This is a genomic window from Aurantimonas coralicida DSM 14790 (assembly GCF_000421645.1).
Lineage (GTDB): Bacteria > Pseudomonadota > Alphaproteobacteria > Rhizobiales > Rhizobiaceae > Aurantimonas > Aurantimonas coralicida.
The window spans coordinates 1-56,216 of record NZ_ATXK01000003.1 but is presented as its reverse complement, the minus strand read 5'-3'; the positions used below and the strand labels follow the sequence as shown (position 1 = coordinate 56,216).

57 protein-coding genes and 1 pseudogene (1 of these 58 running past the window's edge) are annotated in these 56,216 nt (G+C 65.4%); 24 read left to right on the top strand and 34 right to left on the bottom strand.

Annotated features, from left to right (window positions below):
• The 11 genes from H536_RS0108845 to H536_RS0108795 all read right to left on the bottom strand — a co-directional run.
• Nucleotides 1-375 carry the 5' portion of an ABC transporter ATP-binding protein gene (locus H536_RS0108845; protein WP_024350128.1) on the bottom strand. The gene continues 1,434 nt to the left of window position 1, outside the view, so 375 of the gene's 1,809 nt are visible here — the first part of the coding sequence; the start codon lies at nt 373-375; the stop codon falls past the left edge of the window.
• On the bottom strand, nt 372-1,316 hold the full coding sequence (locus tag H536_RS0108840) for an acetamidase/formamidase family protein (protein ID WP_024350127.1): 945 nt from the start codon (nt 1,314-1,316) through the stop codon (nt 372-374). The genes H536_RS0108845 and H536_RS0108840 overlap by 4 nt, the downstream gene beginning before the upstream one ends.
• On the bottom strand, nt 1,306-2,979 hold the full coding sequence (locus H536_RS0108835; protein ID WP_024350126.1) for an ABC transporter substrate-binding protein: 1,674 nt from the start codon (nt 2,977-2,979) through the stop codon (nt 1,306-1,308). Before H536_RS0108835 ends, H536_RS0108840 begins: the two co-directional genes overlap by 11 nt.
• 23 nt (nt 2,980-3,002) lie before the next feature.
• A complete protein-coding gene (locus H536_RS0108830) occupies nt 3,003-3,923 on the bottom strand; it encodes an ABC transporter permease (protein ID WP_024350125.1) in 921 nt (306 codons plus the stop codon).
• The gene (locus H536_RS0108825; RefSeq protein WP_024350124.1) at nt 3,920-4,825 is read right to left on the bottom strand and encodes an ABC transporter permease; all 906 of its coding nucleotides are present in this window, start codon (nt 4,823-4,825) and stop codon (nt 3,920-3,922) included. Before H536_RS0108825 ends, H536_RS0108830 begins: the two co-directional genes overlap by 4 nt.
• Nucleotides 4,803-5,405, bottom strand: coding sequence for an ANTAR domain-containing response regulator (locus tag H536_RS0108820; protein ID WP_024350123.1), 603 nt, complete (start codon nt 5,403-5,405; stop codon nt 4,803-4,805). The genes H536_RS0108825 and H536_RS0108820 overlap by 23 nt, the downstream gene beginning before the upstream one ends.
• Nucleotides 5,402-6,529, bottom strand: a complete 1,128-nt coding sequence (locus H536_RS0108815; protein ID WP_024350122.1) for a transporter substrate-binding protein — start codon at nt 6,527-6,529, stop codon at nt 5,402-5,404. The genes H536_RS0108820 and H536_RS0108815 overlap by 4 nt, the downstream gene beginning before the upstream one ends.
• Nucleotides 6,530-6,739: 210 nt before the next feature.
• Nucleotides 6,740-6,883, bottom strand: a complete 144-nt coding sequence (locus H536_RS24325; protein ID WP_155898440.1) for a hypothetical protein — start codon at nt 6,881-6,883, stop codon at nt 6,740-6,742.
• Between the two features lie 122 nt (nt 6,884-7,005).
• Nucleotides 7,006-7,461 carry a DUF3305 domain-containing protein gene (locus H536_RS0108805; protein ID WP_024350121.1) on the bottom strand — a complete coding sequence of 152 codons (456 nt, stop codon included), beginning with the start codon at nt 7,459-7,461 and terminating at the stop codon, nt 7,006-7,008.
• A complete protein-coding gene (locus H536_RS0108800) occupies nt 7,458-8,468 on the bottom strand; it encodes a DUF6352 family protein (RefSeq protein ID WP_024350120.1) in 1,011 nt (336 codons plus the stop codon). The genes H536_RS0108805 and H536_RS0108800 overlap by 4 nt, the downstream gene beginning before the upstream one ends.
• 22 nt (nt 8,469-8,490) lie before the next feature.
• Nucleotides 8,491-9,036, bottom strand: coding sequence for a DUF6505 family protein (locus H536_RS0108795; RefSeq protein ID WP_024350119.1), 546 nt, complete (start codon nt 9,034-9,036; stop codon nt 8,491-8,493).
• A 402-nt stretch (nt 9,037-9,438) separates the two neighbouring features.
• On the opposite strand from H536_RS0108795, the gene H536_RS0108790 reads away from it, so the two are divergent.
• The 9 genes from H536_RS0108790 to H536_RS0108750 all read left to right on the top strand — a co-directional run bounded on the left by H536_RS0108790 (nt 9,439) and on the right by H536_RS0108750 (nt 18,726).
• Complete coding sequence (locus H536_RS0108790; protein ID WP_024350118.1) at nt 9,439-11,169, top strand: 4Fe-4S dicluster domain-containing protein; 1,731 nt, start codon at nt 9,439-9,441, stop codon at nt 11,167-11,169.
• Nucleotides 11,120-11,953 carry a DUF3306 domain-containing protein gene (locus H536_RS0108785; protein WP_244495411.1) on the top strand — a complete coding sequence of 278 codons (834 nt, stop codon included), beginning with the start codon at nt 11,120-11,122 and terminating at the stop codon, nt 11,951-11,953. The genes H536_RS0108790 and H536_RS0108785 overlap by 50 nt, the downstream gene beginning before the upstream one ends.
• Before the next feature lie 111 nt (nt 11,954-12,064).
• Nucleotides 12,065-12,709 carry a TorD/DmsD family molecular chaperone gene (locus H536_RS0108780; protein WP_024350116.1) on the top strand — a complete coding sequence of 215 codons (645 nt, stop codon included), beginning with the start codon at nt 12,065-12,067 and terminating at the stop codon, nt 12,707-12,709.
• Nucleotides 12,706-12,990: a twin-arginine translocation signal domain-containing protein gene (locus H536_RS0108775; protein WP_323133092.1), complete on the top strand. Its 285-nt coding sequence runs from the start codon at nt 12,706-12,708 to the stop codon at nt 12,988-12,990. Before H536_RS0108780 ends, H536_RS0108775 begins: the two co-directional genes overlap by 4 nt.
• A 7-nt stretch (nt 12,991-12,997) precedes the next feature.
• The gene (locus tag H536_RS0108770) at nt 12,998-15,934 is read left to right on the top strand and encodes a formate dehydrogenase subunit alpha (protein WP_024350114.1); all 2,937 of its coding nucleotides are present in this window, start codon (nt 12,998-13,000) and stop codon (nt 15,932-15,934) included.
• 15 nt (nt 15,935-15,949) lie between these two features.
• Nucleotides 15,950-16,546 carry a formate dehydrogenase FDH3 subunit beta gene (gene fdh3B, locus H536_RS0108765; RefSeq protein ID WP_009210530.1) on the top strand — a complete coding sequence of 199 codons (597 nt, stop codon included), beginning with the start codon at nt 15,950-15,952 and terminating at the stop codon, nt 16,544-16,546.
• A 10-nt stretch (nt 16,547-16,556) separates the two neighbouring features.
• Nucleotides 16,557-17,621, top strand: a complete 1,065-nt coding sequence (locus H536_RS0108760) for a formate dehydrogenase subunit gamma (protein ID WP_373279277.1) — start codon at nt 16,557-16,559, stop codon at nt 17,619-17,621.
• A 5-nt stretch (nt 17,622-17,626) separates the two neighbouring features.
• A complete protein-coding gene (locus H536_RS23210; RefSeq protein ID WP_024350112.1) occupies nt 17,627-18,541 on the top strand; it encodes a hypothetical protein in 915 nt (304 codons plus the stop codon).
• Nucleotides 18,538-18,726, top strand: coding sequence for a hypothetical protein (locus tag H536_RS0108750; protein WP_024350111.1), 189 nt, complete (start codon nt 18,538-18,540; stop codon nt 18,724-18,726). Before H536_RS23210 ends, H536_RS0108750 begins: the two co-directional genes overlap by 4 nt.
• Nucleotides 18,727-18,902: 176 nt before the next feature.
• On the opposite strand, the gene H536_RS0108745 is transcribed toward H536_RS0108750, so the two are convergent.
• Both H536_RS0108745 and H536_RS0108740 read right to left on the bottom strand, forming a co-directional pair.
• Entirely contained in the window at nt 18,903-19,988 is a 1,086-nt protein-coding gene (locus H536_RS0108745) for an HPP family protein (RefSeq protein ID WP_425304058.1), read from the bottom strand.
• A 462-nt stretch (nt 19,989-20,450) separates the two neighbouring features.
• Complete coding sequence (locus tag H536_RS0108740; RefSeq protein WP_024350109.1) at nt 20,451-20,903, bottom strand: MarR family winged helix-turn-helix transcriptional regulator; 453 nt, start codon at nt 20,901-20,903, stop codon at nt 20,451-20,453.
• 160 nt (nt 20,904-21,063) lie between these two features.
• Between H536_RS0108740 and H536_RS0108735 the strand changes: the two genes are divergently transcribed.
• The 4 genes from H536_RS0108735 (at nt 21,064) to H536_RS0108720 (ending at nt 24,012) form a co-directional block, all read left to right on the top strand.
• Entirely contained in the window at nt 21,064-21,738 is a 675-nt protein-coding gene (locus tag H536_RS0108735) for a glutathione S-transferase family protein (RefSeq protein WP_024350108.1), read from the top strand.
• A gap of 70 nt (nt 21,739-21,808) precedes the next feature.
• A complete protein-coding gene (locus H536_RS0108730) occupies nt 21,809-22,414 on the top strand; it encodes a dihydrofolate reductase family protein (protein ID WP_024350107.1) in 606 nt (201 codons plus the stop codon).
• An 8-nt stretch (nt 22,415-22,422) separates the two neighbouring features.
• Nucleotides 22,423-23,079, top strand: coding sequence for a glutathione S-transferase family protein (locus H536_RS0108725; protein ID WP_024350106.1), 657 nt, complete (start codon nt 22,423-22,425; stop codon nt 23,077-23,079).
• Between the two features lie 132 nt (nt 23,080-23,211).
• Complete coding sequence (locus H536_RS0108720; protein WP_024350105.1) at nt 23,212-24,012, top strand: VOC family protein; 801 nt, start codon at nt 23,212-23,214, stop codon at nt 24,010-24,012.
• Nucleotides 24,013-24,021: 9 nt separating this feature from the next.
• On the opposite strand, the gene H536_RS0108715 is transcribed toward H536_RS0108720, so the two are convergent.
• From H536_RS0108715 to H536_RS0108705, 3 genes are all read right to left on the bottom strand, one after another.
• Entirely contained in the window at nt 24,022-24,642 is a 621-nt protein-coding gene (locus H536_RS0108715) for a ferric reductase-like transmembrane domain-containing protein (protein WP_024350104.1), read from the bottom strand.
• Between the two features lie 4 nt (nt 24,643-24,646).
• A complete protein-coding gene (locus H536_RS0108710) occupies nt 24,647-25,147 on the bottom strand; it encodes a twin-arginine translocation pathway signal (protein ID WP_024350103.1) in 501 nt (166 codons plus the stop codon).
• Nucleotides 25,148-25,375: 228 nt separating this feature from the next.
• The gene (locus H536_RS0108705; protein WP_024350102.1) at nt 25,376-26,281 is read right to left on the bottom strand and encodes a LysR family transcriptional regulator; all 906 of its coding nucleotides are present in this window, start codon (nt 26,279-26,281) and stop codon (nt 25,376-25,378) included.
• Nucleotides 26,282-26,591: 310 nt separating this feature from the next.
• Between H536_RS0108705 and H536_RS0108700 the strand changes: the two genes are divergently transcribed.
• The 3 genes from H536_RS0108700 (at nt 26,592) to H536_RS0108690 (ending at nt 30,822) form a co-directional block, all read left to right on the top strand.
• Nucleotides 26,592-27,548, top strand: coding sequence for a tripartite tricarboxylate transporter substrate-binding protein (locus tag H536_RS0108700; protein WP_024350101.1), 957 nt, complete (start codon nt 26,592-26,594; stop codon nt 27,546-27,548).
• 21 nt (nt 27,549-27,569) lie between these two features.
• Entirely contained in the window at nt 27,570-29,600 is a 2,031-nt protein-coding gene (locus H536_RS0108695) for a tripartite tricarboxylate transporter permease (RefSeq protein ID WP_024350100.1), read from the top strand.
• A 148-nt stretch (nt 29,601-29,748) separates the two neighbouring features.
• Nucleotides 29,749-30,822, top strand: a complete 1,074-nt coding sequence (locus H536_RS0108690) for a tartrate dehydrogenase (protein WP_024350099.1) — start codon at nt 29,749-29,751, stop codon at nt 30,820-30,822.
• Nucleotides 30,823-30,945: 123 nt separating this feature from the next.
• On the opposite strand, the gene H536_RS0108685 is transcribed toward H536_RS0108690, so the two are convergent.
• Nucleotides 30,946-31,833, bottom strand: a complete 888-nt coding sequence (locus H536_RS0108685) for a LysR family transcriptional regulator (protein ID WP_024350098.1) — start codon at nt 31,831-31,833, stop codon at nt 30,946-30,948.
• 106 nt (nt 31,834-31,939) lie between these two features.
• Between H536_RS0108685 and H536_RS0108680 the strand changes: the two genes are divergently transcribed.
• Nucleotides 31,940-33,103, top strand: a complete 1,164-nt coding sequence (locus H536_RS0108680; RefSeq protein WP_024350097.1) for a mandelate racemase/muconate lactonizing enzyme family protein — start codon at nt 31,940-31,942, stop codon at nt 33,101-33,103.
• A gap of 191 nt (nt 33,104-33,294) precedes the next feature.
• Here H536_RS0108680 and H536_RS0108675 read toward each other — a convergent pair whose 3' ends face one another.
• The 9 genes from H536_RS0108675 to H536_RS0108635 form a co-directional block, all read right to left on the bottom strand.
• Complete coding sequence (locus tag H536_RS0108675) at nt 33,295-34,038, bottom strand: SDR family NAD(P)-dependent oxidoreductase (RefSeq protein ID WP_024350096.1); 744 nt, start codon at nt 34,036-34,038, stop codon at nt 33,295-33,297.
• A 188-nt stretch (nt 34,039-34,226) separates the two neighbouring features.
• On the bottom strand, nt 34,227-35,507 hold the full coding sequence (locus H536_RS0108670; protein ID WP_024350095.1) for a TRAP transporter large permease: 1,281 nt from the start codon (nt 35,505-35,507) through the stop codon (nt 34,227-34,229).
• Between the two features lie 2 nt (nt 35,508-35,509).
• Nucleotides 35,510-36,040, bottom strand: coding sequence for a TRAP transporter small permease (locus H536_RS0108665; RefSeq protein ID WP_024350094.1), 531 nt, complete (start codon nt 36,038-36,040; stop codon nt 35,510-35,512).
• 83 nt (nt 36,041-36,123) lie between these two features.
• On the bottom strand, nt 36,124-37,128 hold the full coding sequence (locus tag H536_RS0108660; protein WP_024350093.1) for a TRAP transporter substrate-binding protein: 1,005 nt from the start codon (nt 37,126-37,128) through the stop codon (nt 36,124-36,126).
• A gap of 466 nt (nt 37,129-37,594) precedes the next feature.
• Nucleotides 37,595-38,284 carry a GntR family transcriptional regulator gene (locus tag H536_RS0108655; protein ID WP_024350092.1) on the bottom strand — a complete coding sequence of 230 codons (690 nt, stop codon included), beginning with the start codon at nt 38,282-38,284 and terminating at the stop codon, nt 37,595-37,597.
• Nucleotides 38,285-38,527: 243 nt separating this feature from the next.
• The gene (locus H536_RS0108650) at nt 38,528-39,313 is read right to left on the bottom strand and encodes an SDR family NAD(P)-dependent oxidoreductase (RefSeq protein WP_024350091.1); all 786 of its coding nucleotides are present in this window, start codon (nt 39,311-39,313) and stop codon (nt 38,528-38,530) included.
• A gap of 11 nt (nt 39,314-39,324) precedes the next feature.
• A complete protein-coding gene (locus tag H536_RS0108645) occupies nt 39,325-40,266 on the bottom strand; it encodes an LLM class oxidoreductase (RefSeq protein WP_202814803.1) in 942 nt (313 codons plus the stop codon).
• Between the two features lie 124 nt (nt 40,267-40,390).
• Nucleotides 40,391-40,762 carry a DUF1330 domain-containing protein gene (locus H536_RS0108640; RefSeq protein ID WP_081651876.1) on the bottom strand — a complete coding sequence of 124 codons (372 nt, stop codon included), beginning with the start codon at nt 40,760-40,762 and terminating at the stop codon, nt 40,391-40,393.
• 46 nt (nt 40,763-40,808) lie between these two features.
• Nucleotides 40,809-41,111 carry a DUF1330 domain-containing protein gene (locus tag H536_RS0108635; protein WP_024350088.1) on the bottom strand — a complete coding sequence of 101 codons (303 nt, stop codon included), beginning with the start codon at nt 41,109-41,111 and terminating at the stop codon, nt 40,809-40,811.
• A 233-nt stretch (nt 41,112-41,344) separates the two neighbouring features.
• On the opposite strand from H536_RS0108635, the gene H536_RS0108630 reads away from it, so the two are divergent.
• Nucleotides 41,345-42,253, top strand: coding sequence for a LysR family transcriptional regulator (locus H536_RS0108630; protein WP_024350087.1), 909 nt, complete (start codon nt 41,345-41,347; stop codon nt 42,251-42,253).
• 128 nt (nt 42,254-42,381) lie between these two features.
• Nucleotides 42,382-43,368, top strand: coding sequence for a zinc-dependent alcohol dehydrogenase family protein (locus H536_RS0108625; RefSeq protein ID WP_024350086.1), 987 nt, complete (start codon nt 42,382-42,384; stop codon nt 43,366-43,368).
• A gap of 180 nt (nt 43,369-43,548) precedes the next feature.
• Here H536_RS0108625 and H536_RS0108620 read toward each other — a convergent pair whose 3' ends face one another.
• From H536_RS0108620 to H536_RS0108600, 4 genes are all read right to left on the bottom strand, one after another.
• A complete protein-coding gene (locus H536_RS0108620) occupies nt 43,549-45,171 on the bottom strand; it encodes an ABC-F family ATP-binding cassette domain-containing protein (protein ID WP_024350085.1) in 1,623 nt (540 codons plus the stop codon).
• 1,027 nt (nt 45,172-46,198) lie between these two features.
• The gene (locus H536_RS0108610; RefSeq protein WP_024350083.1) at nt 46,199-46,612 is read right to left on the bottom strand and encodes a hypothetical protein; all 414 of its coding nucleotides are present in this window, start codon (nt 46,610-46,612) and stop codon (nt 46,199-46,201) included.
• A 95-nt stretch (nt 46,613-46,707) separates the two neighbouring features.
• Complete coding sequence (csgH, locus tag H536_RS0108605) at nt 46,708-47,094, bottom strand: curli-like amyloid fiber formation chaperone CsgH (protein ID WP_060576888.1); 387 nt, start codon at nt 47,092-47,094, stop codon at nt 46,708-46,710.
• A gap of 59 nt (nt 47,095-47,153) precedes the next feature.
• A complete protein-coding gene (locus H536_RS0108600) occupies nt 47,154-47,588 on the bottom strand; it encodes a curlin (protein ID WP_024350081.1) in 435 nt (144 codons plus the stop codon).
• Between the two features lie 347 nt (nt 47,589-47,935).
• Here H536_RS0108600 and H536_RS22510 point away from each other — a divergent pair, with 347 nt between their 5' ends.
• Nucleotides 47,936-48,316 carry an IS5/IS1182 family transposase gene (locus tag H536_RS22510; protein WP_051141559.1) on the top strand — a complete coding sequence of 127 codons (381 nt, stop codon included), beginning with the start codon at nt 47,936-47,938 and terminating at the stop codon, nt 48,314-48,316.
• A gap of 76 nt (nt 48,317-48,392) precedes the next feature.
• On the opposite strand, the gene H536_RS23690 is transcribed toward H536_RS22510, so the two are convergent.
• The gene (locus H536_RS23690; protein ID WP_244495413.1) at nt 48,393-48,620 is read right to left on the bottom strand and encodes a DUF1153 domain-containing protein; all 228 of its coding nucleotides are present in this window, start codon (nt 48,618-48,620) and stop codon (nt 48,393-48,395) included.
• Nucleotides 48,621-49,382: 762 nt separating this feature from the next.
• On the opposite strand from H536_RS23690, the gene H536_RS0108590 reads away from it, so the two are divergent.
• The 4 genes from H536_RS0108590 to H536_RS24320 all read left to right on the top strand — a co-directional run bounded on the left by H536_RS0108590 (nt 49,383) and on the right by H536_RS24320 (nt 53,742).
• Nucleotides 49,383-50,570, top strand: a complete 1,188-nt coding sequence (locus H536_RS0108590; RefSeq protein WP_024350080.1) for a YcaO-like family protein — start codon at nt 49,383-49,385, stop codon at nt 50,568-50,570.
• Nucleotides 50,567-51,397: a TfuA-like protein gene (locus H536_RS23685; protein WP_081651874.1), complete on the top strand. Its 831-nt coding sequence runs from the start codon at nt 50,567-50,569 to the stop codon at nt 51,395-51,397. The genes H536_RS0108590 and H536_RS23685 overlap by 4 nt, the downstream gene beginning before the upstream one ends.
• Nucleotides 51,398-51,609: 212 nt before the next feature.
• Complete coding sequence (locus H536_RS0108580; protein ID WP_205620012.1) at nt 51,610-52,704, top strand: gluzincin family metallopeptidase; 1,095 nt, start codon at nt 51,610-51,612, stop codon at nt 52,702-52,704.
• Nucleotides 52,705-52,800: 96 nt separating this feature from the next.
• Nucleotides 52,801-53,742: a hypothetical protein gene (locus tag H536_RS24320; RefSeq protein WP_024350077.1), complete on the top strand. Its 942-nt coding sequence runs from the start codon at nt 52,801-52,803 to the stop codon at nt 53,740-53,742.
• On the opposite strand, the gene H536_RS0108570 is transcribed toward H536_RS24320, so the two are convergent.
• The 3 genes and pseudogenes from H536_RS0108570 to H536_RS0108565 all read right to left on the bottom strand — a co-directional run.
• Nucleotides 53,743-55,512: a tetratricopeptide repeat protein gene (locus tag H536_RS0108570; RefSeq protein ID WP_029702923.1), complete on the bottom strand. Its 1,770-nt coding sequence runs from the start codon at nt 55,510-55,512 to the stop codon at nt 53,743-53,745.
• A 48-nt stretch (nt 55,513-55,560) separates the two neighbouring features.
• A pseudogene (locus H536_RS25480) lies at nt 55,561-55,863 on the bottom strand (GNAT family N-acetyltransferase); the annotation flags it as partial.
• A gap of 36 nt (nt 55,864-55,899) precedes the next feature.
• Nucleotides 55,900-56,216 (bottom strand): IS30 family transposase (locus H536_RS0108565; RefSeq protein ID WP_024350075.1); only part of this gene is annotated, 317 nt, incomplete at its 5' end.

Sequence of the window (56,216 nt, the reverse complement as noted above, 5' to 3'; positions counted from 1 at the left end):
GGTCAGCACCGGGTTGAGCGAGGTCATCGGCTCCTGGAAGATCATCGCCACGCGCTTGCCGCGCACCCGGCGCATCTCGCCTTCGCCGCGCTGCGCCAGGTCGGTGTCGCCCAGCCGGATCCGGCCGGAAGCGATCCGCGCGCCGGGCTTTGGCAGCAGCCCCATGATCGCCAGCGACGTCATCGACTTGCCGGACCCGGATTCGCCGGCAATGCAGAGCGTCTCGCCGCGGGCGAGTTCGAAGGAAAAGTCCGAGACCACGGGCCTCGGCCCGGTCTCGCCACCGACCTCGACGGTCAGTTCCTCGACCCGCAGGATGGCACCATCCCGCGGCGGCGTCGCGCCGCCGCGGGTGTTCTCGACAGGCTGCCTCATTCGAAGACGCAGCGCGGAAAGTAGAAGGAGACGACCCAGTTCGGCATGTCGACGATCTCCGAAATCCGCAGATCCCCGCAGGTCGAGACCAGCATGTAGGCGTCGACCGGATCCATCTGGTAGCGGGCCGAGAGAAGATCGACCATCTGCGCGACGGCCATCTTCGCCCCGGCCATGAGGTCCGGCCCGATCCCGGTCGTCACCTCGTAGCCCTTGGCATCGAGATGCCGCGTCACCGGTCCCGCGGTGGTGAAGCGCGGCATCTGCAGCCGCGCACCCTTGACCAGATCGAGCGTCAGCACCGTGTTCATCGGGCTTTCAATCGCCGTGCCGCAGACTTCGCCGTCACCCTGCGCCGCATGGGTGTCGCCCACCGAGAACAGCGCCCCGGCCACCTCGACCGGCAGGTAGAGCACCGTGCCGGCGGACAGATCCCGGATGTCGAGATTGCCGCCCATGCGCCGGGGCGGGACGACCGAGTGGAGCCCCGGCTCGGCCGGCGCGCAGCCGATCGTTCCGGCGAAGGGCTTCAGCGGCACCTTCCCCTCCTTGCCGAACAGAGCCGGCTCGAGGGTCGCCGGATCGTATTTCCAGATGGTGAGCGCCGGATCCTTGAAGTCGTCCGCCAGCAGACCGAAGCCCGGAATGTTGGCGGTCCAGCCGAAGCCCGAGGGTTTGAACGACTCGATGGTGATCTTCAGGGCATCGCCCGGCTCGGCACCCTCGACGAAGATCGGCCCCGTCACCGGGTTGATCTTGCCGAAATCCAGCGTCTCGACATCGGCGACGGTGGATCCGGCGGTCAACTGACCGCCGGAGGAATCGAGGCATTCGAATTCGATCGTCGAGCCCGGGGCAACCGTCTGGGCCGGCTGGAACGTGTTGTCCCAGCCGAAATGATGGTGGCGACTGTGGATCGTGTAATCGCAGTTACTGCACATCGTTCACATACACGTAGTCGTAGTTGATCGGGATATGGACCGGGTCGACATAGAGATTGTCGGCCCCGCCCATGCGCGGCGACTTCATGGTGAAGCGCTGTTCGTTGAAGACCGGCACCCACGGCGCGTCGGCCATGATGTCGGTGTAGATCTTCGACCACATCTGCGACCGCTCTTCCTGGCGCGCCGGATCGACGATCGAGTCGGCCTCGGTCGCCCGTTTGTCGAGGTCCTCGTTGCAGTACCACGACCAGTTCCAGCCGCCCGGCACGGCGCCGGCGCAGCCCAGGATCGGGCCGTAGAAGTTGGACGGATCCGGGAAGTCGGCGATCCAGGCCATGCCGCCCGACCAGATCATCGGCGCGGCGTCCTTCTCGCCGCCGGCGGCGATGACATTCGCCTGGGCCAGCGACTGGATCTCGGCACGAATGCCGATCTGCGACAGGTCCTGCTGGATCGCCTGGGCGATGCGCGGATTCGGGTCGGTGTTCATCACGAAGAGCTCGGTGTCGAACCCGTCCGGGAAGCCGGCCTCGGCGAGCTTGGCCTTCGCGGCGTCCACGTCGTAGGCGTAGCCCTCGTAGCTCTCGTCATAGCCGGGCATCGACGGCGGCAGGGGCTGGTTGGCCGGCAGCGCCCGGTTGTTGATCATCTGGACGACGCGGTCCTTGTTGATCGCCATGTTGACCGCCTCGCGAACGCCCTTCTGGTCGAAGGGCGGGATCTCGACGTTCATCGTGATGTAGCCGGTCTGAAGCTGGCCGCCCTCGACGACGCGGGCCTTCTGCTCGGGATCGGCCATGACTTCCTGGAACTTCGCCGGCGGGATGCCGTCGCCGGGAATGTCGACCTCGCCGCTCTGCAGACGCAGCAGCGCGACGATCGGCTCCTGGCCGATCTCGAAGGTGATCTGGTCGAGATACGGCAGGCCGTCGCGCCAGTAATCCTCGTTCCGGGTGAACACGACGCGCTGCCCGAGCGCCCATTCGCCGAGCTTGAAGGCGCCGGTGCCCACGGGGTTCTTGCCGAAATCGGCGCCGTGCTCGGCCACCGCTTCCTCGGGCACGACCGAGGCGAAGTTCAGCGCCATCACGTGCAGGAAGGTCGCGTCGGGCCGCGACAGCTTGATCTCGACCGTCGTCGGATCGACCACCGTGACGCCGGACAGGCTGTCCGCCTCGCCGGCCGCCACGGCCTCGTAGCCGTCGATCATGCCGAAGAAGCCGGCGCCGGGGCTCTGCGTCGCGGGAGCGGTCACGCGGTCGAGCGAGAACTTGACGTCCTCGGCGGTCATCTCGCGGCCATTGTGGAACTTGACACCCGAGCGGAGCTTGAAGGTGAAGGTCTGCCCGTCCTCGGAAATCTCGTAGCTCTCGGCAAGGCCCGGCCGCAGCTCGGTGGTGCCCGGCACGTAATCCATGAGCCCGTCGAACAGGCTCTTGATCATCGACCAGTTCTGCCAGTCATAGCCGATCGCCGGATCGAGCGTAGCGACGTCGTCCTTGTAGGTGATGACGATGTTGCCGCCCTGCTTGGCGTCAGGGTCCGGCGTGGTGGCATCGGCGGCGGGCGCCGTCGCGGCGTCCTGCGCCATGGCCGGCGCTGCCGCCAGCATGAATCCGAGCGCCGATGCGGCGACGGTCGTGGTGAGCCAGGCTTTCATGCGGTCTTCCTTTCCTTCAGGGGTCACTGGAGCTTGATCCGGGGATCGATGAACGGAGAGACGAGATCGGCGAGCAGATTGCCGAGCACGATGGCGCAGGCCGAGACCAGCGTGACGCCCATGATGATCGGGATGTCGACGCGCTGGATCGCCTGCCAGGCGAGCTGGCCGATCCCGGGCCAGCCGAAGACGCTCTCCACGACGACGATGCCGCTCATGAACAGGCCGATGTCGATGCCGATCATCGCGATCACGGGCAGGATCGCATTGGGCAGGGCATGCCGGAACAGCACGGTGTAGCGGGCGAGGCCCTTGGCCCGCGCCGTGCGGATGTAATCCTGGCGCAGGACATCGATCATCGAGGACCGCATCATCCGCGAGTACCAGCCGGCCCCCAGGATACCGAGCGTGACCGAGGGCAGGACGAGATGCGAGAAGGTGCCGTAGCCGCCGATCGGAAACCAGTCGAGGCGCACCGCGAAGACGTAGAGAAGCAGGAGGCCGACAACGAACTGCGGCGCCGAGACGCCGACGAAGGAGCCGACCATCAGCGTCTGGTCGGTCGCCGAGCCACGCTTCAGCGCCGCCACCAGCCCCATGGTCAGACCCAGCACCAGTTCGCAGACGATGGCGCCGAGCATCAGCAGCAGCGTCGCCGGCAGCCGTGCCGCGATCAGCTCCGAAACCTCCGAGCGCTGCAGATAGGAGCGCCCGAAATCCAGCTGTACGAGGCCGAGCAGATAGCGGCCGTACTGGACGAGGAAGGGCTGGTCGAGGCCGAGTTCGCGGCGGATGTTCTCGACGGTCTGGGCCGTCGCGCTGCGGCCGGCGATCTGGCGCACCGGGTCGGCCGGCAGCAGATAGAGCAGCGCGAAGGTGATCAGCGACACGCCGAGCAGGATCAGGGCCGACTGGATCAGCCGACGGGCGAGATAGGCGATCATGACAGCCGCCCCCGCTGGGTGGGATCGAGGATGTCGCGCATCGCATCGCCAACGAGGTTGAAGGCCAGCGCAAGCGCCAGGATGGCCGCGCCGGGGAAGAACACCAGCCAGGGCGCCGCCTGGAAATAGGTCTGGTTCTCGAAGATGATGTTGCCCCAGGACGGGGTCGGCGGCTGCACGCCGACGCCGAGATAGGACAAGGTCGCCTCCAGCAGCACCGTGGTCGAGATCCCGAGCGTGCCCCAGACGATGATCGTCGGCAGCAGATGCGGCAGGATGTGGCGGAACAGGATTCGCGGCGTCGAGGCGCCGATTGAGCGCTCGGCGTCGATGAACTCGCGCTCGGCGAGGGAGCTGGTCTCGGCGAAGACGATGCGCGCGGTCTGCACCCAGTTGACCAGCGCGATCACCATCGCGACGATCCACAGGCTCGGCGACAGCACGGCGGCGAGGCAGATCGCCAGGAGCAGCGCCGGAAACGCCATCATCAGGTCGGTGAAACGCATCAGGATCGCCCCGATCCAGCCCCGGAAGAAGCCGGCGGTGACGCCGACCAGAGTGCCGATGATCAGCGCCACGCCATTGGCGACGATGCCGATGATCAGGGATGTACGGGCGCCGTAGAGCATGCGCGTCAGGAGATCGCGGCCGAGGAGATCGGTGCCGAGGACGAAGGCGCCACCCGGCGCCATCGGCGCGCCCTGCAGCGTCAGCCCGTCGAAGAGCTGGTCGTTCGGATCGTAGGACGTCAGCCAGGGCGCGGCGATCGCGCCTACGACAGTGACGACGATCAGCACGATACCGATCAGCGCCAGCGGGCGGCGCAGCAGCTGCGCCAGAACGCCGGCCGGCTTGGCGACCACCACGGGCGCCGTCGGCTCAGAGACGAGTTCTGCGCTCATCGCGACCTCCCTCTTCGAGTGCCAGGACGCGGCGTGCCGCCTCTTCCATCGTGGTTTGCCAGCTCATGGCGAGCGCCCGCAGCTGGGCATAGGCCCGCTCCTCGCCGACACCGCCGGCGCTGAGTGCCACGGCGGCGCGCACGATCGTCTGCCGTTCGGCAACCCGCCCCTTGAGCCCGCGAACCTCGTCGGCGAGGCTCCGGCGCGCCTCGAAGCCCTGCCGGGCGATCAGCAGCGCCGAATAGATGCCGGAATTGGCCACCGGCTTGACGAGGTGGGAGTGCGCGCCGTGCGACAACGCCCATTCGATGCGTCCGGGCGCCTCGGAGCCGATCAACGCGATCATCGGCATCGGGGCCTCGCCCGGCGTCCACGGAAACTGCGCGTCATAGCCGAGATCGGCGTCGAAGAAGATGAAGTCGGCCGCCAGCGCGTCGGCCGGCAGGTCTGGCCAGGATTCGACGGGGTCGAGCCCGATCGCCGCCAGCTGGCGAACCAGCGCGGCAGTGGTCGCGTGCGGCGGGTGCAGCACGAAGGCCCTGGCCCCGCCGAGATTGGGGATGCGGCTGCGGCGGGTCACGAGACGGCTCGCAGCGAGGGACGCGGGAAGATCCGCGCCGGATCGTAGCGCGAGAGATAGGGGTCAGGATCGACCCGCTGCGCGCTCTCCTCCACCACGTCGAACCCGCCGTCCCGCACACGACCGATGCGGATCGGCAGGCTGGCATGCTGGGTCTGCGGATCGATCGCGATTTCGCCGAAGGGCGTGGCGAACCGCCGGCCGGCGAAGTCGGGAATGCGGCGCGCCGCGCCGGCATCCGCAGCAAGACGGTCGGCGAGAACGAGAACGGCGCTGTATGCGGCGGCGAAGAAGGACGAGGGCCGCGACGTGAAGGCCGGCTCCGTCGCCTGGCTCGGCCAGGGCTTTGCCCTGTCGTGGAAATACGGTCCGACGGCGATATGGCCCTCTGCCGCGGCGCCGATCGCCGGCAGTTCGATCTCCGTCAGATTGCAGGAAAGGATCGGGCAAGATGCGGCGGCGAAATGCGGATCCTGACGGGCCAACTCGTCATAGGCCGCGAAGAAGGCATAGGAGGACGGGCCGATCAGATGGTTGAGGATGAAATTCGGCCGTGTCGCCCGGATCTCGTCGATCAGCCGTGACACGTCGGTATCACCGAGCGGCAGATAGCGTTCGCCCAGGATGCGTCCGCCGGCGTCGCCGACCAGATCGCGGGCGACGCGATTGGTCTCCCAGCCCCAGATGTAGTTCGAGCCGACCAGGAAGGCGTCGGCGCCGAAGCGCGGCACGACATGGCCGAGCAGCGGGACCAGATGCTGGTTCGGGCAGGCATTCATGTAGACGACATGGTCGTTCGTCTCGAAGCCCTCGTAGGGGCAGGCATACCAGAGGGTCCCGCCGGTCTTCTCCAGCACCGGGATGACCTCCTTGCGGCTCCAGGAGGTGATGCAGCCGATGACATGACGGGCGCCGCTGTCGCGCAGGATCTCCTCGCAGAGCGGCGCATAGCGGTCGACTTGCCCCTCCGGGTCGCGCTCGATCGGTACGAACTCGACGCCCAGCGCCGCGTCGCGATTGACCGCCGCGATGGCGCTCATGGCGCCGGCGCGGCAGGCGTCCGACAGCAACCGGTAGTTGCCGGAGCGCGAGTAGAGAATGCCGATGTCTATGCGTTGCGTCACGTCGATCCCACAAAAAAGCCCCGCCGCCCGTCGACAGGAATCGACGGGCGGGCGGGGCTCGAATGCCGTCCGGCGAACAAGGCCGGTATGTCAGGTCAGCGTAGCAGGGAGCGAGGCCGAGTCAAGCGCTTCTGCCTCGCACCGGGCACGCCTATTTTTTGAGCGCGGACCAGCCGCAACACTGCAAATGGACCGTGCGGTCCAGGCGGTTCAGCCTTCGACCTCGGGTTCTTCGTAATTGACGATGTCGCCCTCGGGCGCGTTCGAGGCTTCGGATCCGTAGAAGCCGATGACTCCGACGATGATGAAGAGCACGACGCCGATGGCGACGATGATGCCGGTTTTCCCTGCCATGCCGATCTCCCTGGCTTGCGTTTGCGCAGCAATGCCCCTCCCGGCGGGTGGGTTCCCGGACGCTTAGCCACCGAAGGATAAGGTTCGACCGCCCGGGGATGTATCCGTGCGCAACCAGAGGGTTACTGGCGCTTGCGCTTGGTGAAGACGCGTTCGACATGGTGGGTTTTAACGAAGGCGGCGAGACGTTCGGCGATCTCCGGCGGCATCGGCGCGATCTCGACCATCAAATCGCCGATCTCGGTCAGGGATTCGCCCTCGGCCGGATCGGCGGTCACCGAGATGAGCCGGATTCCGGGCTCTTCGTCAGTCAGGGCCAGGGTCACCCAGAGGCCGGGGCTGCCCGAGGTCAGATTGTCGCGGTAATTGCCGGTCTCGACCCGGTGGAATTCCACCGACCGCGTGCCGGCATAGAGCAGCACCGCCTCGCCGTCGTGGCCGAGCACATGGCCGGGCTCGGTGCCGATCGCCTCGGGAATGATCGCCACGATGCGCCAGGCATGGTCGACCCAGGGGCTCTTCGACGGCCGCCGCTCGACCACCACCCCGACACGGAAGGACGGCGCATCCATGCTCATGCCACCTCCGCCGGCGAGCGCAGCGGCAGGCCGACAACGAGGTTCTGGGGCTTCAGCCGCACGACGCCGTCCTTCGGCCTGGCAAGGAACAGCCAGACCGGCCGCGCGCCGATGGCCGGCAGGGCTTCGGCCGGATCGGCGAAGGTCAGGGCGAAGATGCCGATGATCTTCTCCAGATCGGCGGGGGCCACCGTATCGCCGCGCCAGACCTGGTTGCCGATCCGGCTGGCCTCGGCATCGAGCCCGACGAACCAGGCCCAGTCGTCGTCATCCACCCGGGCAACCGGCTCGACCTTCACCCGCACCCCGAGGAGATGCGCGATCCAGCGCTCGATCGCCTCGGCAAGGCCGGCCCGCGCCGCCGGCCCCGAGGCAAAACTCAGCACCAGCTCGAAGGCTTCGTCGCGGTGGAAATAGGAGGCGGCGTTCTCGGCATCGAGGACGTCGAGCTCGCTCACCGCCGGTTCGGCGAACATCGCCAGGAGCGGCGAGGCATGGCGATCCTGCTCCTGCATCTCGACGATCTCGGCATCGGCGAGAAGCAGTGCGCCGTCGTGGACGCTTGCCCGCTGCGGCCGGAAAAACAGCTCGGCCGAGCGCAGGACGAACGGGTCCGCGCAGCCATCCAGAGCGTTGCGCAGGACGACCTGCGCCAGCTGGTTCACGAACAGATGCGGCGTGCCGGACATGTCGCCGCGCACCAGCGTCAGATAGGCCGCCTCCAAAGTCGGCGCAGCCATGAGCCTGTCGCGGAAGGCCAGCATCACCTGCCAGTTCTCGCGCGCATCCGCATCGTCGAGCCCGGCGATCTCCGCCTCGCTGACCGGACGGCGCGGATCGGCCAAGAGGCTTGCATGCAGGGCCAGCTCGGCGGCGCAGGCCTCGGGCGGCGGCACCAGCTCGGGCCGGGCGAAATAGGCCTTCAGGAATTCGTCGGTCAGCAGCAGATGGCCCGACGCATTGCGGTCGAGAAGCTGATGGCCGCAGGATACCCAGAACTCGCTCATCTCGTTTCTCCAGCGTCCGGGTTCATGGCTGCGTCTTGCCGAGGGTGCGGATGTCCACATGCTCGGCATAAGCGTCGTCGTCCTCGTCGATCTCGACGAAGCCGAAGGCGCGGGAATGATCGACGGCGCCCTCGCGCCGATGCAGGGTGCGGAAGCGCTCGCGAATGTCGCCATTCTCGACGCTGCGCTGCACCGCCAGCATGGTGTTCACCGGGTGGTCGCAGAGCGAGGCGGCAAAGGCCACCTCCTCTTCCGCCGCCGGCCGGGCGGTGGCGACATCCGGCGCGCCGAGATGGGTCACGAGATGGCGGGCCAGTTCCTCCACCACCGCGTCGCGCTCGGCCTCGCTCGCCTCGCTGACGATCGCCAGGGTCGACCAGCCGAAGCTCGCAACGCCCAGAAGCCCCGAGCGAAATGCCTGGCGCTCCTTGCCCTCGAGCGCCGCGACGTCGCGGTTCCAGAAGCGGAAGGTGCCGCTGACGGCCCATTCGCCGGGTTCGGCTGCCTCCGTGAAGACGAAGGCGTCGGACGGGTCCATGCGGATCGTGCGCGGCAGTTTCAAAGCCATGGGGCCCCCATTGCGGGCGCGCGCCGTAACGGCGGCGTCAAGGCCGCAGCGAGCGGCCGGCGCTCCCCATCGCGCATCGGCCCATCGCTGTCCAGCCGCCCCGACTGATGCCGACCCGCCGTACGGGAACGCCCCAACGCGGGAAAACGCCGCAGGCGGACCGGCGCATCGGGACCGATGCGGGAGACGCAAAGGCGGTGGCCGCCCGCGTTGCGGGTTCCAGATGGGGAGACAAGGCAGCGAAACGGGCGGAGATCGAGCCCGAGGGTCGATGGCGACGACATGAAAAAACCACGTGATACTATTGACTTGCGCCAGTTTAAAATCGTTCTACGCCAACGGTGGACGGTGAGACAACCGGCTGCCTGAAATGCCGTACACGCCCGAAGGATTGCGTCCATCGTGACCGATACGCCAGCCCATACCGGCCCCCGCGACACAGCCGAGGCGGCGCTTGCCGCCCTCCCCCGGGCGCAGCCGCCGATCTTGTCCCTCGTCAGCGATGGCACCATCCTGATCTGCGGCGACGGCGCGGCCGCGATCGATGCGGGCCTGCGGCTGGCGGCGTCCCTGGACGTGACGGTACTCCTCGACGATGGCGGCCTGACGCCGGTGCCGGATGGCCTGCCGTTTCCGGTGGCGCGCGGCCGCATCGCCAGCGCCACGGGGCATTTCGGCGCCTATCAGGCCGTCGTGGACGGGTACATGCCGCCGGACGGCATGGCGCTGCCGCGCGACGGCGCCGTGTCGCGCTGCGACGTGATCCTCGATCTCGCGGCCCGGCCGCCGCTGTTTCCGGCCCATGAAGCGCGCGACGGCTATCTGCGTGCCGATGTCGCCGACCCGGCCGGCCTCGACGCGGCGATCGCCGAAGCATCGGAACTCGTCGGCGAGTTCGAGAAGCCGCAATATATCGCGTTCCGCAAGGAGCTCTGCGCCCATTCGCGCTCGTCGATCACCGGCTGCACCCGTTGTCTCGACGCCTGCGCCATGGAGGCGATCGCGCCGGCCGGCGAGCATGTGACGATCGACGCCTATGTCTGCGCCGGCTGCGGCAATTGCGCCGCGGTATGCCCGACGGGCGCGGCCTCCTACACGCTGCCGACGGTCGACATGCAGCTCGACCGCTTGCGCACGCTCCTGACCAGCTACCGGGCCGCTGGCGGCCGTGATCCGGTCGTCCTCTTCCATGACGGCTATGTCGGCCAGCCGCTCATCGACGCCGCCGGTCCGGCGCTCCCGGCCCATGTGCTGCCGATGGCCGTCAACGAGATCAAGCAGATCGGGCTGGAGAGCCTCGCCGCGGCGTTCGCCTATGGGGCGGCCGGCATCGGCATCCTGGCGCGGCGCGCGCCGCGGAACGGCATTGCCACCCTGGCCGGGACCGTCGATCTGGCCGGCGCCTTTGCGGCCGCGCTCGGCTATGGCGAGGATTCCTGCCGGATCCTCCATGCCGATACGCCGGACGAGATGCTCGCCGAACTGGCGGCCCTTCCGCTCGGCCGCGCCGCACCGGCGCCCGCCAGCTTCGCCCCGGCCGGCAGCAAGCGCGAGCTTCTGGAGCTGAGCCTGCGGATGCTGCACCGGGTCGCGCCGGCGCCGGTCGAGCAGGTGGCGCTTCCGCAGGGCGCGCCCTTCGGCAAGGTTCATGTGCAGACCGACGGCTGCACGCTGTGCCACGCCTGCGTGACCGCCTGCCCCACCGGCGCGCTGTCGGCCAGCGAGGACCGGCCGCTTCTCAGTTTCTCCCATGGCGCCTGCGTCCAGTGCGGCCTGTGCGAAGCGACCTGCCCGGAACAGGTGATCACCCTGGAGCCGATACTCGATTTCGCCGCCTGGAACGCGCCGCGGCAGATCCTCAAGGAGGAAGAGCCCTTCTGCTGCATCCGCTGCGCCAAGCCCTTCGGCACGAAGAGCACGATCGAGCGGATCATCGCCAAGCTGGAAGGCAAGCACTGGATGTTCGCCGGCGAGAATGCCCGCCGTCTGGACGCGATCCGCATGTGCGAGGACTGCCGGGTGGAGGCCGTGCTGAACGAGGGGATCGATCCCTATGCCGGCACGGCCCGGCCAAAGCCGCGTCTTGCCGAGGATCACCGGGCGCCCACAGACTTTGACGGCCACAGACATTGATGCGGCCCACACCCTCGACCCGCTCGGATCGCAGGCTAGTTTTCCCTGCGGCAGATCAGGAAGCACGAACAGGACGGCAAGGACGACCGGTTTGAGCAGCGATTTCCTCTCCCGCTGGTCCCAGCGCAAGCGCGAGGTCGCCGACGCGGACCGCACGGCCGGAACCGGAACGGATTCCGGCCCTGCCGCGGAGGCCGCTGGCGTATCGCTTGAGCACGCGGCGCCGGACGACGCGCCGCAGGCCGCTGTCGATGCACCGATCTCCGCCGAGGAGCTGGCGGCGCTGCCCGACCCCGAGGATCTGACCGCCGCGTCGGACATGACAGCGTTTCTGCGCAAGGGCGTCCCGGCCTCCCTGCGCAATCGCGCCATGCGGCGGCTCTGGTCGCTCGATCCCGCCATCCGCGACTATGTCGGTGACGCCAGGGATTATGCCTGGGACTGGAACGTGCCCGGTGGCGTGCCGGTCTCCGGGCCCTTGTCGGCGACGACCGACGTCAAGCAGATGGTCAAGGACATCTTCGGCCGCGAGAAGGCTGCGCCCGCCCCGGCCGCGGAGCCGACCGTTGCGGCGGATCGAAGCGACGCCGCCGAATCGCCGTCCCCCATGACCATGGCAGACGCCGCGCAGCCTGTGCCGAACGAGACGGTTTCCGCCGCGCCCGGCCCGCAGGATTCGGCCCTACCGGAGACGCCGGAAACCATGCCCGAAATCGCTGCGGAAACAGCGCAGCAAGCTCCGCGAAACCGGCCGCTGCGACATGGCAGCGCGCTGCCGATTTGAATAGCCGTCAACGAAACTGGAATGGTTCAAAAGAGGCTTGCACAAACCCCGGAACCATCTAGGTTCTCGTTCCAGATCAACGGGTAACCGGACACCCATGAAAGCGCCACGATGACCGACGGGCCTTCCGAACCGAGCGCTCACGACGTTGCCGCAACGGCGACGGCGTCCTTGCGCGCGGCGCTCGATCCGGTCGACCAGTTCCGGGTCCAGCATTACGGCCTTCTCGCCGTTCTCATGGCCCGCGAGCCGAGCGCCGAGACGCTGGCGCTGGTCGCCGGCCTCAGCGGCGACGCGACCCCGCTCGGGCGCAGCCACGCGGCGCTGGCCGAGGCCGCCCGCCGGGCCGATCCGGCGCGTCTGGAGCGCGAGTATTTCGACCTCTTCATCGGCGTCGGCCGCGGCGAACTGGTGCCCTACGGCTCCTTTTACCTGACCGGCTTCCTGCGCGAGAAGCCGCTGGCCCGCCTGCGGCAGGATCTGGCGCGGTTGGGCATCGAGCGGTCCCCCTCGCTCGTCGAGCTCGAAGACCACGTCGGGGTGCTGTGCGAGACCATGGCCGGGCTGATCGACGGGCGCTTCGAGGCCCCCGAGGGCGCCGCCCGCGACTTCTTCGCCCGCCACATGCAGCCGTGGATGGGCCGCTTCTTCGCGTATCTGGAAACGGCCCGGTCGGCGGATTTCTACCGCTGTGTCGGCCGTGTCGGCCGCAGCTTCATGACAATCGAGACCGAGTCGCAGGCGCTGGTCGCATGACAGTGCCGCGAAACGACCGCACGGCCCGCGCGCCGGCAGGGAAATGGGAGACGACCATGGCGACGGACAAGCCTGATCTCAATCGACGCGCCTTCCTTCGCAAGGCCACGGGTGCGGCTGGCGCGGCAACCGCGGTCGCCGTGACGGCGCCGGCCTTCGTCGACGAGGCCGAGGCCTACGATCCGGGGACCGACGAGACCCAACCGAAATATCAGCCCGACAGCCCGGACGTTCAGGCGTTCTACCGGACCAACGGCTACGAAACGCTGCAGGACAAGTGAGGCGGACATGCTCACCAAACGCAAGGCCGGTCAGCCCGGCCAATTCTGTTCTTCCGTCTCGTCGACCCGTCCTGCCGGACTCGATCGCCGCGCCTTCCTGAAACAGTCGGGCCTCGCCGTCGGCGGCCTCGCCGCCTTCGGCACCATGATGCCCGGCGCCGTGCAGAAGGCCGAGGCGGTCAGCGCGCCGATGCCCGGCGTGCCGATCGAGATCAAGAAGAACATCTGCACCCATTGCTCGGTGGGCTGCACGGTGACCGCCGAGGTGCAGAACGGCGTCTGGACCGGCCAGGAGCCGAGCTGGTCGAGCCCGATCAACCGTGGCACCCACTGCGCCAAGGGCGCCGCGATCCGCGAGATCGTGCATGGCGACCGGCGGCTGAAATACCCGCTGAAGCTGGTCGACGGCCAGTGGCAGCGGCTGTCCTGGGAGCAGGCGATCGACGAGATCGGCGACAAGATGCTGGAGATCCGCGAGGATTCCGGCGCCGACGCCATGTATCTCCTCGGCTCGGCCAAGTTCACCAATGAAGGCGCCTATCTGTTCCGCAAGTTCGGCGCCTTCTGGGGCACCAACTCGGTCGACCACCAGGCCCGCATCTGCCACTCCACCACCGTGGCCGGCGTCGCCAACACCTGGGGCTACGGCGCCCAGACCAATTCCTACAACGACATCCGCAACGCCAAGACCATGATCATCATGGGCGGAAATCCGGCGGAAGCGCATCCGGTCGCGATGCAGCACGTCCTGGCCGGCAAGGAGCTGAACCGCGCCAATCTGATCGTCATCGATCCGCGCTTCACCCGCACCGCGGCCCACGGCACCGAATATCTGCGCCTGCGCGCCGGCACCGACATCCCGGTCATCTGGGGCATTCTCTGGCACGTCTTCGAGAATGGCTGGGAGGACAAGGAGTTCATCCGCACCCGCGTCTACGGCATGGACGAGGTCCGCAAGGAAGTCGCCAAATGGACGCCGGAAGAGGTCGAGCGCGTCTCGGGCGTGTCCGGCGAGCAGCTGAAGCACGTCGCCTATCTGTTCTCGCAGGAACGGCCGTCGACGCTGATCTGGTGCATGGGCGCCACACAGCACACGGTCGGCACCGCCAATGTGCGCGCCTACTGCACCCTGTGCCTGGCCACCGGCAATGTCGGCAAGCCCGGCACCGGCGCCAACATCTTCCGCGGCCACACCAATGTGCAGGGCGCGACCGATCTCGGCCTCGATGTCACCTCGCTGCCGCTCTATTACGGCCTGACCGAAGGCGGCTGGAAGCATTGGTCGCGGGTCTGGGAAGTCGAATATGAGTGGCTGCAGAGCCGCTTCGACGAGGTCCCGGCCAAGGGCGGGCGCGAGCCGCGCACCCGCAAGGAAAACATGGAGACCCCGGGCATCACCTCGACCCGGTGGTTCGACGCGGTCAGCATGCCGCCGGAGGAGATCGACCAGCGCTCGCCGCTGCGCGGCATGTTCATCATGGGCCATGGCGGCAACACCGTCACCCGCATGCCGGAGATGCTGCAGGCGCTGGAGAAGCTGGAGCTGCTGGTGGTCGCCGACCCCCACGCCACCACCTTCGGCGCCATCAAGGGCCGTCGCAACGGCACCTATCTCCTGCCCATCGCCACCTCGCTGGAGACCGACGGCTCGCGCACCGCGTCGAATAGGTCGCTGCAATGGGGCGAACAGATCGTCGAGCCGGCCTTCGAGTCCCGCGACGACTACGCGGTGATCCACGACTTCGCGGTCAAGCTCGGCTTCGCCGACCGGATGTTCAAGAACATCGCCGTGGAAAACAGCAAGGTCTCGGCCGAGGACATCCTGCGCGAGATCAATCGCGGCGGCTTCTCCACCGGCTATTGCGGCCAGTCGCCGGAACGGCTGAAGGCGCATATGCGCAACCAGGACAAGTTCGACCTGGTCAGCCTGCGCGCCCCGGCCGACACGCCGGAAGTCGGCGGCGAATATTACGGCCTGCCCTGGCCGTGCTGGGGCACGCCGGAGATGAAGCATCCCGGCTCGCCGATCCTCTACCGGACCGACGTGCCCATCTGGGAAGGCGGCGGTACCTTCCGCGCGCGCTTCGGCGTCGAGCGGAACGGCGAGACGCTGCTGGCCGAGGATTCCTATTCGGAGGGCTCGCAGCTCACCGACGGCTATCCCGAGTTCAATTACGGCATCCTGCGCAAGCTCGGCTGGGACGCCGACCTGCGGCCGGAGGAACTGGCGACGATCCAGCGGGTCGGCGGCGACAAGGTCGACGCGGTCAGTTGGGCGACCGACCTGTCGGGCGGCATCCAGCGCGTCTGCATGGATCACGGCGTCATGCATTACGGCAACGGCAAGGCCCGGGTGGTCGCCTGGAACCTGCCCGATCCGGTGCCGGTGCACCGCGAGCCGATCTATACGCCGCGGCCGGACCTCGTCGAGAAATACCCGACCCGGCCCGACGAGCGGCAGTTCCGTATTCCGAATATCGGCTATTCCGTGCAGCAGGCCGCGATCGAGCGGAACGTCGCCGGAAACTTCCCGATCCTGCTCACCTCGGGCCGGCTCGTGGAATATGAGGGCGGCGGTGAAGAGACCCGCTCCAACCGCTGGCTGGCGGAGCTGCAGCAGGAGATGTTCGTCGAGATCAATCCGGCCGACGCCACCGCCCGCGGTGTCGAGGACGGGCAGTATGTCTGGGTCTACGGCACGGAGAACGACGCGAAGACGCGGGTGAAGGCGCTGGTGACCGAGCGCGTGGCGCCCGGCGTCGCCTTCATGCCCTTCCACTTCTCCGGACATTACCAGGGCGAGGACTGGCGCGAGCACTATCCGGCGGGCACCGACCCGATCGTGCTCGGCGAATCCGTCAACACCATCACGACTTACGGTTTCGACCCGGTCACCGGCATGCAGGAGACCAAGGTCGTGCTGTGCCAGATCGCGGCGGCATAAGGGGAGCGACAGACAATGGCGCGGCTTAAATTTCTCTGCGACTCCGATCGCTGCATCGAGTGCAATGCCTGCGTGACGGCGTGCAAGAACGAGCACGACGTGCCCTGGGGCATCAACCGGCGTCGCGTGGTGACGCTGAACGACGGCAAGCCGGGCGAGCGCTCGGTGTCGATGGCCTGCATGCACTGCACCGATGCGCCCTGCGCGGCGGTGTGCCCGGTGGACTGCTTCTTCACCACCGAGGACGGTGTGGTGCTCCATTCCAAGGATCTGTGCATCGGCTGCGGCTACTGCTTCTACGCCTGCCCGTTCGGCGCGCCGCAATATCCGCGCGTCGGCAATTTCGGCTCGCGCGGCAAGATGGACAAGTGCACCTATTGCGCGGGCGGTCCCGAGGCCGACAGCTCCGAGGCGGAATACGCCAAATACGGCAAGAACCGCATCGCCGAGGGCAAGCTGCCCATGTGCGCCGAGATGTGTTCGACCAAGGCGCTTCTAGCCGGCGACAGCGACATCATCGCGACGATCTATAAGGAGCGGGTCGCCAAGCGCGGCTACGGCACCGGGGCCTGGGGCTGGCAGACGGCCTACCGCGAAACGATCGAGGCCTGAGATGGCGACGATGACCACGCTTCGCACCATCCTCACCGCCGGCGGCCTGGCGCTCGCCCTTCTGGCGACGCCCGTTGCCGCCCAGCAGGGCGACGACAATCTCGCGCCCCAGAGCGACGTCGCGCCGACCGACGGCGCGCAGGCCGATCCCAGCGGCCAGAACCCCACTGCCGAGGCGCCGACCGAACAGCAGCTCCTCAACGCGCTGCAGGGCGGCCAGATCAGCGGCCGGGTCAGCATCCCGGACAGCAAGGCCGCGGTGCTCGAGCAGCCCGAGGGGCGCGATTACCAGAGCTTCCATGAAGGCTGGCTGCCGTGGATCGGCGCCATCGCCATCATCGGCATGGTCCTTGCGCTTGCCGCCTTCTACTTCTCGCGCGGCCGGATCATGATCGAGGACAGCCCGGAGGTCGGCCGCAAGCTGCTGCGCTTCAGCTTCTTCGAGCGCCTGAACCACTGGATGACAGCCACCGCCTTCATCCTCTTGGCGATCACCGGCCTCAACTACGTCTTTGGCAAGCGGCTGCTGTTTCCGCTGATCGGGCCGGACGCCTTCTCGACCTGGAGCTACTGGGCGAAATACGTCCACAATTTCGTCTCCTGGGCGTTCATGGTCGGCCTCGTCTTCATGATCATCGTGTGGATCAAGGACAACCTGCCGAGCCGCACCGACATTCGCTGGATCCGCGAATTCGGCGGTTTCGTCGGCGACAAGCATCCGCCGGCGCACCGCTTCAATGCCGGTCAGAAGATGATCTTCTGGTCGGTGACGCTGGGCGGCCTCGCCCTGTCGATCAGCGGCCTCCTGATGCTCTTTCCCTTCTCAGTGCTGAACATCGAGGGCATGCAGATTGCGCAATATGTCCATGCCACGGTCGGCATGGTGCTGATCGCCATCATCATCGCCCATATCTATATCGGCTCGCTCGGCATGGAGGGCGCCTACGACGCCATGGGCAACGGCAAGGTCGACCTCGCCTGGGCCCGCGCCCATCACAGCCTCTGGGTCGAGGAAGAGCAGGCCAAGACCGCCAAGGGACCGCAGCCGATCCCGCAAACCCATCCGGCGGAGTGAGCACCATGCGCCACAGTCTCATCCTACTCTTCGCCACCACGGCGCTGGCCACGGCGGCCGTCGCCCAGACGACGTCAGAACCCGCCACCGAAGCGCCGCAGGCACCGGCTGCCACCGAGGCTCCGGCCGCGAACACCCAGCAGGCGCCCGCGCCTGACGGCACGCAGCCGGCGGCGCAGAATCCGGCCGCCGACGCTGCCGCGGCGAATGCCGGCACCGCGACACCGGCGCCTGGCGAGACCGGCACGGATACGGCCTCGTCCGGCCCCGCCAATATCTGCACCGAACTGGTGGCGTTCCTGACCCCGGCTCCGGCCGAGGACGCAGCCGCCGCGCCCGGCCAGCCGGCAGCCGCTCAGGCGAGCGCGGACCAGGCCCCTGCGGCGCAGGCTGGTCAGGCACAGGCCGGTGAAGCTTCAGCCACGCAGCCGTCGGCCGAAAGCGGCACGGACAAGGAGCCCGCTGGCGGTGCGGCCTCGGACCAGCCGCAGCAGCAGGCGACAAGCAGCGGCGAAGCGGCGGCCGAGAACGAGCAGCACGCCGCGGGCGTGCCCGACGGCAACCAGTCGGGCTCGGCCCAGGAAGCCTCCAACCAGGCCGGCGCCGCGGTCGAGGCGCCCAGCGACGCCAATGCGCCGGCGCCGAAGGCCGGCAATGCCGACAACGCGCCGCAGACCTCGGGTCTCAGCGCGCCAATCCCCGAGACGCCCGAAGCCACCAAGAAGCAGCCGGACATGACCCTTGCCGAAGGCCAGGCGCTGGCCGATGCCAACGATATCGCCGGGTGCCATGGCGCGACCCGCGAAATGCGGCGCGCGGGCGTCGACCTGCCCCCGGCGCTGATCGCGCTGGCGGCGCTCGACCTGCAATATCAGCAGAACGCGGCGCCCGCAGCGCCGACGACGGGAGACGCGCGTTGAAGGCCATTCTCATCGGCATCGCGATCGCCGCCGTGATCGGTGTGGTCGCCGGGCTCGTTCTTCCCATGGCGCAGGTCCCGGCCTTCCAGGCCTACGCCACCGACAGCGTCCGCGTCGGCAATCCCGGCGAGAACCTGATCGGCCCCGAATGGGACGAAGCCGCCGAGGACCAGGAACGCCATTGATCCGACGCCCGGTCGCCATCGCGGCCGGGCGCGGGACATTCGCGCCGCAGGCGTTGCCTGCCCTGTGGCGCTGCCAACGGTGACCTCAGGGCGGTCACCTCCAGGCAAATCAGCCTAAGGCGCGCCCCGCCGTCGAACCGGCCTCCCCCATCCAGCCCCGCAGACGCGGTCGCCTCTCACCTGGGCTGAGGACGACCGGCCGGATCTTGCGCCAGAATGCTGTGTGCGAGCGCGGCGATCAGATCGGTGCGGGTGACGACGCCCACGATCCGCTCGGCCTCGATCACCGGCACGGCATCGGTCTGGCTTTCGGCCATCAGATGGAAGAAGGCGGCCACCGGGGTCGAGGGCGCCGCGCGCGGGCATGCCGTATCCATGATGTCTTCCGCCCGCAGGCGCCGCGTCCCTTTGCCAAGGAGCGCCCTCGTATCGCTCCCTCTCAAGACGATCAGGTGGATCTGCAGGATCACGCCGAGGAACCGGCCATCCGCAGTCTGGACGGGGAGCGAGGTGAAGCGGTGTTGCGCGAACAGCGCCGTGATGTCTGCAAGCGATGTGTCCGGCCCCACCGTGACGAGGTCGCGCGACATGAAGTCGGCAGCGACGGTCGGATCGATCCTGTGGGTCGCGGCCTGCATCTGCGCTGCGCCGATCAATCGCGCCAGATCCTCGACCCCCAGATTGAACGATTGCCGGTATCGCTCCAGGATGTTCGTCAGCTCCGCGCTCGACAGCCCGAGTCGCTCGAATGGTTGGCGATCCACCGTTCCATGCGGGTTCGGGTCGTCGAACTGGCGGAATGGATAGCGCCTGCCGGTCATCCGCGCGTAGACGATGGCGATCAGAACCAGGAGCGCGGTGCCGAGGGCGACCGGCGTGAGGGCGAAGCGGAACCCCAGTTCGGCGATGGCCTCGGGGTTCATGGCCGCCGTCATCGCGACCGCGCCTGCCGGTGGATGGACGGCGCGGCACAGGATCATCGCCGTGATGGCCAAGCCGACGGCAAGCGCGATGCGCAGGGCCGGATCGGCGACGAGAAGGCAGACCGCGACGCCCACCAGCGCGGCGATCGTATTGCCGCCGATCGCCGACCACGGCTGCGCCAGCGGGCTGTTCGGAACCGCGAAGAGCAGGACCGAACTCGCACCGAACGGAGCGATCAGGTACAATCCGAGTTGCAGATCGACAGTCGGCGCCAGCACCAGCAGGGCGCACAATCCGAGCCCGATGAAGGCGCCGGTTCCGGCCCGAACGGCTTCCATGGGCGTCGTCTGCGGCACGGCCGGGCCGAAGGATTTCAGGAATGACGGCATCACGGTCCTTCTTGGGTTGAAGCGACCGGGATCGCAGGCGCCGTCCAGCTCGGCAAGGGATGGAATTTCGCCCGATGCGCCAAGTGTGCAACGCCATGCTTTCGTCAGCGCCCCCAGCGTTCCTCACTGCGTCAGCCCTCTTGAGCCGTCTGCTGGACGCCGTCGGACTGCTTCGGCAGGCGGTGCAAGAACAGGCCCCCAACCGGATTGTGGTTCCGAGACCGGGGAAATCACCGAAACCTGGTGCCTAGGGGAGTCCCCGCGACTGACTGCGAGGGAGCGCATTCAAGGGACCGCCGGCGGCGAACCACCGTACATGCCCGGAGACCTCATTTTCCGTCAGAACAGGTGCCGTCGCGACAATCGCAGCCATCGACCCACCGCATGGGTCGGCCGCGGGCGGATTCGCGCTCACGCAAGCGCATCCAGCCCTGCCCGCACGGCATCCGGGTCGGGGACCGCGGCCTCCACTGCTGCCTGGGTCGCGCGCCAGATCGGCACCGCCTCCGCGAGGATGGCCCTCCCCTCCGGGGTCAGCGAAAGCAGCCTCGCCCGTCGATCGGCGGGATCCGGGGTGACTGTCAGGAGGCCGCGTTTCTCCAGGGGCTTGATGTTCGCCGTCAGGGTGGTGCGATCCATCGCCAGAAGCTCGGCGACGGAACCGAGTGTCGGCGGCTTCGGGCGATTGAGCGACATCAGCAGCGAGAACTGGCCGCTGGTGATTCCGATGGAGCGGAACGCCTCGTCGAAACGCCGTGCCATGGCGCGCGCCGCGCGCTGCGCCCGCAGGCAAAGACAATGATCCCGGACCAGAAGCGTGGTCTCGTAGGGAACCGGTGTCGGCGAATCACTGGACGTTGACATGACCTCTTTATGTTGATATCAACATTTTAGTCAAGCAGATATGCGGCGGCGCCGGAATGGACCCGGTCTGAGGATCACCAGGAGCCCCGTGCCGATACCAACCGCCAGATCACCGCGACGCCCGGTCGTGCACGACCCGGCAAGGCTTGAGGACGCGACCATGCAGAACTCCACCATCGGTGTGACGGCCTATGACTGGGTGCCGTCCTTCGCCCAGGGACTGGTCCGCGATCTGCGCGTTCGCTGGGCGCTGGAAGAAGCCGGGTTGGCATACAGGCCGATCATTCTCGAACAGGGGTCGCAGCGCGGCGCGGACAATATCGCCCGCCAGCCCTTCGGCCAGGTTCCGGCGATGGAGATCGACGGGCAGACCATGTTCGAATCCGGGGCCATCGTCTGGCGGATCGCCGAGGCGAGCGACAGGCTGCTGCCGTCCGATCGCCACCAGCGCGATCTCGCCCTCTCCTGGGTCTTCGCCAGCCTGAATACGATCGAGCCGCCGATTGCAGCGCTTGTCGATCTCGACTTCTTCGCCGGCGACGCCGATGCGGCAGCGAAATTGCGCGATGGCTCCATCAAGTCCGTCGACAAGCGTCTTGGGCAGCTTCAGGCAGCGCTTGGCGATCGCGACGGCCTCCTCGGCGAGTTCTCGGTGGCCGATTTGATGATGACGGCGGTCCTGCGCATTCCCCGCCACACCGACATTCTCCAGAATTTTCCAGCGCTCGACGCCTATGTCGCGCGCCACACGGCGCGGCCGGCCTTCCAGAAGGCCTTGGCCGATCAGCTCGCCCCGTTCCGGGAGAATGCGGCGCGCTACGAACGCGCGGCCTGAGCCTGAGGATTTCGGACAGGGGACGCCTTGCATCGCGTGCGGTTGAAGACGGGAGAGGAAGAGGGTCGAGATGCGTCAGATCACGGCAGGCCTGTTCCAGTCGATGGACGGCGTCGTCCAGGCACCGGGCGGTCCCGACGAGGACCGCAGCGACGGTTTCTCGCTCGGCGGCTGGATCGTGCCCCATGCCGGCGAGACGGTCGGGGGCTTCATCGACACGATCTTCGACGGGGAATTCGACCTGCTGCTCGGCCGAAGGACCTACGACATCTTCGCCGCGCACTGGCCCCGCATCACCGGTGACGCCTTTGCCGACAAGTTCAATCGCGCCGCGAAATACGTCCTCACCTCGTCGCGCGAGCCGCTTGCCTGGGCCAATTCCCATGCGCTGCCGGACATCGATGCGGTGGCGGCGCTCAAGCGCACCGATGGCCCGAAGCTGATCGTCCAGGGCTCCACCACGCTGTACCCGGTGCTGCTGTCGGCCGGTCTCGTCGACCGGCTCTACCTGATCACCTTCCCGCTGATCCTCGGCCACGGCAAACGGGCCCTGCCGGGCGCGGACCCGGGCGCATGGCGCCTCCTGGAACACCGCGTCTCGGAAGGCGGCGCGATCATCGCCGTCTACGCCCCGGCCGGTGCCGTGGCGACGGGCTCCTTCGCGCTCGACGATTGAGGCCGCCCATGCTGACGCTCTTCTTCCATCCGTTCTCGTCCTACTGCCAGAAGGTGCTGATCGCCCTCTACGAGAACGGCACGGCCTTCGAAGGCCGCATCCTCGGCCCCGACGATCCGGCGGCGATGGACGAACTGCGGGCGATGTGGCCGATCGGCAAGTTTCCCCTGCTCGTCGACGAGGGCGCTCCAGTCATCGAGGCGTCGGTCATCATCGAGCATCTGGGGCTTCGTCACCCCGGCCCGGTCGCCCTGCTCCCCGCCGACCCGGCCGCGGCGCTGAAGGTCCGGTTCTGGGACCGTTTCTTCGACAATTACGTCGCAACACCGCAGCAGACGATCGTCCTCGACGCGTTGCGTCCGGACGGCAAGCGCGATCCCGAGGGCGTCCGCATCGCACGGCAGGCTCTCGATGCCGCCTATGGGTATCTCGACGGGCGGATGGCGGATCGGGACTGGGTCGCCGGCGACAGCTTCAGCCTCGCGGACTGCGCCGCCGCGCCCCAGCTCTTCTATGCCGACTGGACCCACCCGATTGCCGAGCGCTTCGCCCATGTGCGCGCCTACCGCAATCGCCTGAACGCCCGACCGTCCTTCGCCCGTTGCATCGACGAGGCCCGCCCGTACCGTCCATTCTTTCCGCTCGGGGCACCGGAGCAGGACTGATCGCCACGGCCGGAATGGGTCCGTCGCGACCGCTCTCGGCATGTACGAACGCCATCGGCCCTCGCCGGCGAGGACAGGGCATATGGGACCTTGGAAATGCGTGCCTTTCCTATGGAGACGGAGGAGATGAGGATGGCCAATCCCGCAGGAACGCCGATCTGGTACGAGCTCCTGACGCCCGACCCGGACGCGGCGCAGGACTTCTATACCCATGTCGTCGGTTGGACGGTTGCGCCTTCGAACCATCCAGGGATGGATTACCGCATCATCTCGGCGCCGGACGGCGTGCCCGTGGCGGGACTTCTGAAGCAGCCGGACGGGATGACGTCCGGCCCCGTATGGTTGAGTTATCTTGCCGTTGCGGACGTCGACGCCGCGGTCGATGCCATCGAGAGGGCCGGCGGTGCAACGCATATGCCGGCGATGACGATCGACGGCGTCGGCCGCATGGCCCTGGTCGCGGACCCGCAGGGCGCGACGCTCTATGTCATGCGCGGCGAGAGCGCCGAGGAAAGTCTGGCCTTCCGGCAGGCGGAGGAGGCAACACCCGGCCATGCCGTGTGGAACGAACTCTCGGCAAAAAATCCGGAAGCTGCGCTCGACTTTTACGCCGCAGCGTTTGGCTGGCGCCAGGACGGTGCGATGCCGATGGGGGAACTCGGCGACTACCGTTTCGTATCATGCGGAACGACGCGTCTCGGCGCCATCATGGGCGAGGTGCCGAACGGCCGCATCGGCTGGCAGTATTACTTCATGGTGCCCGACATCGATGCCGCTGAGAAACGCCTCGCGTCGGCTGGCGGCAAGACGATACAGGGGCCCGACCAGATACCCGGCGGTTCGTTCGCGCTGGTCTGCGAAGATCCTCACGGCGCCCGCTTCGGGCTGGTCGGCTCCGGCGGCGCGAGCCGGAGGAAGGAGGATCCGATCTGACGAGACGGTCTATTTCAGCGGACCGAACCGCCTGAGCACTGCCCAGCTGCGCAGATCCCACAGGGCCCCGGCGGTCGCGGCGAGGACGAGGGCGCAGAGAGCGACCTTCGAGACCGTGCCCATCGTGCCCTCGATCAGCAGCGCATGGACGACGCTGCCGACCACGACCACGCTCGCCAGCGCCGTATGGGCGAACCGCCAGACCGGCGGTCGCAGGCGCAGCGTCCGGCGCAGGGCGGCCAGCAGGGCCGCCGCGAACAGCGCCCACATGGCGATGACGCCCCAGTCGGAAAACGGCGTCGGCGAGGTGAAGAGCAGCGCATCGACGACATCCGGCGGGCTCGTCAGCCAGAGCCCGGCCACATGGGCGACGATCGCGGCTACAAGGGCCGTCCCGACCCAGCGGTGAATACGGCGCCCGTCCCGCATGCCGATGCCGGGCAGATAGCCGGCCGCCAGAAGCGGCTGAAGAAGGAGCAACCCCATCGCCACGATCCCGGCGAAGCCGGCCGCGATATAGATCCCGCTGCGATAGGCGAGATACTCGCTCGTCGCAGCAACAGCGACCGGACCGAGAACCGCGACGGCCAGCGCCGACCAGCCGAGAACGGCCCGGATGGACAGCGTCATGGAGTCAGGCCGGCTGCAGGACGAAATCGGCGCTGAGGCTCGTATCCTTCGGGCTGGACATGACCGGCCGCAGGAAGACCGTCTCGAATTCGGGATCGTCATAGGCCAGATGACCGTGCGCCTGGCCGAATGCGGGCACGATCTGCGGCATTTCCAGCCGGAACGTGCCGTCGGGACCCGTGAGCGTCGCTCCATGGCTTTCCGGATCGCGCTCATAGGCCTCGGTCGTATGGGCCCAGATCTGGATGCGGATGCCTTCCAGCGGCGCACCGTCGCCGGCCCGGCGCACGCGCCCCGACATCCAGAAGCCGCCATTGCCGATCCGTTCGACGACCGGCGCGCCGGGGCGATAATTGTTTGAGCCGCCGCGCATGGAGGGGGTCGGGGCAAGGCCCTGTGCCCGCGCGGGAACGAGCAGGCTGGACATGCCACTTGTCACCAGGGCACCGCCGAAGGCGACGCCGGCCGCCAGCATCGTTCTGCGGTTCAGACGGGTCCGAGACAAGGCAGCCTCCCAGTCGCTTCGGCAGACGACATGGTCGTCCCTCAAGATCGCGGATCGGACGCGACCGTCCGCGGATCGCTCGACAGCGGCATCGCTCACCAACGCCGCGCGGCACCCTTGAGATGGAGACCGCGCCAAGCCGAAGCAAGTCGACACGCTTCACAAAGCGCTGAGGTGGCGTTCAGGTCGCAAGCATCATCGCCTTCCGGTCTGATCGCGCGCCCAACCCTAGCTGCTGAATTGCAGGCTGCTGGTTTTCTGCAGGTTGGCCTGGGTGAATTCCATGAAGGCACGGACCTTGGCCGAGACGTTGTTGCGCTCGGGATAGACGCCGTAGATGTCGGCGTCGACCTGGGCATAGCGCGGCAGCACCAGTTCCAGCTTGCCCTCCCGGATCAGCCGGACAATGTCCCATTCCGACCGCAGCATGATGCCGTGTCCGTCGATCACCCATTGCAGGGCGATCTCGCCGTCATTGCTGGACAGGCGCCCCTTCACCTTGATCGACTCGGTCAGCTGCCCGCGCTGCAGGCGCCAGACGTCGTAGATCTGGTTGTGCTGGCGCAGGACGATGCATTCGTGATCGGTGAGATCGTGCAGCCGCTGCGGGCGGCCGTATTTCTCCAGATAGCTCGGCGCCGCGCACAGGAAGCGCCGGTTGCGATGCAGCCGGCGGCTGATCAGCCGGGAATTCGGCGGGCTGCCGAAGCGCACCGCGAAATCGTAGCCCTCCTCGACCAGGTTGATCGGCGCATCGGTCAGGACGAGCTGGGCCGAGATGTCGGGATATTCCCGCGCGAATTGCGACACGATGGGCGCGATGAACTCCCGCCCGAAGCCGAAGGTCGCGTTGATCCGCAGGAGCCCTTGCGGCTTCTCGCCGGCCGAGCGGATACGGTTTTCCAGGCTCGCAATGTCCTCGAGGATCGCGGCGCTCTCGTTCAGGAACGTCTCGCCCTCGCTCGTCAGGCTGACCCGGCGCGTCGTCCGGTTCATCAGCCGCACGCCCAGCCGGTTCTCGATCTTGGCGAGCCGCTTGCTGACGCCCGAGGTCGACAGGTTCAGCTCGAGCGCTGTCTCCGAAAAGCTGGCCTTGCGGGCGAGGAGCGCGAAGAAGGCTAGGTCACTGTCCATGGATTGTGTCCGTCAGTGCAATAATCATTTTCCATATTCGATATTATCTCTTCTCCATCATCAATTACAGTGACGGTGATCGAAGCGACAGGAGGGTCGTCGATCGACAGGTCCGGCTTGCCGGGCCGGCCCGGTGGAGGAGCGGGTCGAGGAGAGAGGGACACGGTGCAGGACGCCGCCCCGAATCCCGCAGCTCCATCGCAACAGTCCATCGCTGGCGTCGCGGGCACGAAGCCGCGCCGACGGCGCCAACGCTTCGACGAGCGCAGGCGATGAGCGCCGGTGCTCCATTTCGAATTGGGAGGTTCTCATGAAGTTCACCGCGATCGCACTCGCACTGCTCGCCAGCACGGCGACGGCCAGTTTCGCCCAGACCGCCGGCGACTATCCGACCAAGCAGGTCGACTACATCATCCCCTTCAATGCCGGCGGTGAATCCGACGTGTCGGCGCGCTTCCAGCAGGCGAGCTGGGAGAAGATGTTCGACCAGCAGCTGATCATCCAGTACATGGCCGGCGCCGGCGGCGCGCAGGCCTGGTCGCAGCTGAACGGCCTGCCCGACGACGGCTATACCATCATGGGCATCAACCTGCCGCACACGGTGCTGCAGCCGATGGAGAAGGACATCGGCTACAAGACCGAGGACCTGACCCCGGTCAATTACTTCCACTACACGCCCGACGCGATCTTCGTGCCGAAGGACAGCCAGTTCCAGACGCTCCAGGACCTGATGGACTACGCCAAGGAAAACCCGGGCATGGTCACCTTCAGCGGCTCGGGCTCGAACTCGTCCAACAATCTCGCCCAGGCCCGCTTCGACGGCCTGACCGGCCTGACCACGACCTACATCCCGTTCTCAGGCACCGGCCCGGCGGTGACCGCCGTCCTCGGCAGCCAGACCATGGCCGGCTTCAACTACGCCACCTCGGGCGTCAATCAGGGCGACGCCCTGCGCATGCTGGCCGTCGCCTCCGAAGAGCGCCTGCCGGTCTTCCCGGACGTGCCGACCTTCACCGAGCTCGGCATCGATCTGGTCGGCGGCGCCTATCGCGGCGTCGCGGTGCCGAAATCGACCTCCGAGGAGATGCGCAAGGCCGTCTCGGACGCCGTCTCCAAGGTCAATGCCGACCCGGATTTCGTGAAGAAGATGGAAGATGGCGGCTTCGTCCTGACCGACATCCCCTACGAGAAGATGCAGGACTTCGTCGCCGAGAAGACCGAGGAATATGCGGCCGGCGCCGAACAGCTCGGCATCGTGAAGAAATAACGGATCGGGCCAGGCCACCCCATGCAGCTCTTCGAGTACTTCCTCGACGCACTCACGCCGCTCAATCTCCTCCTCGCCCTTGTGGGCGTGGTGCTCGGCACGGTGATCGGCGCCCTTCCGGGCCTGTCAGCGACCATGGCGGTGGCCGTCCTCGTCCCCTTCACCTTCACGATGGATCCCGCCTCGGGGCTGATCGCCCTGGGCGCCATCTACACCGGCGCGATCTATGGCGGCTCCTACGCCGCCATCCTGGTCAACACGCCGGGCACGCCGTCGGCGATCGCCACGACCTTCGACGGCTATCCCATGGCCAAGAAGGGTGACGGCGGCCTTGCCGTCACCCTCGCCACCCTCGCTTCGGTCTTTGGCGGTCTCGTCGGCGGCCTGTTCCTGCTGTTCCTGTCGCCGCCGCTTGCCCGCGTCGCGCTGGCCTTCGGTCCGCCGGAATATTTCTGGCTGGCGATCTTCGGCCTGACGCTGATCTCGGCGCTGTCCGTCGGCAACACCATCAAGGGCCTCATCGGCGCCTGCCTCGGCCTGCTCATGTCGATGATCGGCGTCGCCGTGGTCGGCGGCGACATCCGCTACACCATGGGCACCAACGTGCTCCTGGGCGGCATCGACATCACCTCGGCGCTGATCGGCCTTTACTGCGTGCCCGTCGTCATCGACCTCGTGGCGACCCGCGCCCAGCACCTGACCGTCGAGGACGATCTGAAGGGCATTCGCCTCAGCGAAGCCCTGTCGATCAGTTGGGCGCGCAAGTTCAATGTCGTCCGCAGCTCGGTCATCGGCACGGTGATCGGCATCCTGCCCGGCGCCGGCGGCTCGATCGCCGGCCTCGTCTCCTATTCGGAAGCCCGGCGCGCCTCCAAACATCCCGAGCGCTTCGGCCAGGGCGAGCCGGACGGCGTCATCGCCACTGAATCCGCCAACAACGCCACGGTGGGCGGCGGCTTCATCCCGACCCTGGTGCTGGGCATTCCCGGCACCCCGCCCGACGCCATCATCCTCGGCGCGCTGCTCGTCCAGGGCATCAAGATCGGGCCGACGCTGTTCACCGCGCAGGGCAACATCGTCTACACCTTCATCTTCGGCCTGCTGATCGCCACGGTGCTGATGCTGCCGGCGGGGCTCCTGATCGGCAAATACGCCTATCGCTCGATCATCGCGATCCCCAAGCCGCTGCTGGTGCCGACCGTCGCCTTCCTGACGATCATCGGCAGCTTCGCGATCCACAGCAACCTGCACGACACCCAGACCATGTTCGTCCTGGGCATCCTCGCATGGATCCTCAACCGCTTCGGCTTCACCCCGTCGCCGATCGTGCTGGGCCTGGTCCTCGGCCAGATCGCCGAACAGGGCTTCGTCCAGAGCTATCTCATCGGCAACGCCCAGCAGGCCGTCCTCGGCATGTTCTTCGGCCGCCCGATCAGCATCGCGATCATCGCCGGTGCCCTGCTGACGCTGCTCTACCCGCTGCTCTCCTCGTATCTGGCGAAGCGCCGTACCCTGAAGACGGTACCGGTGGATGCGGTGGAGGACGCCGCACCGGTCCAGACCGTCTGGCGCGACGTTCCGAGCATGGTCTTTGCCGGCCTGTTCGCGGCGATCGGCGTCGCCGCCGTCATCGGCACCGGCGACATGACCCCGATGGGCTCGGTGTTCCCGACGACCATCGCGGTGGCCCTATCGGTCCTGTCGGTGATGCTGATCGTCCAGCACATGCGCCGGCCGGTGGCGCCCGCGGTCGCAGAGGGCGGCGTCGATGCCGACGGCGCGGCGCTGAAACCGGCGCGCGAGCCGGTGGGCTGGCGCCGCATCGCCGCGACGATCGCCATCGGCATCTGGATCGCAGCCATGCCGCTGCTCGGCTTCACCGCCGCCGGACTTCTCGGCTTCGCCCTGCTGATTGCGGCGGCGTCCTGGGAAACCCCGAACGGCAGGACGCTGGCGACCTACGCCGCCGTCTCGGTGGCCATCGTCCTCGGCTTCTACCTGCTGATGGCCAACGTCCTGCTGATCCGCATGCCACAGGGACTGTTCTTCTAAGGGCTGGCAACGCGGCGCCGGCATCCAGAGAACGGCGGCTTCGGCCGCCGGCCGGAGACCTGCACCGCCGCGCCAGCGTGACACCCCAACCCGACGCGGGCTCAGTCGAGCGCCGCGACCCGATCCATCAGACGAAAGGGATCCTCCCATGAAGCACTACAACATCGCCGCGATTCCCGCCGACGGCATCGGACCGGAGGTCATCGCCGCCGGGCTGCAGGCACTCGAGGCGCTGGCGCGCCGCGACGGCAGCTTCCAGATCGACGTCACCAGCTTCGACTGGGGCTCGGACTATTACCGCAAGCACGGCGTCATGATGCCGGCCGACGGCACCGACCAGCTCAAGCCCTTCGACGCGATCTTCTTCGGGGCGGTCGGCGCGCCGGACGTGCCGGATCACATCACCCTGTGGGGCCTGCGCCTGCCCATCTGCCAGGGCTTCGACCAGTACGCCAATGTCCGGCCGACCAAGATCCTGCCGGGCATCAGCTCGCCGCTTGCCGGTGTCGGCCCGGGCGATCTCGACTGGGTGATCGTGCGCGAGAATTCCGAGGGCGAATATTCCGGCCATGGCGGCCGCGCCCACAAGGGCCTGCCGGAAGAGGTCGGCACCGAGGTGGCGATCTTCACCCGGGTCGGCGTCACCCGCATCATGCGCTACGCCTTCAAGCTGGCCCAGTCGCGCCCGCGCAAGCTGCTCACCGTGGTCACCAAGTCGAATGCCCAGCGCCATGGCATGGTGATGTGGGACGAGATCGCTGCCGAGGTCGCCAAGGAATTCCCGGACGTGACCTGGGACAAGATGCTGGTCGACGCGATGACCGTGCGCATGACGCTGAAGCCCCAGAGCATCGACACGGTCGTTGCGACCAATCTGCACGCCGACATCCTGTCCGATCTCGCCGGCGCGCTGGCCGGCAGCCTCGGCGTCGCGCCCACCGCCAACATCGATCCCGAGCGCCGCTTCCCCTCGATGTTCGAGCCGATCCACGGCTCGGCCTTCGACATCACCGGCAAGGGCATCGCCAACCCGGTCGCGACCTTCTGGACCGGTGCGCAGATGCTCGACCATCTCGGCGAGAATGCCGCCGCCGCCCGGCTGATGCAGGCCGTCGAGAAGGTCACCGGCGAGGGTATCAAGACCCCCGATGTCGGCGGCACGGCCACCACGCAAGAGGTGACGGACGCGGTCTGCGAGGCCATCCGCGCTTCCAACATCTGAAAGCGGCGAACCTCAAGCGTCTCGGCGCGGCGACCAGTGCTTCGCCGCGCCGAGACGATCGTTACGGGAAGGCGGCGATCGCTGTGCCCTTCCCGTCCTGTCCCGATGCGACAGGCAGCACCATCAGGGCAGCGCCGCCCAGGCCGCCTCGATCGTCGTACCCTGCCGGCCCTTGTGCCGGTAGAGCCGGATCTCGATCGGGATCGGCATGGCGCCCGACGCGACCCGAACCAGCGTCCCCGCCTCCAGACTGTCTTCGGCAAGGGTCATGGGCAGCCACGCCAGCCCCTCGCCTGACCGCGCCATCGTCAACAGCGTCGCGGCGAGATGCGACGTGAACACCTGTTCGATCCGGTCGGCCGAACGCTCAGGGCGCCAGACGGCCGCGATGATCCGGCCGAGGCCGGACGGCTCGCTGTAGCCGAGGTAAGGCGCCGGGCGCCCGGCATCGAGCGACCAGATCGCCTTGCCCTCGGCATCCGGGGCGCTGACGAGGACGAGGCTGTCCGACCCCACGACGACGCTGTCGAACTGGCCCGGCTCGAACTGGCTGCGCATGGCCGGGTGATGATGACAGAGCATCAGCGACGCCTCGCCGCGCAGCATGATCTCTTCGCAGGCCATCATGCTGTCGGAGACGAGATTGAGATTGCCGCGGCCGAACAGCGCGTCGTTGCCCCGGATCCAGCGCGGGAAGAAGGTGAAGGACAGAGCGTGGGTCGCCGCGATGGTCAGGACACCGGCGTCGATGCCGGCCGCGGCCCGCGTTTCCTGCCGCAGCCGCTGGATATCCCGGCTCAGCATGACCGCCTGCGCATGAAACACGGCGCCGGCCGCCGTCATCGCGACATGGTGCGTCGTGCGCGTGAACAGGGGCGTGCCGACCCAGGACTCGAGGGCCCGGATGCGGCGGCTGAAGGCGGGCTGCGTGATATGCCGCCGCTCCGCCGCGCATGAAAAGTTCAGCTCGGATGCAAGCGCCAGAAAGTCCTCGAGCCAGATCGTCTCCATCGGCAATGCCCAATCGGTATGACCACAGACCGATCTAGCATTGGCCTTTGCCCCCGGCCAGCGCTACCGACGGTCCAGCCGAACACGCCAGAACCGGAGCTTTGCCATGCGTATCGTCGACGTCGTCGAGGTCACCAAGCCGATCGCCTCGCCGATCCGCAACGCCTATATCGACTTCACCAAAATGACGACGAGCCTCGTCGCCGTCGTCACCGACGTGGTGCGCGACGGTCGCCGCGTCGTCGGCTACGGCTTCAACTCGAATGGCCGCTACGGCCAGGGCGGCCTGATCCGCGAGCGGTTCCGCGATCGCATTCTCGAGGCCGACGGCGCCTCGCTGATGAACGATGCGGGGACCAATCTCGACCCGCGCCGCATCTGGGCGGCGATGATGATGAACGAGAAGCCCGGCGGTCACGGCGAGCGGTCCGTCGCGGTGGGCACGGTGGACATGGCGGTCTGGGACGCGGTCGCCAAGATCGCCGGCAAGCCGCTGTTCCGGATGCTGGCCGAGGAGAAGGGCCGCGAGGCCGATCCGCGCGTCTTCGTCTACGCGGCCGGCGGCTATTATTATCCCGGCAAGGACAATTCGGCGCTGCGCAAGGAAATGCGCAGCTATCTCGATCGGGGCTACACGGTCGTGAAGATGAAGATCGGCGGCGCCTCGCTGGACGAGGATCGCGGCCGCATCGAATCCGTCCTCGAAGAGCTCGGATCGCAGGCGCGCCTCGCCGTCGACGCCAATGGCCGCTTCGACCTGGAGACGGGCATCGCCTACGCCAAGATGCTGCGGGAGTATCCGCTGTTCTGGTACGAGGAGGCCGGCGATCCGCTGGACTATGCGCTGCAGGCGGCGCTGGCGGAGTTTTATCCGGGTCCGATGGCAACCGGCGAGAACCTCTTCTCGCACCAGGATGCGCGCAATCTCCTGCGCTATGGCGGCATGCGCCCGGATCGCGACTGGCTGCAGTTCGACTGCGCCCTCTCCTACGGCCTGGTCGAATACCAGCGCACGCTGGAGGTCCTCGCCCAGTTCGGCTGGTCGCCCTCGCGCTGCATCCCGCATGGCGGACACCAGATGTCGCTGAACATCGCCGCCGGCCTCGGCCTCGGCGGCAATGAAAGCTACCCGGACCTCTTCCAGCCCTATGGCGGCTTCCCCGACGGTGTGACGGTGGAGGACAGCCACATCGTCATGCCCGAACTCCCGGGCATCGGCTTCGAGGGAAAGTCCGACCTCATCAAGGTCATGCGCGATCTGGCGGAATAGAAAAGTCCTGGCCGAGGAAGTTCGGGGCCGAAGGGCGGGAAGGCATGCAGGTTGTCGGTCGTTCGTCTGGAACGCCGCCTCTGCCCTACCTCCCCCGCGTTCTGCGGCATCGCTGAGCGCGATGCCGGGGTCCGGCGTCCGGTCGAGCGCCTTGCGGTCGCTCGCGAGCCCGGCCCCCGGTTCCGGCCAACTCAGCTGAAGAGCATTCCGCCGTTGATGTCGACATTCGCGCCGGTGACGAAGGACGCCTCGTCGCTGGCGAGGAAACAGACCATGTTGGCGACGTCTTCCGACCGGCCCTGACGCTTCAGCGGGGTTGCCGCCTCGACGTTCTTGCGCACTTCAGGCTTGGTGAAGATGTTGTGGAAGTCGGTGTCGATCATGCCGGGGCACAGCGCATTCACGCGGATGTCCGGGCCGAGTTCCTTGGCGAGGCCGCGGGTCATCGCCATGATGGCGCCCTTGGAGGTGGCGTAGGCGACCGCCCCCGGTCCGCCGCCGTCGCGGCCTGCCTGGCTCGCGATGTTGACGATGGCGCCCTTGCTCATGTGGGCGAGAACCGCCTTGGTCATCAGGAAGGTGCTGGTGACGTTCAGGTCCATGACGGCCTGCCAATGCTCCAGCGGCATCTCGCCGACGGTCTTGCGGGCGATCAGGCCGCCGGTGTTGTTCACCAGGATGTCGACGGTGCCGTAGGTCTCGACCGCCTTGGCCACCAGCGCGTCGACGCCGTCCGGCTTGCTCAGATCGCCCTGCACCGCGATCGCCTGACCGCCGGCAGCCGTGATCGCGTCCACCGTGGCATGGGCGCGGTCGGCGCTGGCGAAATAGTTGATGACGACGTTGGCCCCTTCCCGGGCCAGTCGGATCGCGCAGGCGCTGCCGATGTCGCGGCCGCCGCCGGTCACGATTGCTGTCTTGCCACTCAGTGTCATCTCATGTTCCTTCTGTTCGTGCTGCGTGCAGCGATGTGTTCGTTGAACCGGATGGGCGCCGGGGCGCCCGGCACACGGAGGTTTTCATACGCCGTTCGCGTCGGCGTCTAAGTGGTGATCCGCGCCCGCATCCCGCGACAGCGAGACCCGGGCGCCGACAGGGCATGTCGGCCCGCAGCTGCGCCTCGTCAGTTGAGGAGCGAGGGAAGCCAGAGCGAGATGCCCGGCACGTAGGTCACCAGCAGCAGGGCGGCGAGAATGGCGAGGTAGAAGGGCCAGATCGTCCGCATGGCCGCTTCCAGCTTGATCCGCCCGACGGCGCAGCCGACGAACAGGCAGGTTCCCACCGGCGGCGTGCAGAGCCCCAGGCCGAGATTGATCAGCATCATGATGCCGAACTGAGTCGGGTCCATGCCGAGGCCCTTGGCGATCGGCAGGAAGATCGGCGTGCAGATCAGGATCAGCGCAGCCATGTCCATGATCATGCCGAGAACCAGCAGGATCACGTTGATCATCAGGAGGATCATGATCGGGTTGTCGGAGATCGAGACCAGCAGCATGCTGAGCTTGGTCGGCACCTGGTAGAGCGCCAGGAGATAGGCGAAGGAGCTGGCGAAGGCGATCAGGATCATCACCATGGCGGTCGTGCGAACGGCACTCGCCAGGGCGATGAGGAAGGAGTTCAGCGTCAGGCTGCGATAGTAGAAGGCCGTCAGGAGGACTGCATAGATCGCGCCGAAGGCGCCGGACTCGGTGACCGTGAAGACGCCCGAGAGGGTTCCTCCGACGATGATGACCGCCGTCATGAAGCCGGGAATGGCATCGGCCGCCGTCCGGCCCACGACGCCCCAGCCCGGGAAGGGTTCGGCCGGGTAATTGTGCTTCACCGAGATGATGTAGGCGGCGACGGCCAGGCAGACGCACATCAGGATGCCCGGCAGGACGCCGGCGAGAAACAGGCCAGAGACGGAGATGCCGCCGCCCGCCGCCACGGCGAAGATGATCATGTTGTGGCTGGGCGGAATGACGATCCCGGCGATCGACGACGTCACCGTCACGTTGACCGCGAAATCGGGCCGGTAGCCGCGCTCCTTCATCACCGGGATCAGCAGCGAGCCGAGGGCCGAGATATCCGCCACGGCCGAGCCGGAGATGCCGCCGAACAGCATCGAGGAGAAGATGTTGACCATGGCGAGGCCACCCCGCAGATGGCCGACGATCGCCGAGGCGAGCTTCACCAGCCGGCTGGCGATCCCGCCATGCAGCATGATCTCGCCGGCGAAGACGAAGAAGGGAATGGCCAAAAGGGAGAAGACGGAGACGCCGGCGGTTGCCCGCTGGAAGGTGATCAGCGTCGGGAATCCCTCGTACCAGAAGGCCGCGGCTGCCGCGATGCCCATGGCGAAGGCGACCGGCGCGCCGATGATCACTCCGGCGCCGAAGACGCCGAGCAGAATGGCAAGTCCCACGTTCAGAGATCCTTGATTTCGGCTTCGGGATTCCAGTCCCCGAAGGACAGGATCCGCAGAAGACCGCGGGTGCCGGAGAACAGCATGACGAGGCCGCCGCAGGAGGTGATCGCCAGCGTGCGGAAGCTCTCCGGTATCCGCAGCATCGGAAGCAGCGTGTCCCAGCCGAACTGCATCAGCGTGATCCCGGCGACGAGCATCGTCGCGCCGAAGGCAGCCAGGCAGACATCGATGGCGATCATCACGATCTTGCGGGCCGTCGGCGGCAGCATGTCGCGAAACAGCGTGACCCCGATATGGGTGTCTTCCTGGACCCCGACGGCCGCGCCCAGGAAGGCGATGTAGCAGATGAGCAGAAGCGCCAGCTGCTCGACCCATGTCGGCGTGACGTTCAGGACATAGCGGCCGAAGACGAGCCAGCCGAAACTCGCGATAAGCAGCGCCAGCGCGGCTGTCGCGACGATCATGCAGGCCTTGCGCAGGTGCTCGAGCGTGCGCCGGAGCGTCAGAACGGGGAATGAGGATGGCGTCATGGCTGCCTCGGACGATGCGGGCCGCAGGGCGGCCGCTCCGCCTCCGCAGGGAGACGAAGCGGCCTATTCGACCTTGAGGGAGCTCAGTCCGCTTCGCGGATCATGTTGACGAGGTCGGCCATGCCCGGATTGTCGGCGAGATACGCCTCATAGACCGGCGCCATCGCGTCCTGGAACGCATCCTTGTCGGCGATGGTGTTCACCTCGGTGCCGCCGGCCTTCACCGTTTCCAGGCTGGCCGCCTCGCGCTCGTCCCAGAGCTTGCGCTCCATGGCGGCGCTGCTGCGGCCGGCCGCCATGACGATCTCCTGCTGCTCGGGCGTCAGCTTGTCCCAGGCCTTCAGGCTCATGCACAGGCATTCGGGAATGATCAGATGCTCGGTCAGCGAGTAGTATTTGGCGACTTCGTAATGGTTCGTGGATTCGTAGGATGGCGGGTTGTTCTCCGCCCCGTCCACGACGCCGGTCTTGATCGACTGGTAGACCTCCGCGAAGGCCATGGGCGTAGCGTTGCCGTCCATCGCCTCGACCATCTTGACGAAGAGGTCGTTGCTCATCACCCGGACCTTCAGGCCCTCGACATCGGACGGTGCGTTGATCGGCTTCACCGAATTGTAGAATGACCGGGCGCCCGCGGAGTACCAGCCGAGCGGGACGATGCCCTTGGCCTTCATCCCCTCGCCGATGGCGTCGCCGACCTCGCCGTCCATCAGCTCGTACATCTGCGGCACGCTCTTGAAGATGAACGGCAGGGCGGTGACGTTCGCTTCCGGAACCGCCTGCCCCATGGGGCCGAGATTGAACTCGCCGAAGTCGATCACGCCGAGCCGGACCTGCTCGATCGCGTCGGGCTGATCGCCCAGGACGCCGTTGTGGTAGATCTTGGAGGTGACCTCGCCGCCCGTCTTCTCGGCCACTTCCGCGGCAAACGCCTCCATGGCGATCGAGACGGGATAATCCTCCACATGGATGTTCCAGCCGCGCAGTTCGGCAGCCGAGGCGGCGCCGCCCAGCGTGGCGAATGCCATCAGCGCGGTCAGCGCGGTTCCGGCGGCAGCGCGGCGGCGCAATGTCTGGGTCACGGTCATGTTTCCTCCCTGTTTGGTTCGGATTCCGCGACCGCCAGGCCTCCACCACGCCGGTCCGCGAAACGTCATCGACCATGCTCAGCGATGGCCTGTGCGAACTTGTATACTAGTCGACGTTCGGTTTGTGAAGCGCAAGTTTGCAAACCGGCCGCGATGCGTTCGCAGCGAAGGGGGCGAAAGCGATGATCGAGAGCGTGAAAGGGCGCCGCGTTTGCGTAGCAGAGCTAAGGGAAGCGCTTCGCCACATCGGGCTTCCGCCCGGACACAAGCGGAAGTCCATTCGCAAAGGCCTACCGGGCCCTGCCGCGCAAGCGGTCGGGCGGCAATGAAGAATGGTCACCACGCCGTCTATGACGCGATCGGCGATGCTTCGGGATGATGTGAGCGGGCCGGCGCGTGGCGGCCCGGCCGAGGCCCGGGGATCGGCTACCGGCGGTGCGCGCGGTGCGTCACGCGAGCGACGCCTTCAGTCCGCGTCGTCGAAATAGGAGGCGTGCTGCTGCTTGATCAGTTCGATCGTCGAATCGAGACGTGTCAGATGCAGCATGCCCGCAGCGACCGCCTCCTCGGGGCGCTGCGCCTTGACCATCTCGGCGATCTGCTGGTGATCCTCGACGAGCTGCGGCATGCGGTCTTCCTTGGACAGCGACAGCATGCAGAGCCGATCGACCTTTGCTTTCTCCGTCGCGATGACGTCGAACGCATAGTCGACGCCAGCGATCTCGCAGAGCGTTCTGTGGAACTCGTAGTCGAGCGTGATGAAGCCTTGCGAGTCCGACCGGCTCAGGGCGCTGCGCTGCTCTTCGAGACTGAGGTCCAGCCGCCGGGCATCCTCGTCCCCGCAGAAGCGGGCGGCCCGCCGCAGCACCTCGGACTCCACCGAGGCGCGGACAAAACGCGCCTTCTCGATGCCCTTGTTCGAGAAGCGCTTCACCTCGGTCGATCGCTGCGGGCGGATCAGCAGGAGATCGAGATTGGCTAGCCGGTTGAACGCGTCCCGGACCGGTTGGCGGGACACGCCGAAACGGGCGGCGATCTCGGTTTCGGAAATCTTGGCGCCCGGCAGGAGACGCAACGAGACGATCTCGCCGTAGAGATAGCTGGTGATCCTGTCCATGCCGGTGCGGCGATCCCAGGCCTGCGTTTCGTCCATCATGTGCAGTGCTCTCGTCGCTGGCTCTTGCCCGAAACCGGGTTCATGTTCCTGTTCAGGGGCCAACGCATGCGGATGACCATGGCGTTCGGGTCTGCTCGCGGTTCGAAGACGGCCTCGCCCCGGGATTGGGGTTGAAGGCCGCCGATCGCGAAACGGTCGCAGGTCGGGCAGAGAGCTTATAGCCCCGAATGCCGCATTTCACGCAACACTTCCCGGGGCGGGCGACCGCAATCCTTCCCTCTCCTAGACGAGACCGTTGATTGTCCGCATGAGGGCTTCGCGCTTGTCGGCGTCCTGCGCATCGGCGTGGGGGAAGGCGAAGCGGCGGCCGTCATTGTCGTAGTATCGGCCCGATGCGTCGGCGAACTCGTCCGACGTGGCGGCGCGCGAGAGGATGTCGACGCCGATGCCGATGTCGTTTCCGCTCGTGCCGAAGGCGGCCTTGACCATCTTGGTGCCCAGCAGCGAGCCTGGATTGACGGCGACGACGACCGGGCCGTCTTCACCCAGCTCGTCGGCCAGCGATCGCGACAACATGGTCAGTGCCAGCTTGCTCTGGGCATAGGCGGCTCCGTCGGACAGGCGCTTGCCGCCCGTCAGGGCCTCAAGGTCGACGGGCGCCTGTGCCGCGGAGGAGAGATTCACGATCCGCGATCCCCGTCCCATGATTGGCAGGAGCTCGCGGGTCAGCACGTAAGGGGCGATCGTGTTGACCGCGAAGCGCATGTCGAGCCCCTCGGCGGTCACCGTCTCCGCCGTCCCGTAGACGCCGGCATTGTTGATCAGCACGTCGAGACTGTCGTGCCGGTCGCGAACGGCCTTCGCCAGCGATCGCACCGCGTCCGGCCGGGACAGATCGGCCATGTAGGTCTCGACCGACGCGCCGTCGGGCATGGCGCTCGCGGCCGCCGCCAGTCTGTCGGCGCTGCGGCCGTGCAAGAGGATCGCATGGCCGTCGGCGGCGAGCTTCTTCGCCGTTTCCAGCCCGATACCATCGGTCGAACCGGTGATCAGAATGGTCTTGGACATGGTGGACATCCTCAGTTCGAGAAGGCTGGCAACAGCTCGTCGGCCAGGCGTTTCATGGTGGTTTCGGTATCCGCACGATTGAAGCGCAGGTTCAGCGCGACATGGTTCACGCCGATCGCCTCGCGCGCCTTCAGGTAGCGTGCCAGATGGCGCATCCCCAGTCGCAGGCCGAGATGGATCGGTCGGGGCGATGCCTCGGGATCGTCCTCCAGGTCGATGTAGAGCGGCTCCATCGCCGGTTTCGCGGCGCCGCCCGCATCATGTGTCCGGGTTCGCCAGTCGCCGATGATCCGCGCCTGCGTGGCCGCGTCGCGCGGATAGAGCATCCAGCCGTCACCGTGGCATGCGATCCATTCCGGATCCTGCTGGCTGCCGCCGGTGACGAGAAGCGGCAGCCGCCCGCCGACCGGCTTGGGCAGCATGTCGATGCCGCCGTCCAGACTGCCGACCAGGCTGTCGAAGGCCGGGGCGTCGGCGCCCATGTGGCGGATATAGTCGTAGCTCTCGCGAAACCGCATGCCGCGGTCGGCGAAAGACGTGCCGGTCGCCGGAAACTCGTCGGGACGGTCGCCCGATGCGATACCGAGAATGAGCCGGCCGCCCGACAGCACATCGACGCTGGCCGCCGCCTTCGCGACATGCGCGGGATGGCGCAGCGGCAAAACCACGCTGGCCACGCCAAGAGCGATCCGCTGCGTCATCCCGGCCAGAAGGCCGAGATAGACGAACGGGTCGTAGGTCTGGCCTGCGTCGCCGAAGGACGGAACGTTGAACGGCACGTCGCGCAGCCACAGCGCCGCAAAGCCCAGCTCGTCCGCCAGTCGTACCCGCTCGAGATGCTGCGTCATCGAGGGCACGGCCCGCGTCGCATAGGTTTCCAGGGGCACGACGAGCCCCAGGGTAAGCCGGTTCGGCCGGAACACCGCATTGTAGGCGCGGTTGATCGTTGGCAAGTTCCGGCTTGCGACGCGGTCCAGCATGTCCAGGCTTTCGCTCTCTCACCCATGTTCGGCTCTCGCCGCAGCAAGAGAAGGCGCCGCCTCGCCGTCAGGCCGACGGTGGCGCCCCCTCCGACGCTCAGTTGGCCAGGGCGTCCTTGCCTTCGACCAGCACGTGATGGCTCACCGAGCCCTCGGTCCGCGCCTTCAGGTGCGGGCTGTATTCCGGATCGTTGACGAACGCCTCGGCGGCTTCTTTCGACGGCCACTCGATGATGATCTGGAGGGCGGCATCGTCCCGGTCGCCTTCCAGACGTTCGTGGTTCGAGGTGCGCGCGAGGAATTTCCCGCCATGGGCCGCGACCCGCTGGTTTGCGACGGGAAGATAGTCGGCGACCCACTCATCCGTCGTCGGCGTGACCGACATGATGGAATAGTAGGGGATGGATTCCTGGGCGGCAGCCGTGGAGATGGCCGAAGCCAGCACGGAGGCGAGGATGAGCGTCTTCATGGTTCGTTTCCCTGGTGAAGCGTGACGGAATGGATCGGCGGCGGACTCAGGCGAGATCGTCCTTGCCCTCGACGACGGCGTGAACACTTCGCGAGTTCGCCAGGCGCTGCTGGAGGTGCGGCGCATATTCCGGATCGCTCTCGAAGGCTTTCGCTGCTGCGACCGACGGCCATTCGATGATGATCCGCAGCGCAACGTCATACGGCTCCCCCTCGATCTGCTCGTGCGACTGCGTGCGGGCGAGATACCTGCCGCCGTGGCGCGCGATCACCTTGTTCGCGGTGGGCAGATAGTCCTCGACCCAGTCTGCGTTCGTGGGCGTCACTTCGAGTACGGAATAAGCGGTCATGGTCTCATCTCCTGGATTGCGGACGACGGACGCCTGTCCGGTGCGGCTCGGTTCATGTCCTGGAAGGGGCGCGCGAGGGCATTTCGATGCGGATCTACGCGCTGAACTGCCGGGCATGTCGGCAACCCGCCGGGGCATCCGTCTCCATGCTGACACTAGGGAAGATCGCTATTTCCGAAAGCTGAGTAAACTGCGCATAATGCGATTCAGTATTTGCGATACGGATATAATCGATGGATACCGACAACCTGCGTCTGTTCGTCCTCGCTGCGGAGCGGCTGAACATCAGCGCGGCGGGGCGCGCTCTCGGGATGACGCCGGCGGCGGCAAGCACCCGGCTCGCCAAGCTGGAACATTCGCTCGGCGCGGAACTGCTTCACCGATCGACGCGCAAGGTGTCGGTGTCGATCGAAGGGATGGAGTTCCTGCCCTTTGCGCGCGAGACCCTCGCCCAGCAGGATGCGGGCCTTGCCGCGCTGGGGCGGGGCAACCCGACCATCACGGGCACGCTGCGTTTCGCCGCCTCGTCGACCTTCGCGGTCGAGTATATCGCGCCGCTGGTCCCCGACTTCCTCGACAGCTACCCGCATCTGAAGCTCGATCTGCGACTGTCGGATGCGCCCTTCGATCTCATCGAGGGATCGTTCGACCTGGCGCTCCGCAGCGCCCCGCTGGCGGATTCGTCGCTGAAGGCGCGTCGCTTGGCGGATGATACGCGGGTCCTTGTCGCCGCGCCGGCCTATCTCGCCCGGAACGGGACGCCGACAAAGGCCTCGGACCTCAGGGATCATCGTCTCATCGGCTTTCGCAACGCCCTGCCCCGACCGCTGCGCGGGCCGCAGGGGACCGACCAGACCTTCGACCCGGGGGCAACGAACTGCCGGCTGATCGTCGATGATGGTGCGAGCCAGAAAGCCGCGACGCTCGCTGGCGCGGGTATCTCGATGAATTCGCTCTGGTGCATTCACCGCGAACTGGCGGAGGGCACGCTGGTCCGGGTTCTGGCCGACCACGAGATCGACGATGGCTCCGTCCTGTGGCTGGTCTATCCGAAGTCGAATATCCTCTCGCCCAAGGTGCGGGTGCTGATCGACTTTCTGGTCGACCGGATCGGCCGCAACCCGCCCTGGCTGCAGGCATAGCTGCCGTCACCACTCGGCGGACGTGGACGATTATATCCCTTAGACGAAAACTGAACTCTGAAATCCGCCGTTTATCGCATTATCCTACGGTGTAGCTTTGTTGGGAAACCAGCCAATGGAGCATGACCATGCAGACGATGATCCTTGAGGAATACGGGCCGACCGCTGCATTTCGCCCCCGGGAGCAGGCCAGGCCGTCGGCGTCCGAAGGGCATGTCGTGGTTCGCATCGCGGCGACCAGCGTCAACACGATCGACATGATGATCCGCAACATGGGATCGGATCTGGGCTTCGCGCCTGCACTTCCGGCGATCCTCGGCATGGATTTTGCAGGTACGATCGAGGAGGTCGGCGCCGGGGTCACGGATTTCGCGGTCGGGGACGAGGTCTATGGCTGCGCCGGCGGCCTTGCCGACCTGCAGGGGGCGCTGGCGGAATATATGCCGGCCGACGCGAGACTGATCGCCCACAAGCCGAAATCCCTGTCCATGCGGGAAGCCGCCGCCCTGCCGCTCGTCGGCATCACGGCCTATGAGGGTCTCACCCGCGCAGGCGTCACCAAGGGACAGAAGGTCCTGGTGCACGGCGGGTCCGGCGGCGTCGGGCATGTCGGCGTGCAGCTTGCAAAAGCCTTCGGAGCAGAAGCCTACGCGACCGATAGCGGCGCCGAGCGGATTGCCGTCGTGAAGGAGCTTGGCGCGGAGCCGATCGACTTCAGGACCGAAGCGGTCGCGGATTACGTCGCCGCCCATACCGGCGGGGCCGGGTTCGACGTCGTCCTCGACACTGTGGGCGGGGCCAATCTGACGAACTCCTTCGCGGCGGTTGCGCTGAACGGGCATGTCGCGACCACGCTGGCGATGGCCGAGCTGGATCTGACGCCCGCACATCTGAAGGGCGCGTCCCTGCATGTCGTCTTCATGCTGATCCCGATGCTGCACGACAAGGATCGGAGCGCCCATGGGGCGATCCTCGCCGAACTGGCCCGTCTCTGCGACGAGGGCGCGTTGAAGCCGGTGGTCGACGAACGGCGGTTCAGGCTTGCCGAGGTCGAAGACGCCTATCGGCACCTCGCCAGCGGCAAGGCGATCGGCAAGGTGGTGGTCGTCGTCTGACCGACCAGAGAGTGGGAGCGGCCCCGGGGATGCAGCCGCTCTCGCTCGCGAAACCGAACCTGCACGATCGCGGACTCGCGCAAAGCGGATCGCCCGTACCTGTTGCGGTGCCACACCCTGCTCCGCGCCCGCCGTTTGTCCGCGATCCATCCCTGAGGCGTCTCAGGGGCGCCGCGGGGCTCAGCTCCGCAGCCCCGGGGCCTCCTGGCCGGTGCGCTCGACATATTCGGCATAGCCGCCGCCATAGAGATGCGGCCCCTCCGGCGTCAGCTCCAGCACGCGGTTGGAGAGCGCCGCCAGGAAATGGCGGTCGTGGCTGACAAAGAGCATCGCGCCTTCGTAGCGCGACAGCGCCTCGACCAGCATCTGCTTGGTGGCGATGTCGAGATGGTTGGTGGGCTCGTCCAGGACGAGGAAGTTCGGCGGGTCGAACAGCATCCTGGCCATGACCAGCCGGGCCTTCTCGCCACCTGACAAGACGCGGCACTTCTTCTCGATCTCGTCGCCATAAAAGCCGAAGCAGCCCGCCAGCGAACGCAAAGGCGCCTGGCCTGCCTGCGGAAAGCTGTCTTCCAGCGTCTGCAGAACGGTGCGGTCGCCTTCGAGCAGCTCCATGGCGTGCTGGGCGAAATAGCCCGTCTTGACGCTCGGCCCCCGGGTCACGTTGCCGATATCCGGCTCCGAGGCACCGGCGACCAGCTTGAGCAGCGTCGATTTGCCGGCACCGTTGACGCCCATCACGCACCAGCGCTCGCGCCGGCGCACCTGGAAGTCGAGGCCCTGATAAATGGTGCGATCGCCGTAGCTCTTGTGGACGGCCCTGACGGTTGCAACGTCCTCGCCCGAGCGCGGCGCCGGTTGGAACTCGAAGCGCACCGTCTGCTGGCGCTTGGGCGGCTCGACGCGCTCGATCTTGTCGAGCTTCTTGACCCGGCTCTGCACCTGCGCGGCATGGCTGGCGCGCGCCTTGAAGCGCTCGATGAAGGCCACTTCCTTCGCCAGCATCGCCTGCTGTCGCTCGAACTGCGCCTGTTGCTGCACCTCGGCGATGGCGCGCTGCTGGCGATAGAACTCGTAGTCGCCCGTATAGGAATTCAGCGCGCCGCCGTCGATCTCGATGATCTTGTTGACGATGCGGTTCATGAATTCGCGATCGTGCGAGGTCATCAGGACAGCGCCGTCGAAGCCCTTCAGGAAGGTTTCGAGCCAGATCAGGCTTTCGATATCGAGATGGTTCGACGGCTCGTCGAGGAGCATGATGTCGGGGCGCATGAGCAGGATCTTTGCCAGAGCCACGCGCATCTTCCACCCGCCGGACAGCTCGCCGACATCGCCGTCCATCATCGCCTGACTGAAGCCGAGGCCGTCCAGCACCTCGCGGGCACGCCCGTCCAGCGCATAGCCGTCGAGTTCGTCGTAACGCTCCTGCGCTTCCCCGTAGCGGGTGATGATTTCGTCCATCTCGTCGGCGCGGTCGGGGTCGGCCATGGCCGCTTCCAGCTCCGCCATCTCGGCCGCCAGGGCGCTGACCGGTCCCACCCCGTCGATCACCTCGACCACCGCGCTGCGGCCCGCCATGTCGCCGACATCCTGGCTGAAATAGCCGATGGTCACGCCACGGTCGACCGAGACCTGGCCTTCGTCCGGCAGTTCCTCGCCGGTGATCATGCGAAACAACGTCGTCTTGCCCGCGCCGTTCGGGCCGACAAGCCCGACCTTTTCGCCGCGCTGTAATGCGGCCGACGCCTCGATGAAGACGATCTGCTTGCCGTTCTGCTTGCCGAGGCTTTCAAGGCGGATCATGCGGGGATTCCAGGTGGGAGCGAGGGAGGAGCCGCCTCAAACCATCCCACCCGCTGCCGTGCAAGGGGCCGCGACGCCACCGGCCGGTTTTGTCGGCGCTCGTACGGCGTTGGACTATCCACGCAGCCTCAGCGGGTTTTAGTCAGAGGGCCATTTCAGTCGGAGGATTCTCTCCAGCCGAGACCAACGATTTCAGAGGGATGGAGATTCTTGGCTGGGGCGGCAGGATTCTGACCTACCGGAATAGCCGAAATAACCCCTTGATTCCCTTGCCTTCACGGCTGCGACTTGATTCTAAGTGTAGCACCTGAAGGTCCCACGGCAAGGCCTCCCTGATCCATAAACCGAGGCTGCGTATGGCCGAGATAAACTGCGGGTCCGCAGCCGTTCCGTCCAAAGAGATGGTTGTGGAAGTCTGACCGACCTGAGAGCGTGAGCGGCCACAGAGATGCCGCAGCGTTCAACCGCGAGACTGAACAGGCTCCCTTCCGGCCCAGCCAGGACTGGATCGCCTCTAACTGCTCCGGATTTACTGTCTGCTCCGCCCGACCGTTCTTTCCGCGGCTCATGCTCAAGGTTATTCGCCGCCGGCCGGGACTGCGAGGCATCGTGCGAGGAACCGCCGGAAGGCTCATGGTTGGAAGGTATGCTGGTGCGCAGACCCCGCATGCTGGTCTCGCTCGCGCTGGCCAACACGGTGGCGCACATGGTCTGGGTGCCTCTTGCTAGGCAGGAGAATTACAGCGCGCCGGCACCGGTCGGGGCGTGAGGCCAAGACTGACGCCAGAGGTCGCCGGTGGCGCAGGCGGTCGAAGGAGGGAATGGCCGAGCGCGTTCCAGCGCGAAAAGCTGATATGGATCCGACCTGCGGACTCCTTACGGCCCGCAGCACCGCCCTGCAACAAAAGGCCGGACAGATGGAGGCACCCGACCACGCCGATACCCGGAATCACCCCTTGTTCTTCAAGGCGGCCACAGAGGTCAGACAACTCCTGAGCGCACCGAGCCTGAAAGCTGACGATCCCCGTCACCAACCGTAGGTAAAGGTCGCGCCGCTGTTGCGGTTGCCGGATTGGACGACGGCGTCGCGGGCTCCGCGTCCGAATTGGAAGAGACCGTAGGCGTTGCCGTCGCCGTTCTGCTCCAGCGTGCCAGAATGGCCATTCCCGCGCTGCTGGACGAGACCGACATTGCCCCGTCCGCGCTGGGCGAGGCCGGCGTTGTTGCCCTGGCCTTTCTGCCGGATCGAGCCGTCCTTGAGGCCGTTATAGAGCGAATAGATCCGCAGCCCCGCTTCAACGGCCCCGCTCGTCTGCCGGTCATTCGGGACGAAGGTCCACGACACCTGGCCGCCGGCGGCCGCGGGCGTGGCGAAGGTCGCCGGGGCGACCACAGCAATGGCAAGTGCGGCCGCAATGGCGTTCGCGGAAATGAAGGTCATAAGATCTCCGTTCCCCGGTCTGTTCCGGGACATGCGTGGAGTTTGGAAACGGCCCCTACCGGGCCGGCGCGGCAAAGCAGGGTATTGTCGCTTCGTCAGATCTTGCCGCCGACCCGGCCGGAGCAGGATATCGTCTTGCCATCGATGACGACGGTCAGATCGGCGTCGTAGCCGGAGCCGCCGGCGCTGAGCGTGACCATGCCGAGTTGTTCCGTCCCGCCGGAAGCGATGGCGAAGGGCCCGCCTTGCCGGATGTCGGTTCCCCGACCCGAGACGTGGAACGCATACTTACCACGCGCTGACTTCGCGGCATGGGCGAGCGCGGTCAGTTCGACCGAACCGCCCCGGCGCGAGACGTCGAGTTCGCACCGGATCGGCGCCTCGCCCGATCGCGTGACCGCTGGGCCGGCAAAGGCAGCGGTGGTGGCGCCGAGGAGAACCAGAGCCGCGGCGAGGCGGTGGCGAGGGCGGAGCAATGGCATGGCGGGCCTCATCAATGGGATGGGAATGTAACGGGTGGGACGCGCCGCTCAGCGCGGGGTCAGTCGCAGGCCTGGACGAGGGCTGCAACGTTCCCGCTGCCACCCTGCGCGACGTCGGCCGAGCAGCCGCGTCCGACCTGAACACCGGCCGCAATGTTGCCGTGACCGTCCTGAGAGAGGATTGTCGTGTGGTCGGAGCCGAACTGGCCGATGCCGGCGGAGTTGCGCCTGCCGTACTGGTAGGTCGCGCCGTAATGCCTACGCCCCTCCTGACCGACAACCGACAGATTGTGCGAACCGCGCTGCTCGCTGACCGAGCGATTGTATCGGCCGTCCTGATGGACGCGGATACGGTTGCGGTAGCCTTGCTGAGATCCGCCGGCGGAGTTCGACCAGCCGTACTGGTCGAAACGCACGTCGTTGGCGGATGCTGGGGTTACGGTCGTCAGGCCGGCGAGAACAACGAGGGCAGAAGCAAGGGGCAAGCGGATCATCTGGGCATCTCCGACAAGAGCACATCGGCTCGGGATGGAATGACCCGAACTTGAACCCGGCGGTCGGAACCGTCGCTGAATGCCTCGTTCATACCGCGTTCAGCGCCACACGATGACCGGAGGGCCGAAGGCGACGGGCAGGCTTCCGGGTGTCTCAGGTCGACGATCTGAGATCGTTGTTTGTTGCCGCCTCGTCTTCAGTTAGCGATATGAACATCAACTCCATTGACAGCTTAGCTTAACTGATGCGGAGTGGCAGGTGATCGAGCCGCATCTCCCGCCGGTGAGCGTGACGGGGACGGGACGGGACGGGACGGGACGGGACGGGACGGCCGAGATCATGAGACATGCGAGAGATCGTCAACGCGATTTTCTACGTCATGCGCGGTGGCATCGAATGGTGCCTGTTGCCGAGCGACTTTCAGCCATGGAGCACGGTCTACCGATGGTCTGCGGCTTGGCGTGACAGCTGCATTTTCGAGAAGATCGACCACGCTCTTGTCATGGCCGACCGAGAGCGGACGGAACGCGCTGCCAGTCCCACGGCGGCAATCACCGACGGTCAAAGGGTCAAGACCACCGAAGCGGGCAGCCTTGTGGTTACGACGCCGGCAACAAGATCAAGAGTCGTTGAACGGTTCCTCGACTGGATCAACCGAAACCGAAGGCTCGCTAAAAACTTCGAAGCCACGATCGGTTCCGCCAGAGCCTTTCTCTACGCCGCCTAGATCATGCGCCGCATCCCCAAGCTTCATCAGTTTTAAATCAACTCTAAGAGATGTGTGGCATACAAACCCGAGCGGCTCAGTCGGGTTTCCGCTTGCGATAGTTCTCAGCGCGCGTTGTCTGAAGGCCCGAAACGCCATAGCGATTTTCGAGCCTCTCCCACATTAGAAACTCCTCCCGAGAGATCTTGTATCTCGCACATGCCGCATCTGCGGTTAGGTCGCCGCCCGCCACAGCGCCTACCACCGACGCTTTCCGACGAGGCGTCCATCTCTCTACGTCATATGGAGGCAAGACGTCCCGCATAACGAGCCTCATAAAACGGTTTGACTACGAAATACAGTAAACCAAAATCCGACTTTATTTTGACAGCACATCACAAGCAGATTCAATAGATACGCTACGCCTGCAGAGCGATCCCGTCATCATATTGACACAAACCCGGCGTGCTCTTCGAACGCCGGGAAAGGCGCGGTACCGGTAGCGAGGGCATCGATGCAGACGGGGAACTCCTGTCGATTGCCCTCGCGGCGGCCGCCGGGCAAAGCGCAATCAGTCCATCATCTACGCTTTCAATAACTATGCCTGCCTTAATTCTTGCTTGAAGCTTGGCCGCGATCTATCGCCTCAGAGCACGGGCGCACTGCCAAACCATGCGCCATCCGACAATGAGTAGCGACGTTCGGGCCCCTCTCAGACACGCCGCAAGCAGAGCCCAGCACTTCGTCAGAAGTCCGCCACCGCTTCCGGTCGGCCACGGATCGATATGTCTGTCGCGCCGCAGCATTGTCGCTGCGCTCCAAGCGCGCCACCGAGGCCGAAACAGGCTCCGCAAATATGTGTCTGCAAAGTCTAGCGCAGAGCGCACTCTGCCGCGGTGCTGCCCATGTGTTAGGATCACGCATCTCGCTGTCGACTCTTACTACCGCTACAGGCTCGGCCGTCGGTTCAGGCTTGACCCCAATGAACGGCCAACGTCCTTGCGACACAATCCTCGAAACAGCTTCCGAAAGATGGCAGCGGGCCGACAACCCAGTTTCGCGATAACTTTATGTGCTGAGTGAATGCATGGGTGAGGCTACGCTTCCGTACACGAAGGCTACGCAGCTGGACACGCTAGTGAGCCGGATGTCGGAGTTTGGAATTACCCGGCTTGCAGACGTCACAAACCTTGATCGGATTGGGATCCCTGTGGCGCTAGCCATCCGTCCTGCCGCCAGGTCGGTGAGCGTTTCACAAGGGAAAGGGGTCGATCTCACAATCGCGAAGATCTCTGCGTTGATGGAGGCGATCGAGGTCTGGCACGCGGAGAATATCACGCTACCTTTGACGTTAGACAGCATCGCCAACGTTGCCGCGTCGGGACGCGCCATCGATGTCTCACGTCTGCCCCGGATCTCAGGCGAGGCGCGCTCGCCGCATTCGCGGGTGCTCTGGGTGGATGGGGTCGAGCTCCGCTCAGGACGAAAGCTGCTCTTGCCGTTCGAGATGGTGCATGCTGACTATTCCGAGCCGCTCAAGCCAGGGTACGGTCTGTTTCCGGCCAGTACGAATGGACTAGCTTCTGGATCGACGAACGCAATGGCGCTTCGCAGCGCCCTTTGCGAGGTGATCGAACGGGATTCGGTAGCGGTGTGGTCGGCTCAATCCGCGGAGGCACGGGCAATAACGCGTATTGACCTTACTTCGATCGACCATCCTATCGCTGCGGCCACCTGCGCGAAGATCAGCGACGCCGGACTGCGAGTTGCAGTATGGGATGTAGCGACGGATGTCGCTGTCGCGAGCTTTCTTTGCTTGATCTGGGAAGATGTGGCGGGGCTCGGGCACATAGGGCTTGGTTCAGGCACGCATCCGCAGCGACACATAGCGCTAATTCGGGCGCTTACCGAGGCCGCGCAGACCCGCCTGACCTATGTGACCGGCTCTCGGGATGATCTCGAGCCCGCGGAGTTTACGCCGCGTGGTCTGATGGGAAAGAGGAGGTATGTGGAGTGGCTCCTCGCCGACAGCGTCCCTCCACGCCGCTACAACATTGGCCCGTCTTTCGCGACCTGCGCACCAGAGGATCAGGTGAGTTACTTGCTCGACCGCCTTGCAGCGTGCGGTATGAACGGAGCAGTCGCTGTTCACCTTGACAAGCCGGGCGTGGGTATCCCGGTGGTGCGGGTAATCGTCCCCGGACTCGAGGCGCCGCACGACGGCCCTGGCTACGTGCCTGGCCCTCGTGCCCGCGCCGCTGCGGAGCAACAATGAGCGTCGTGCTTTTCGCTGGGCCTTCCTTAGCTCGTTTGGAGCAACCGCTACCGCCTGTCTTCGATCGGCAGCCGCCAGCGCGGAATGGCGATGTTTTTCACGCAGCCCAGTCGCGGCCAGACGCCATTGCCCTCGCTGACGGCTTCTTCGAGGGGGTTCTGGCGGTCTGGCACAAGGAGATCCTCTGGGCGCTGTCTCTTGGGATACCGGTCTTCGGAGCAGCAAGTATGGGTGCGCTTAGAGCAGCGGAACTCGATGCCTACGGCGTGGTTGGGGTCGGCCAAATCTATCAGGATTATCGAAACGGCAATCTCGAGGCCGACGACGAAGTCGCGCTCCTGCATGGGCCAGAGGACGTCGGCTATCTACCGCTCACCGAACCGTTGGTGAATGTCCGCGCTACAACTAATGCCGCGCAGCAGGCTGGAATTTTCGGTCCCTGCACTGCGCAAGCAGTGATGCACAGTGCAATGGGCTTGTTCTACAAGGCTCGGACCTGGACAAATATCATGGAGGGCATCGCTACTACGGAAGCAACCGATCTTAAGCGTTTCCGAGCTTGGCTACCGGCTGGGCGCGTTGATCAGAAGCGAAAGGACGCACTGGCGATGGTCGCTTTGGTAACAGAACTCTGCAGCCGTGATGCGTTGCCGCGCGTCCACCACGACTTCGAACCGACATTCCTGTGGGACCGGGCCTTAGCAGGCTGGAACGAAGGAAGTCAGCCTGCCAGGTCACTGAGCCGGTCACCCCGGGGCGGGCGCGAGACGTTGGCTAGCCTGCTCCGTGATGCAGTGGTAACTTCACCCCAACGCCGAGACCGTTAAGGCGAGCAAGCGGACGGCAGCCTCTGGGGGCCGACTTGGCTATATGCGGCACGCGCTTCAGGCTCTTCCCGCAGGCGAGTTTCGCCGCGGCGCAGGTTGCACCTGAGACGGTACTAATCGCGACACCTGCGGGACAGGTGAGGCCCGGTCCTGCTGACCACCGCGCCTACACTGTTTATCCGATCGGCAAGCGCCATCCCTACGGGATCAGCATGGATCGAAAGGACACCACGCTTTCGCTGCCACCGTGGCACGGCCCCATCAATCTGCCAGCATTGCCAGACGCAGAGGGGCACTTCGACTATCTACGGATGGGTACCGAGCAATTCGAGATGGCGCATCTCTTCGGCACCGTGCGCTTCGTCATCGACGTATGGGAAAACTATTTTCAGCGCCCAATACGCTGGCAATTTGAACGCGATTTTCCGCGCTTGGAATTATCCATACTGCCGAGTTTGCAGAATGCATATGCCGGTTATGGCTTCATTGAGGTCGGAGGCCACGGAAAGGGCGAGAGTTTTGTACCGTACAGCTTGAACTTCGATGTGATTGCTCACGAAGTTGGTCACGCCATAATCTACAGCGAGCTCGGTGTACCCGACCCAGAGGCGGCGACCGGCGAGTATTTCGGCTTTCACGAATCGGCGGCTGACCTTGTCGCGCTAATATCTTCTTTGCACTTCAATTCGGTTGTCGACGATCTTCTTTTGACAACGCGCGGCAATCTCTACACCTTGAACCGGGTCAGCCGGATGGCTGAGTTGTCCCCTAACAAACAGATCCGGATTTCGTCGAACGACCGGCGGCTTTCGGAGTTCAAACGTGGCTGGAGAAAAGAGCATGACTTGTCCCAGCCACTGACGGGCGCATTCTTCGATATTCTAGTCGATATATTTCATGAGGAGCTCCTTGAGCATGGGCTGATCACTCCAATATTGGAAGATTTGTCCGATAAATTGCTAGCTACCCCTTATTATGCATCGACCATGCAGCGCTTATTCGACAAAGCATTCGCGCGTGATCCAGACGGGTTCAAGATGGCACTATTGCGGGCGCGCGACATAGTTGGAACATATCTGGCCACGACTTGGGACCTGATTGAGCGGGACGATCTGAGCTACGTTGATGTCGCCGAGGTATTCGAGCTCGTTGATCGGCAACTCAACAGAGGCAGATTTTTTCGAATGATCCGCGGAAATTTTGACCTACGTGACATTGGTTGGGTCAAAGTCGGACCGCAATTGCAGCCGTTTGGCAATGACAGTCACGCTGGGTCAGTTCGCACGTTAGTCCCCAAAGGAAGATGATGTCATCCCTATCCAGCGACACGATTTACAGGTATAATTTGAGGAGGGCTTTAGCGCCCAGCTCTCATTGCCCAGGCCGGGCATAAGGAGGCCTAGATGACCGAGACGCTACTCAGTCCATCGAATATCCTGTTGTTCGGACGCGTGGTGGAGGATCTGGATATCGTAGATCCGCCCGCCCCGATGTCAAACTTTGAAATAGTAGATTTAGCGAGTATCAACAACCACGCGCTTACGGGAATCGTCGAGGTGGACAGCGTCCGTCTGAAACCGAAGCATCGAATACTACTCAAGAACCAGACAGACCCAAATGAGCTTGGCGTTTACAAATTCGTCCCTGCGAATGCCAAAGGCAATGATACTGGATCGTCGCGTTTGGAGATCGATGAAAGCTTCGAATATGAAGCCAACATGATGATAAGAATAAGAAAGGGAAGAACCAACAAGAATACATTTTGGAGAATTGTTGATACAAATCCCGCGAATGGATTTCCGACGGCGATCGTTCCTTCAGCAGATCAGAAAGACGGAAATCATAATCCGTCTCCCGCCAGAAGTCCGCGTACTAATAAGTTCCTACAAAATCAGTTGACCAGTCAATCTGCGCGCTTCGCCCGCGTTTACGGATTTAGCTACGAGGGTACGTATTACGAACTGCCTCGCCCTGTATTGTTTCTGGTCCATGGGGATGGTGTTGAAGCCACTGAATACAGAACGGGAAAGAAGGGCATGGCAAATCGCGCGCGAGCGCCCGGGGACCCCTCGCTTACTGGGCTGGCAGCCGCCGATTTTGACTACGCCGACGAACTGAAAGTCTGGTCTTACGACAAGGCCGACTACACGATTAGAATGGATATCGATACTGGGATGTTTGAGCAGGTGCTTCTCAATACCTTCTTTAGCGACCCCAACAGTGCCGGTGGCCCCAGGGTGGCCGGGGCGATGGTCAGCGGCGCCATGGTGAGTGGTGCGAGGTTTTCTGGCGCTATGCTGAGCGGTGCGCGTTATCCGGGCCGACGGGGCGACGCGAGTGACTGATTAAGAGAGCCCAGCTTTCTGCATCCCGTCAACGAAGTGCTCCACATCAGATTGTAGCCGATCCGGCAAGACTCTCGCCCAATGCTCGACGAGGAAACCAGGATGGGCTTGCAGTACCATTTCAGCTTCACTGCGCGCTTCGTCAAGCCTGCCCATCTGGGCGTAACTCGCAGCAAGCAAACGGCGTCCTTCGGTGGGATTCTGCATCGACTGAATAGTCTGTATGACTTCGTCGTAGCGATGCAGTTTGTAGTATGCGCCACCTAAATGCCAAAGGTACTGGTCCGGAAAAAATGGATTGAGCTGCATTGCCTTTTCGAGAAGGGTGATGGCTTCCTCTGCTCGGCCCGAATGCGCAAGCGCGTCGGCCATGTCGGACATCAGATCTGCATCATTTGGATTAAGCAATAGGGCACGACGATAAGCGCTAATCGATGCATCATGCTCTTTTCGGTACAGGTGCGCGTACCCAAGCTCGCCGAATCCCCTCGCGTCTGTTTCATCTGACAACGTTGCTGAAAGGGCTAAGTTTAGCGCTTCATCCAAAGCGCCAGTCGTCTCGTCACCCCATTTGTAGCGCCAGTCGAGATTGAGGGTTCGCGACTTAGCCGCCAGCGCACGCGCATACTGCGGATCGGCCTGAAGCGCGGCATCGTAAAGCCGGCGAGCGATGAGATTCTCTTCGCGGCGGTACTGAAGAGAGTGCTGCTGGCCTTGTAGGACAAAACCATAAGCGCGCAGATCGGACGGTGGAACACTTCGCAAGCGCTCGCGCTCGGATGCTTCAATCTGAACGGCAATCGCCGCTACAACGGTCCGATTAATCTCGTCTTGAATGTCGAAAATATCGTCGAGATTGCGATTGTATTGCTCGCCCCAGATCGTCCGATCGCGGATGGCGTCAACAAGCTGGACAGTGATCCTGAGACGCTTTCCCGAGCGCCGTACAGTACCATAGATAACGTAGCGTACTTGGAAACGGTGTCCGGCTTCCAGCGGCGATATTTCCTGCTCGCGGTAGACAAAAGCAGAGTTGCGCGCAATCACGAAGAGGTTATGGAAGCGCGACAAGTTCGTCGTGATGTCTTCCGTCAGCCCGTTGGCTAACCAGTTCTCAGTGCCCGGTTCGCCATCAAACTTGAATGGCAAGATGACCACTGATTGGTCGCTTATCGCCGCTGCACGATCCTGCCTCCCTAGCCTCAACGCTGGAGTCATTGCCGCTGGCTCGCTGTCCTCGCGTAGCAGGAAGAGTTCCACCGGTTCGGCGATGTTCTTCAGCACTCTGGGTCCGAGATACTCGAACCCGGCTGGTACCTTGTTGCGTACCTGTTCGTGCACAGTAGAAGTCAATGCGATCGATCCCGGTGGAGCCAGTGACTCAATCCGAGCAGCAATGTTGATGGTGTCGCCGCCTATTCCCTCGTCGGCGAATAGAATCTCACCGCAATGTATCCCAATCCGGAAGACAATGCACCGCTCCGACGGAAGGTCGCTATTCTCAGACTGCATGGCAATCTGCGCCCGCATCGCGAAGCAGACGCAGTCTACGGCGCTGTCGAATAGCATAAAAACGCCATCACCGAGCCGCTGTATGACTTCGCCGCGATATCTTTCGCCGATTTGGCTTAGCAGGCGCAGGCGAGCTATTACCGCCGCGTGGGTACCGACCTCATCCCGACTCATCAAGTCTGCATAATTCACAATGTCAGCGAACAGCGCTGCTCCGAGTCGCCGTCGTGGCCCATTCGGTTGGTCTGGTGCCTTCACTGTCAGCCGCCTCACCGTAATCGAGAATAGCCGGACTCCGGGGTCGGCTTATGGTGCGTGTTCTTCCACCGCCCCAAACCTTATCTTTTGGTCGCATCGGAGCTCCGCCTGAAGAGCGGAGCGATTGGCGTACCATTCGTCCCGCAATACGCCGACAACAACGGCGTCGAATGTCCGGCCCTTGGCAAACCACGCTTCGCGCATTCGGCCCTCTTCGCGAAAGCCGAGGTGCGTGACTAGCCTATCTGTCCGCTCGTTATCCGACCGAAAAAAGGTCGTGAGCCGGCGGAGGCGGAGATGATCGAATGCGATGTCCAGAAGCAGGGAACCGAAATGAAACCCGAGCCCCTTGCCGCGGGGTGGATTCCAGCGCGAAACGCAACATGCTCATGAGAAGCGGATTCGGACGTCCTTGCCAAGTTCCTGGAGGAGGCACTGGAAAGGGGTGATGAAGCCGAGGCATTTGCGCGGCGTGGTGTTGAGGCTGACAATGGCGTCCTGGAGATCGGCTTCGGACAGGGTGTCGAGATCGAGCCATCTGGGCAGCCATCGTCGCAATCGTCCGTTGGCGTTTTCGACGCCTCCCTTCTGCCAGGAAGCGTAGGCGTCGCAGAACCAGGTCGACATGCCGAACAGGTCGTCGAGCAGGCGGTGGCGGGCGAAGGCGGTGTCGTTATCAAACGTCACCGAGGAGCGCAGGCCGG

Coding starts and splice junctions, on each gene's coding strand:
- H536_RS0108650 (WP_024350091.1), bottom strand. CDS start 39,313: ATGTCCAAGACCATTCTGATCACCGGTTCGACCGATGGTATCGGGCTG.
- H536_RS0108655 (WP_024350092.1), bottom strand. CDS start 38,284: ATGATGGACGAAACGCAGGCCTGGGATCGCCGCACCGGCATGGACAGG.
- H536_RS0108745 (WP_425304058.1), bottom strand. CDS start 19,988: ATGGAAGCCGTTCGGGCCGGAACCGGCGCCTTCATCGGGCTCGGATTG.
- H536_RS0108610 (WP_024350083.1), bottom strand. CDS start 46,612: ATGACCTTCATTTCCGCGAACGCCATTGCGGCCGCACTTGCCATTGCT.
- H536_RS0108705 (WP_024350102.1), bottom strand. CDS start 26,281: ATGGACAGTGACCTAGCCTTCTTCGCGCTCCTCGCCCGCAAGGCCAGC.
- H536_RS0108760 (WP_373279277.1), top strand. CDS start 16,557: ATGACCACGCTTCGCACCATCCTCACCGCCGGCGGCCTGGCGCTCGCC.
- H536_RS0108805 (WP_024350121.1), bottom strand. CDS start 7,461: ATGAGCATGGATGCGCCGTCCTTCCGTGTCGGGGTGGTGGTCGAGCGG.
- H536_RS0108640 (WP_081651876.1), bottom strand. CDS start 40,762: ATGAAGACGCTCATCCTCGCCTCCGTGCTGGCTTCGGCCATCTCCACG.
- H536_RS0108665 (WP_024350094.1), bottom strand. CDS start 36,040: ATGACGCCATCCTCATTCCCCGTTCTGACGCTCCGGCGCACGCTCGAG.
- H536_RS0108630 (WP_024350087.1), top strand. CDS start 41,345: ATGGATACCGACAACCTGCGTCTGTTCGTCCTCGCTGCGGAGCGGCTG.
- H536_RS0108720 (WP_024350105.1), top strand. CDS start 23,212: ATGGCCAATCCCGCAGGAACGCCGATCTGGTACGAGCTCCTGACGCCC.
- H536_RS0108780 (WP_024350116.1), top strand. CDS start 12,065: ATGACCGACGGGCCTTCCGAACCGAGCGCTCACGACGTTGCCGCAACG.
- H536_RS0108600 (WP_024350081.1), bottom strand. CDS start 47,588: ATGATCCGCTTGCCCCTTGCTTCTGCCCTCGTTGTTCTCGCCGGCCTG.
- H536_RS0108635 (WP_024350088.1), bottom strand. CDS start 41,111: ATGACCGCTTATTCCGTACTCGAAGTGACGCCCACGAACGCAGACTGG.
- H536_RS0108680 (WP_024350097.1), top strand. CDS start 31,940: ATGCGTATCGTCGACGTCGTCGAGGTCACCAAGCCGATCGCCTCGCCG.
- H536_RS0108715 (WP_024350104.1), bottom strand. CDS start 24,642: ATGACGCTGTCCATCCGGGCCGTTCTCGGCTGGTCGGCGCTGGCCGTC.
- H536_RS0108580 (WP_205620012.1), top strand. CDS start 51,610: ATGGATCGAAAGGACACCACGCTTTCGCTGCCACCGTGGCACGGCCCC.
- H536_RS0108725 (WP_024350106.1), top strand. CDS start 22,423: ATGCTGACGCTCTTCTTCCATCCGTTCTCGTCCTACTGCCAGAAGGTG.
- H536_RS0108590 (WP_024350080.1), top strand. CDS start 49,383: ATGGGTGAGGCTACGCTTCCGTACACGAAGGCTACGCAGCTGGACACG.
- H536_RS0108770 (WP_024350114.1), top strand. CDS start 12,998: ATGCTCACCAAACGCAAGGCCGGTCAGCCCGGCCAATTCTGTTCTTCC.
- H536_RS24325 (WP_155898440.1), bottom strand. CDS start 6,883: ATGGCAGGGAAAACCGGCATCATCGTCGCCATCGGCGTCGTGCTCTTC.
- H536_RS23685 (WP_081651874.1), top strand. CDS start 50,567: ATGAGCGTCGTGCTTTTCGCTGGGCCTTCCTTAGCTCGTTTGGAGCAA.
- H536_RS0108835 (WP_024350126.1), bottom strand. CDS start 2,979: ATGAAAGCCTGGCTCACCACGACCGTCGCCGCATCGGCGCTCGGATTC.
- H536_RS0108620 (WP_024350085.1), bottom strand. CDS start 45,171: ATGATCCGCCTTGAAAGCCTCGGCAAGCAGAACGGCAAGCAGATCGTC.
- H536_RS23690 (WP_244495413.1), bottom strand. CDS start 48,620: ATGCGGGACGTCTTGCCTCCATATGACGTAGAGAGATGGACGCCTCGT.
- H536_RS0108775 (WP_323133092.1), top strand. CDS start 12,706: ATGACAGTGCCGCGAAACGACCGCACGGCCCGCGCGCCGGCAGGGAAA.
- H536_RS0108690 (WP_024350099.1), top strand. CDS start 29,749: ATGAAGCACTACAACATCGCCGCGATTCCCGCCGACGGCATCGGACCG.
- H536_RS0108675 (WP_024350096.1), bottom strand. CDS start 34,038: ATGACACTGAGTGGCAAGACAGCAATCGTGACCGGCGGCGGCCGCGAC.
- H536_RS24320 (WP_024350077.1), top strand. CDS start 52,801: ATGACCGAGACGCTACTCAGTCCATCGAATATCCTGTTGTTCGGACGC.
- H536_RS0108730 (WP_024350107.1), top strand. CDS start 21,809: ATGCGTCAGATCACGGCAGGCCTGTTCCAGTCGATGGACGGCGTCGTC.
- H536_RS0108695 (WP_024350100.1), top strand. CDS start 27,570: ATGCAGCTCTTCGAGTACTTCCTCGACGCACTCACGCCGCTCAATCTC.
- H536_RS0108795 (WP_024350119.1), bottom strand. CDS start 9,036: ATGGCTTTGAAACTGCCGCGCACGATCCGCATGGACCCGTCCGACGCC.
- H536_RS0108825 (WP_024350124.1), bottom strand. CDS start 4,825: ATGAGCGCAGAACTCGTCTCTGAGCCGACGGCGCCCGTGGTGGTCGCC.
- H536_RS0108735 (WP_024350108.1), top strand. CDS start 21,064: ATGCAGAACTCCACCATCGGTGTGACGGCCTATGACTGGGTGCCGTCC.
- csgH (WP_060576888.1), bottom strand. CDS start 47,094: ATGCCATTGCTCCGCCCTCGCCACCGCCTCGCCGCGGCTCTGGTTCTC.
- H536_RS0108830 (WP_024350125.1), bottom strand. CDS start 3,923: ATGATCGCCTATCTCGCCCGTCGGCTGATCCAGTCGGCCCTGATCCTG.
- H536_RS0108660 (WP_024350093.1), bottom strand. CDS start 37,128: ATGACCGTGACCCAGACATTGCGCCGCCGCGCTGCCGCCGGAACCGCG.
- H536_RS22510 (WP_051141559.1), top strand. CDS start 47,936: ATGCGAGAGATCGTCAACGCGATTTTCTACGTCATGCGCGGTGGCATC.
- H536_RS0108800 (WP_024350120.1), bottom strand. CDS start 8,468: ATGAGCGAGTTCTGGGTATCCTGCGGCCATCAGCTTCTCGACCGCAAT.
- H536_RS23210 (WP_024350112.1), top strand. CDS start 17,627: ATGCGCCACAGTCTCATCCTACTCTTCGCCACCACGGCGCTGGCCACG.
- H536_RS0108625 (WP_024350086.1), top strand. CDS start 42,382: ATGCAGACGATGATCCTTGAGGAATACGGGCCGACCGCTGCATTTCGC.
- H536_RS0108840 (WP_024350127.1), bottom strand. CDS start 1,316: ATGTGCAGTAACTGCGATTACACGATCCACAGTCGCCACCATCATTTC.
- H536_RS0108685 (WP_024350098.1), bottom strand. CDS start 31,833: ATGGAGACGATCTGGCTCGAGGACTTTCTGGCGCTTGCATCCGAGCTG.
- fdh3B (WP_009210530.1), top strand. CDS start 15,950: ATGGCGCGGCTTAAATTTCTCTGCGACTCCGATCGCTGCATCGAGTGC.
- H536_RS0108700 (WP_024350101.1), top strand. CDS start 26,592: ATGAAGTTCACCGCGATCGCACTCGCACTGCTCGCCAGCACGGCGACG.
- H536_RS0108740 (WP_024350109.1), bottom strand. CDS start 20,903: ATGTCAACGTCCAGTGATTCGCCGACACCGGTTCCCTACGAGACCACG.